This is a genomic window from Pseudoalteromonas sp. Z9A6, from assembly GCF_011378805.1.
Lineage (GTDB): Bacteria > Pseudomonadota > Gammaproteobacteria > Enterobacterales > Alteromonadaceae > Pseudoalteromonas > Pseudoalteromonas distincta.
Genome location: NZ_WTKZ01000024.1, coordinates 1 through 57,671 on the forward strand (window position 1 = coordinate 1; position 57,671 = coordinate 57,671).

General features: G+C 41.4%; 52 protein-coding genes and 1 tRNA gene (1 of these 53 running past the window's edge). 32 read left to right on the plus strand and 21 right to left on the minus strand.

Going from position 1 to position 57,671, the window contains the following annotated elements; translation table 11 throughout:
- Nucleotides 1–48: 48 nt before the first annotated feature.
- The 5 genes from GQR53_RS10640 to GQR53_RS10660 form a co-directional block, all read right to left on the minus strand.
- Nucleotides 49–480: a VOC family protein gene (locus GQR53_RS10640; RefSeq protein ID WP_024606507.1), complete on the minus strand. Its 432-nt coding sequence runs from the start codon at nucleotides 478–480 to the stop codon at nucleotides 49–51.
- Between the two features lie 200 nt (nucleotides 481–680).
- On the minus strand, nucleotides 681–1,094 hold the full coding sequence (rnk, locus tag GQR53_RS10645) for a nucleoside diphosphate kinase regulator (RefSeq protein ID WP_165743913.1): 414 nt from the start codon (nucleotides 1,092–1,094) through the stop codon (nucleotides 681–683).
- 193 nt (nucleotides 1,095–1,287) lie between these two features.
- Nucleotides 1,288–2,928, minus strand: a complete 1,641-nt coding sequence (groL, locus tag GQR53_RS10650; protein ID WP_165743914.1) for a chaperonin GroEL — start codon at nucleotides 2,926–2,928, stop codon at nucleotides 1,288–1,290.
- Between the two features lie 48 nt (nucleotides 2,929–2,976).
- Nucleotides 2,977–3,264: a co-chaperone GroES gene (locus GQR53_RS10655; protein ID WP_002958836.1), complete on the minus strand. Its 288-nt coding sequence runs from the start codon at nucleotides 3,262–3,264 to the stop codon at nucleotides 2,977–2,979.
- 110 nt (nucleotides 3,265–3,374) lie between these two features.
- On the minus strand, nucleotides 3,375–3,851 hold the full coding sequence (locus GQR53_RS10660) for an FxsA family protein (RefSeq protein WP_002958838.1): 477 nt from the start codon (nucleotides 3,849–3,851) through the stop codon (nucleotides 3,375–3,377).
- Between the two features lie 178 nt (nucleotides 3,852–4,029).
- Between GQR53_RS10660 and cutA the strand changes: the two genes are divergently transcribed.
- From cutA to accC, 5 genes are all read left to right on the plus strand, one after another.
- Nucleotides 4,030–4,350, plus strand: coding sequence for a divalent-cation tolerance protein CutA (cutA, locus tag GQR53_RS10665; protein WP_149601987.1), 321 nt, complete (start codon nucleotides 4,030–4,032; stop codon nucleotides 4,348–4,350).
- Nucleotides 4,350–6,179 carry a protein-disulfide reductase DsbD gene (locus tag GQR53_RS10670; RefSeq protein WP_165743915.1) on the plus strand — a complete coding sequence of 610 codons (1,830 nt, stop codon included), beginning with the start codon at nucleotides 4,350–4,352 and terminating at the stop codon, nucleotides 6,177–6,179. Before cutA ends, GQR53_RS10670 begins: the two co-directional genes overlap by 1 nt.
- Nucleotides 6,180–6,407: 228 nt before the next feature.
- Complete coding sequence (gene aroQ, locus GQR53_RS10675) at nucleotides 6,408–6,860, plus strand: type II 3-dehydroquinate dehydratase (RefSeq protein ID WP_165743916.1); 453 nt, start codon at nucleotides 6,408–6,410, stop codon at nucleotides 6,858–6,860.
- Nucleotides 6,861–6,898: 38 nt separating this feature from the next.
- Complete coding sequence (gene accB, locus GQR53_RS10680; RefSeq protein WP_002958842.1) at nucleotides 6,899–7,363, plus strand: acetyl-CoA carboxylase biotin carboxyl carrier protein; 465 nt, start codon at nucleotides 6,899–6,901, stop codon at nucleotides 7,361–7,363.
- Nucleotides 7,364–7,389: 26 nt separating this feature from the next.
- Nucleotides 7,390–8,730, plus strand: coding sequence for an acetyl-CoA carboxylase biotin carboxylase subunit (gene accC, locus GQR53_RS10685; protein WP_002958843.1), 1,341 nt, complete (start codon nucleotides 7,390–7,392; stop codon nucleotides 8,728–8,730).
- 208 nt (nucleotides 8,731–8,938) lie between these two features.
- On the opposite strand, the gene GQR53_RS10690 is transcribed toward accC, so the two are convergent.
- On the minus strand, nucleotides 8,939–9,640 hold the full coding sequence (locus tag GQR53_RS10690; RefSeq protein WP_024596672.1) for a FadR/GntR family transcriptional regulator: 702 nt from the start codon (nucleotides 9,638–9,640) through the stop codon (nucleotides 8,939–8,941).
- Between the two features lie 199 nt (nucleotides 9,641–9,839).
- Here GQR53_RS10690 and GQR53_RS10695 point away from each other — a divergent pair, with 199 nt between their 5' ends.
- Nucleotides 9,840–10,598, plus strand: coding sequence for an SDR family NAD(P)-dependent oxidoreductase (locus GQR53_RS10695; protein ID WP_002958845.1), 759 nt, complete (start codon nucleotides 9,840–9,842; stop codon nucleotides 10,596–10,598).
- A 3-nt stretch (nucleotides 10,599–10,601) separates the two neighbouring features.
- On the plus strand, nucleotides 10,602–11,552 hold the full coding sequence (locus GQR53_RS10700; RefSeq protein ID WP_165743917.1) for a 2-dehydro-3-deoxygalactonokinase: 951 nt from the start codon (nucleotides 10,602–10,604) through the stop codon (nucleotides 11,550–11,552).
- Nucleotides 11,553–11,611: 59 nt separating this feature from the next.
- Here the strand turns inward: GQR53_RS10700 and glpD are convergent, their stop codons facing one another.
- The 7 genes from glpD to galE all read right to left on the minus strand — a co-directional run bounded on the left by glpD (nucleotide 11,612) and on the right by galE (nucleotide 20,629).
- Nucleotides 11,612–13,117, minus strand: coding sequence for a glycerol-3-phosphate dehydrogenase (glpD, locus tag GQR53_RS10705; RefSeq protein WP_165743918.1), 1,506 nt, complete (start codon nucleotides 13,115–13,117; stop codon nucleotides 11,612–11,614).
- A gap of 211 nt (nucleotides 13,118–13,328) precedes the next feature.
- The gene (glpK, locus tag GQR53_RS10710; RefSeq protein WP_165743919.1) at nucleotides 13,329–14,828 is read right to left on the minus strand and encodes a glycerol kinase GlpK; all 1,500 of its coding nucleotides are present in this window, start codon (nucleotides 14,826–14,828) and stop codon (nucleotides 13,329–13,331) included.
- Nucleotides 14,829–15,035: 207 nt separating this feature from the next.
- Nucleotides 15,036–16,358 (minus strand): dienelactone hydrolase family protein, encoded by a 1,323-nt coding sequence (locus GQR53_RS10715; RefSeq protein ID WP_165743920.1) that lies wholly within the window; start codon nucleotides 16,356–16,358, stop codon nucleotides 15,036–15,038.
- A 29-nt stretch (nucleotides 16,359–16,387) separates the two neighbouring features.
- On the minus strand, nucleotides 16,388–17,392 hold the full coding sequence (locus GQR53_RS10720) for a Gfo/Idh/MocA family oxidoreductase (RefSeq protein ID WP_165743921.1): 1,005 nt from the start codon (nucleotides 17,390–17,392) through the stop codon (nucleotides 16,388–16,390).
- A gap of 19 nt (nucleotides 17,393–17,411) precedes the next feature.
- Nucleotides 17,412–18,560, minus strand: a complete 1,149-nt coding sequence (galK, locus tag GQR53_RS10725) for a galactokinase (protein WP_165743922.1) — start codon at nucleotides 18,558–18,560, stop codon at nucleotides 17,412–17,414.
- Nucleotides 18,550–19,614, minus strand: a complete 1,065-nt coding sequence (locus tag GQR53_RS10730; protein ID WP_165743923.1) for a UDP-glucose--hexose-1-phosphate uridylyltransferase — start codon at nucleotides 19,612–19,614, stop codon at nucleotides 18,550–18,552. The genes galK and GQR53_RS10730 overlap by 11 nt, the downstream gene beginning before the upstream one ends.
- 1 nt (nucleotide 19,615) lies before the next feature.
- Nucleotides 19,616–20,629 (minus strand): UDP-glucose 4-epimerase GalE, encoded by a 1,014-nt coding sequence (galE, locus tag GQR53_RS10735; RefSeq protein ID WP_165743924.1) that lies wholly within the window; start codon nucleotides 20,627–20,629, stop codon nucleotides 19,616–19,618.
- A gap of 267 nt (nucleotides 20,630–20,896) precedes the next feature.
- Here galE and GQR53_RS10740 point away from each other — a divergent pair, with 267 nt between their 5' ends.
- Both GQR53_RS10740 and GQR53_RS10745 read left to right on the plus strand, forming a co-directional pair.
- Nucleotides 20,897–21,727, plus strand: coding sequence for an SDR family NAD(P)-dependent oxidoreductase (locus GQR53_RS10740; RefSeq protein ID WP_165743925.1), 831 nt, complete (start codon nucleotides 20,897–20,899; stop codon nucleotides 21,725–21,727).
- Complete coding sequence (locus tag GQR53_RS10745; RefSeq protein ID WP_165743926.1) at nucleotides 21,727–22,083, plus strand: antibiotic biosynthesis monooxygenase; 357 nt, start codon at nucleotides 21,727–21,729, stop codon at nucleotides 22,081–22,083. Before GQR53_RS10740 ends, GQR53_RS10745 begins: the two co-directional genes overlap by 1 nt.
- A gap of 63 nt (nucleotides 22,084–22,146) precedes the next feature.
- Here GQR53_RS10745 and GQR53_RS10750 read toward each other — a convergent pair whose 3' ends face one another.
- Nucleotides 22,147–22,386: a YdcH family protein gene (locus GQR53_RS10750; protein ID WP_165743927.1), complete on the minus strand. Its 240-nt coding sequence runs from the start codon at nucleotides 22,384–22,386 to the stop codon at nucleotides 22,147–22,149.
- 550 nt (nucleotides 22,387–22,936) lie between these two features.
- On the opposite strand from GQR53_RS10750, the gene GQR53_RS10755 reads away from it, so the two are divergent.
- From GQR53_RS10755 to speD, 8 genes are all read left to right on the plus strand, one after another.
- Nucleotides 22,937–23,518: an aminodeoxychorismate/anthranilate synthase component II gene (locus GQR53_RS10755; protein ID WP_024596662.1), complete on the plus strand. Its 582-nt coding sequence runs from the start codon at nucleotides 22,937–22,939 to the stop codon at nucleotides 23,516–23,518.
- A gap of 43 nt (nucleotides 23,519–23,561) precedes the next feature.
- Nucleotides 23,562–24,722, plus strand: coding sequence for an HDOD domain-containing protein (locus GQR53_RS10760; protein ID WP_165743928.1), 1,161 nt, complete (start codon nucleotides 23,562–23,564; stop codon nucleotides 24,720–24,722).
- Between the two features lie 379 nt (nucleotides 24,723–25,101).
- Nucleotides 25,102–26,307, plus strand: a complete 1,206-nt coding sequence (locus tag GQR53_RS10765; RefSeq protein WP_165743929.1) for an aspartate aminotransferase family protein — start codon at nucleotides 25,102–25,104, stop codon at nucleotides 26,305–26,307.
- Nucleotides 26,308–26,392: 85 nt separating this feature from the next.
- A complete protein-coding gene (gene astA / locus GQR53_RS10770) occupies nucleotides 26,393–27,409 on the plus strand; it encodes an arginine N-succinyltransferase (RefSeq protein WP_165743930.1) in 1,017 nt (338 codons plus the stop codon).
- A gap of 15 nt (nucleotides 27,410–27,424) precedes the next feature.
- Complete coding sequence (astD, locus tag GQR53_RS10775) at nucleotides 27,425–28,894, plus strand: succinylglutamate-semialdehyde dehydrogenase (RefSeq protein WP_024603338.1); 1,470 nt, start codon at nucleotides 27,425–27,427, stop codon at nucleotides 28,892–28,894.
- Nucleotides 28,895–29,026: 132 nt separating this feature from the next.
- Nucleotides 29,027–29,374: a DUF3802 family protein gene (locus tag GQR53_RS10780; RefSeq protein WP_002958862.1), complete on the plus strand. Its 348-nt coding sequence runs from the start codon at nucleotides 29,027–29,029 to the stop codon at nucleotides 29,372–29,374.
- 86 nt (nucleotides 29,375–29,460) lie between these two features.
- Entirely contained in the window at nucleotides 29,461–29,874 is a 414-nt protein-coding gene (locus tag GQR53_RS10785) for an OsmC family protein (protein WP_002958863.1), read from the plus strand.
- An 87-nt stretch (nucleotides 29,875–29,961) separates the two neighbouring features.
- A complete protein-coding gene (gene speD, locus GQR53_RS10790) occupies nucleotides 29,962–30,774 on the plus strand; it encodes an adenosylmethionine decarboxylase (RefSeq protein ID WP_024597058.1) in 813 nt (270 codons plus the stop codon).
- Between the two features lie 103 nt (nucleotides 30,775–30,877).
- On the opposite strand, the gene GQR53_RS10795 is transcribed toward speD, so the two are convergent.
- Complete coding sequence (locus GQR53_RS10795; RefSeq protein WP_165743931.1) at nucleotides 30,878–32,161, minus strand: aromatic amino acid transport family protein; 1,284 nt, start codon at nucleotides 32,159–32,161, stop codon at nucleotides 30,878–30,880.
- A 445-nt stretch (nucleotides 32,162–32,606) separates the two neighbouring features.
- On the opposite strand from GQR53_RS10795, the gene GQR53_RS10800 reads away from it, so the two are divergent.
- Both GQR53_RS10800 and GQR53_RS10805 read left to right on the plus strand, forming a co-directional pair.
- Nucleotides 32,607–33,404, plus strand: coding sequence for an alpha/beta hydrolase (locus tag GQR53_RS10800; protein ID WP_165743932.1), 798 nt, complete (start codon nucleotides 32,607–32,609; stop codon nucleotides 33,402–33,404).
- Nucleotides 33,405–33,494: 90 nt separating this feature from the next.
- A complete protein-coding gene (locus tag GQR53_RS10805) occupies nucleotides 33,495–33,980 on the plus strand; it encodes a hypothetical protein (protein ID WP_165743933.1) in 486 nt (161 codons plus the stop codon).
- Nucleotides 33,981–34,093: 113 nt separating this feature from the next.
- Here GQR53_RS10805 and cysQ read toward each other — a convergent pair whose 3' ends face one another.
- From cysQ to cysG, 6 genes are read right to left on the minus strand one after another with little or no spacing between them, the layout of a single operon-like run.
- Entirely contained in the window at nucleotides 34,094–34,864 is a 771-nt protein-coding gene (gene cysQ, locus GQR53_RS10810; RefSeq protein WP_165743934.1) for a 3'(2'),5'-bisphosphate nucleotidase CysQ, read from the minus strand.
- A gap of 9 nt (nucleotides 34,865–34,873) precedes the next feature.
- Nucleotides 34,874–35,467 carry an adenylyl-sulfate kinase gene (gene cysC / locus GQR53_RS10815; protein WP_002958870.1) on the minus strand — a complete coding sequence of 198 codons (594 nt, stop codon included), beginning with the start codon at nucleotides 35,465–35,467 and terminating at the stop codon, nucleotides 34,874–34,876.
- 32 nt (nucleotides 35,468–35,499) lie between these two features.
- Nucleotides 35,500–37,224 carry an SLC13 family permease gene (locus tag GQR53_RS10820; RefSeq protein ID WP_165743935.1) on the minus strand — a complete coding sequence of 575 codons (1,725 nt, stop codon included), beginning with the start codon at nucleotides 37,222–37,224 and terminating at the stop codon, nucleotides 35,500–35,502.
- Between the two features lie 31 nt (nucleotides 37,225–37,255).
- Nucleotides 37,256–38,680 (minus strand): sulfate adenylyltransferase subunit CysN, encoded by a 1,425-nt coding sequence (gene cysN, locus GQR53_RS10825; protein ID WP_024603862.1) that lies wholly within the window; start codon nucleotides 38,678–38,680, stop codon nucleotides 37,256–37,258.
- Nucleotides 38,680–39,579 carry a sulfate adenylyltransferase subunit CysD gene (gene cysD / locus GQR53_RS10830; protein ID WP_002958873.1) on the minus strand — a complete coding sequence of 300 codons (900 nt, stop codon included), beginning with the start codon at nucleotides 39,577–39,579 and terminating at the stop codon, nucleotides 38,680–38,682. Before cysD ends, cysN begins: the two co-directional genes overlap by 1 nt.
- Nucleotides 39,580–39,628: 49 nt before the next feature.
- Nucleotides 39,629–41,056 (minus strand): siroheme synthase CysG, encoded by a 1,428-nt coding sequence (gene cysG / locus GQR53_RS10835; RefSeq protein ID WP_165743936.1) that lies wholly within the window; start codon nucleotides 41,054–41,056, stop codon nucleotides 39,629–39,631.
- 450 nt (nucleotides 41,057–41,506) lie between these two features.
- Between cysG and deoC the strand changes: the two genes are divergently transcribed.
- The 13 genes from deoC to fusA all read left to right on the plus strand — a co-directional run.
- The gene (gene deoC / locus GQR53_RS10840; protein WP_165743937.1) at nucleotides 41,507–42,250 is read left to right on the plus strand and encodes a deoxyribose-phosphate aldolase; all 744 of its coding nucleotides are present in this window, start codon (nucleotides 41,507–41,509) and stop codon (nucleotides 42,248–42,250) included.
- Between the two features lie 148 nt (nucleotides 42,251–42,398).
- Nucleotides 42,399–42,475: transfer RNA gene (locus GQR53_RS10845), tRNA-Trp, on the plus strand.
- Between the two features lie 132 nt (nucleotides 42,476–42,607).
- Entirely contained in the window at nucleotides 42,608–42,985 is a 378-nt protein-coding gene (gene secE / locus GQR53_RS10850; RefSeq protein WP_002958877.1) for a preprotein translocase subunit SecE, read from the plus strand.
- A gap of 4 nt (nucleotides 42,986–42,989) precedes the next feature.
- Complete coding sequence (gene nusG, locus GQR53_RS10855; RefSeq protein WP_002958878.1) at nucleotides 42,990–43,553, plus strand: transcription termination/antitermination protein NusG; 564 nt, start codon at nucleotides 42,990–42,992, stop codon at nucleotides 43,551–43,553.
- Nucleotides 43,554–43,767: 214 nt separating this feature from the next.
- Nucleotides 43,768–44,196, plus strand: coding sequence for a 50S ribosomal protein L11 (rplK, locus tag GQR53_RS10860; protein ID WP_024603865.1), 429 nt, complete (start codon nucleotides 43,768–43,770; stop codon nucleotides 44,194–44,196).
- A gap of 3 nt (nucleotides 44,197–44,199) precedes the next feature.
- The gene (rplA, locus tag GQR53_RS10865) at nucleotides 44,200–44,904 is read left to right on the plus strand and encodes a 50S ribosomal protein L1 (protein ID WP_002958880.1); all 705 of its coding nucleotides are present in this window, start codon (nucleotides 44,200–44,202) and stop codon (nucleotides 44,902–44,904) included.
- A 323-nt stretch (nucleotides 44,905–45,227) separates the two neighbouring features.
- Nucleotides 45,228–45,722: a 50S ribosomal protein L10 gene (gene rplJ, locus GQR53_RS10870; RefSeq protein ID WP_002958881.1), complete on the plus strand. Its 495-nt coding sequence runs from the start codon at nucleotides 45,228–45,230 to the stop codon at nucleotides 45,720–45,722.
- Between the two features lie 76 nt (nucleotides 45,723–45,798).
- Complete coding sequence (rplL, locus tag GQR53_RS10875; RefSeq protein ID WP_002958882.1) at nucleotides 45,799–46,161, plus strand: 50S ribosomal protein L7/L12; 363 nt, start codon at nucleotides 45,799–45,801, stop codon at nucleotides 46,159–46,161.
- Between the two features lie 271 nt (nucleotides 46,162–46,432).
- The gene (rpoB, locus tag GQR53_RS10880) at nucleotides 46,433–50,458 is read left to right on the plus strand and encodes a DNA-directed RNA polymerase subunit beta (RefSeq protein ID WP_024597281.1); all 4,026 of its coding nucleotides are present in this window, start codon (nucleotides 46,433–46,435) and stop codon (nucleotides 50,456–50,458) included.
- A gap of 104 nt (nucleotides 50,459–50,562) precedes the next feature.
- Nucleotides 50,563–54,738: a DNA-directed RNA polymerase subunit beta' gene (gene rpoC / locus GQR53_RS10885; protein WP_165743938.1), complete on the plus strand. Its 4,176-nt coding sequence runs from the start codon at nucleotides 50,563–50,565 to the stop codon at nucleotides 54,736–54,738.
- Between the two features lie 194 nt (nucleotides 54,739–54,932).
- Entirely contained in the window at nucleotides 54,933–55,307 is a 375-nt protein-coding gene (gene rpsL, locus GQR53_RS10890) for a 30S ribosomal protein S12 (RefSeq protein ID WP_002958885.1), read from the plus strand.
- A gap of 97 nt (nucleotides 55,308–55,404) precedes the next feature.
- The gene (gene rpsG / locus GQR53_RS10895) at nucleotides 55,405–55,875 is read left to right on the plus strand and encodes a 30S ribosomal protein S7 (RefSeq protein ID WP_010555004.1); all 471 of its coding nucleotides are present in this window, start codon (nucleotides 55,405–55,407) and stop codon (nucleotides 55,873–55,875) included.
- Between the two features lie 27 nt (nucleotides 55,876–55,902).
- A protein-coding gene (gene fusA / locus GQR53_RS10900; RefSeq protein ID WP_002958887.1) for an elongation factor G crosses the window boundary here: on the plus strand, nucleotides 55,903–57,671 show its 5' portion. It continues 346 nt past the right edge of the window; the window shows 1,769 of its 2,115 coding nt (coding positions 1–1,769); the start codon lies at nucleotides 55,903–55,905; its stop codon lies off the right edge, out of view.

The window sequence follows — 57,671 nt, forward strand, 5'->3', positions numbered from 1 at the left end:
TAGCTAAAAAAGATCCTTAGAAAATAATTTGTCTTGGTGAATAGTTACCTAATTATTAAGCTGCAGTAAATCCCATTTTGTACCATATAGGTCTTCAAAAACCACTACGGTGCCATAGGGTTCTACTCTAGGCTCTTCGTTAAATGTAACACCTTTAGAAAGCATTAAATTATAATCTCGCCAGAAATCATTAGTATGCAAAAATAAAAACACGCGACCACCCGTTTGATTACCAATAGCGCTAATTTGTTTGGGCGTTGTGGCTTTAGCAAGCAGTAGATTAGTCCTGCTCGAATTAGCTCTGTTTGAACAAGCCCCGTTTGAATTTGGAGGTGAAATTAATACCCAGCGTTTACCATCTCCTAAATCAGTATCCTCGACTAACTCAAAGTTGAGCTTTTGAGTATAAAACTCAATGGCATCGTCGTAGTCCTTAACAACTAATGCAATGCCGCTTATATGCTGTTGAACGTTAGTCATGTTTGGTTTACTCCGTACTATTAAATAAATGTACTTTTTATCATATTTAGTAAACGATCAAGTAGGGTATATGCTCGCAGTATGTAGCTTATTTATAGGTATAAATTAAACAGTAACAATCTGGTTTATAATAAAAAGCAAAACCCAGCCGAGGCTGGGTTTACTTTAAGTCGAGTTTTAGCGTTAAATGCATAAAATGTTTATCTGTGTAATTCGCCAGTACGTTCTGGTTGATAGGTTACTTCTTTTATTTTTACCTTTATTAAGCCGCCACTCGGTTTAGGCCACTCAATTTCATCGCCTTGGTTTAGCCCAAGTAATGCGCTACCAACGGGGGATAATATCGATATTTTATCGCCGCTAGAGTCACTGTTTTTTGGGTACACTAAGGTTAACGTAAATTCTTCTTTAGAAGACTCAACAATAAAGTTTACAGTTGAGTTCATTGTTACAACTGACGATGGCATATCTTTAGGTTCGACTATTGTCGCTCGTGCCAGTTCAGCTTCCAATTCTTCTTTATTAGTAAAGCTACCTGCAGGCAATGATTCCATTAAGTCATACAATCTATCTGCATCGAGTGATGAGATGATTAGTTCAGGTTTTTTATTCATCTTAATATCCTTAATAATTTTTAATAAATAAAATTAACTCTGAGTATGGCTTGGCATGCATTTAAGAAGCAAAGGGATACGCGAAGTCATTTTATTAATTAGCCACACCTGTGGCTTTTACTTTATTTGTGCCCAATAGCTAAAAACCCAGCCGAAGCTGGGTTTTTATTTGAGCTAGGTGTTTAGGGGATGATTACATCATGCCGCCCATTCCACCCATGCCGCCCATATCAGGTGCACCAGCAGATTCGTCTTTAGGGATTTCAGCTACCATTGCTTCAGTAGTGATCATTAGACCCGCAATAGACCCTGCAAACTGTAGCGCAGAGCGTGTTACTTTAGTAGGATCTAGGATACCCATTTCAATCATGTCGTTGTATTCGCCAGTTGCTGCGTTGTAACCGTAGTTACCATCGCCGCCTTTAACTGCGTTAATTACAACTGATGCTTCGTCGCCTGCGTTAGTTACGATTTGACGAAGTGGTGCTTCCATCGCACGAAGTGCAACTTTAATACCGTGGTTTTGATCTTCGTTGTCGCCAACTAAATCAACTAGCTTGCTAGCAGCACGTACAAGTGCAACACCGCCGCCAGGTACTACGCCTTCTTCAACCGCTGCACGAGTTGCATTTAATGCATCTTCAACGCGGTCTTTTTTCTCTTTCATTTCGATTTCAGTAGCAGCACCTACTTTGATTACTGCAACACCGCCAGCTAATTTAGCCATGCGCTCTTGAAGTTTTTCTTTATCGTAGTCAGATGTAGCTTCTTCAATTTGTGCTTTAATTTGAGAAACACGACCAGTAATACTCGCTTCTTCGCCAGCACCGTCAATGATAGTTGTATCATCTTTAGTGATAATTACGCGTTTAGCTGTACCTAAGTCTTCAACTGTTGCTTTTTCAAGCTCTAAGCCGATTTCTTCAGAAATAACAGTACCGCCAGTTAAAACAGCAATATCTTGTAGCATTGCTTTACGACGATCGCCAAAGCCAGGTGCTTTAACAGCTGATACTTTAACAATACCGCGCATGTTATTAACTACTAATGTAGCTAGTGCTTCGCCTTCAAGGTCTTCTGCAATGATTAGTAGTGGTTTACTTGCTTTAGCAACCGCTTCTAATGTTGGCAATAATTCGCGGATGTTAGATATTTTTTTATCTACAAGTAGAATAAATGGGTTATCTAGCTCAACAGTGCCTTTTTCTGGGCTGTTGATAAAGTAAGGAGATAAGTAACCACGGTCAAACTGCATGCCTTCAACAACATCTAGTTCGTTTTCAAGTGATTGACCTTCTTCTACAGTAATAACACCACTGTTGCGGCCTACTTTTTCCATTGCTTGAGCAATGATATTACCAATCTCTTGATCAGAGTTAGCTGAAATAGTACCTACTTGTGCAATTGCTTTAGTATCAGAACAAGGAACAGATAACGCTTTAAGCTCTGCAACAGCAGCAATAACTGCTTTGTCGATGCCGCGCTTAAGATCCATTGGATTCATGCCTGCTGCAACAGCTTTAAGGCCTTCATTAACAATAGACTGTGCAAGTACTGTAGCGGTAGTTGTACCATCGCCGGCTGCATCATTTGCTTTAGATGCAACTTCTTTAACCATTTGTGCGCCCATGTTTTCAAACTTGTCTTCAAGTTCGATTTCTTTTGCTACAGATACACCATCTTTAGTGATAACTGGAGAGCCAAATGATTTGTCTAGTACAACGTTACGGCCTTTAGGACCTAATGTAACTTTTACTGCGTTTGCCAGGATGTTTACGCCAGTTAGCATTTTAGCGCGTGCGTCACCTGCAAAAAGTACTTCTTTTGCTGCCATGTTTTAAATTCCTCTAAATTCTTAAATGTTTATAAACGAAAAGTAGGTTTAGCCTACAATGCCTAAAATATTATCTTCACGCATGATCAGGTACTCTTGACCTTCGATCTTTTCAACTTTTTCAACATATGAGCCAAATAACACAGTGTCACCGGCTTTAACTTCTAACGCTCTCACATCACCGTTATCTAAAACGCGACCATTACCTACGGCTACAACTTCTCCGCGAGTTGATTTTTCAGCTGCAGAGCCAGTTAATACAATACCGCCAGCAGATTTTGTTTCTTCTTCTAGACGTTTAACGATTACGCGATCTTGTAAAGGACGAATGTTCATGTTTTTTAGTTCTCCTAACAGTTTCTGAACAGTACAGAAAAAAGCTTTTCTAATTTGCATTCATTAATGGGGGTAGAGTGTAAAATTCCAAGAGAAAAAATGATAAATTTTTAATCTTTTCGCTCATATTCGCCATCAATAGTCGTTGGTCGTTCCATTTGCCCTTGCTCTCGTTCAGCATGTTGCTGCCCAGCAAACGGCGATGGCCCTTGTTGCCTACCTGCGCTCATTCTAACAGTTGCTTGGCTAGCAAGGCCTGCGGCCAGTTTGTTACGAATTGCAGGCGTTAATAATAGTAACCCAAACACGTCGGTCATAATGCCAGGAGTAAGTAATAATACCCCTGCAATTACAACGCATATTCCGGTAAATAATTCTTTGGCTGGCATTTGCCCTTGCGCCATTTGCGCTTGTACGTTTTGCAGCGCACCCATACCTTGTGTTTTAACCATTTTGGCACCTAAAATCGCGGTAATAACAACAAGTGCAATTGTTGCAAATCCGCCAATCACATCGCTTACTTGAATCAGTAAGGCGATTTCGATAATAGGGATGATGATAAACAACACAAATAAAAATCTAAACATAGCGCTCTCTAAATAATGACACTCAAAAGAGTTGATGAAATATAAATGAGGGTGACTAGGTCTCTTTTCAAGGTTAGGGCATAGGTATAGTCATTTTACTGATATTTAAGCGTCTACACATTGTATCGGCTATCAGATACTATGAAGCTAGACACTGTCCAATAAGAATAGGTTCATAATGACTACGCATTTTAAAATGATTTTTACGACCTGCAAAGATGAAGCAGAAGCACGCAGCCTAGCAAGGGCGTTGGTAGAAAAAAAGCTAGCAGCTTGTGTAAATATTTTACCTAACATGGGCTCTATTTATATGTGGGAGGGCGAAGTAGCAGAAGCAACTGAAGCCAAGCTACTTATAAAAACAAAAGCAGATAAAATGAACGATGTATTTTTAACAATAAAAGATCTACATAGCTACGAAGTGCCGGAGATTCAGGTTGTAGAAGTTTCAACTGGTAATTTGGCGTATTTTAATTGGATGGACGAGGTACTGAATTAATGCGTTTTTTCTTTTTATTGTTGGTTACATTATTAACCGTACCCGTAAAGGCTGCGACTAATAATGTGCTTGGTGATCTACTTGGGCCTCCGCAACAGACTTTTTTACCTGTAGACCAAGCGTTTGTTTTTGATTTTGACCAACAAGGCAGTACCTTGTTTGTAGGTTGGGATATAGCACCAGACTATTATTTATATAAAAAGAAAATAGAAATTATCGCCAAAGGTGCAAACATTCAAGTAGGCGACACTGGCAGTGGCGAAATTATTGAAGATGAATTTTTTGGTAAAACAGAGGTTTTTTTTAATTCCGCGAGTGTTATTAGTAAGCTAAGTAATGTAACCGAAAGCGCCGTGGTTAAAGTTCGTTACCAAGGCTGTGCAAAAGCAGGGCTTTGCTATCCACCAGAAGTAATTAGCATCCCACTTAGTGTTATTAGTGGCGCACAGATTAAAAATGTAGACCAAAATAACACTACAGATGAAGCAGCAACTGCGCAAAGTACATTTGCAGCACTTAACGAGCCAGCTACTGAACCTACAACAAATTCTGATGATACCGAAAAAGAGCTTACTTTTACTGAGCAATTAGCAAGTCAGGGCTTAATAACTAATTTACTTATATTTTTTGTTGTTGGTGTAGGCCTTGCTTTTACGCCCTGCGTATTCCCTATGTTTCCTATTTTGTCGAGCTTAATTGCGGGTCAGCAAAACCTTTCAACTAAAAAAGCGTTTGCGTTGTCGTTTGTATATATACAAGGTATGGCAGTTACCTATGCAGCACTTGGTTTAGTTGTTGCGGCGCTTGGTGGGCAAGTGCAGGGGTATTTACAGCATCCATTTGTATTAGTTAGCTTTAGTTTACTATTTGTATTATTGGCTATGTCGATGTTTGGTTGGTACGAAATAAAACTGCCAAGCAGTATGATGAGCAAGCTAACTCAGGTAAGTAATAACCAAAAAGGCGGCAACTACGTTGGCGTATTTTTAATGGGCGTACTGTCGGGGTTAATTGCATCACCGTGTACTACTGCGCCACTGTCGGCTGCGCTGTTATTTGTAGCGCAAAGTGGTGATTACTTAGTGGGTGGTTTAACGCTATACGTGCTTAGTTTAGGTATGGGGTTACCACTTTTATTACTTGGTACATCTGGCGGTAAATTGCTGCCTAAAGCAGGTGGTTGGATGGAGCAAGTTAAAACTTTGTTTGGCTTTGTAATGCTTGTTGTGCCGCTTATATTACTTGAGCGACTAGTAAGCGCCGACATTATATTATTAATGGCAGGTGTGCTTGCATTAGCAACGGCACTTTACCTACATCACTGGCAAAGTAGCCAAACACAAAGCAAGTTAAAAACTGCATTATGGTTTGCTGCAACGCTATTAGTTATGACAGGGTTTACGTTAACTAAAAACTACTTTTGGCCAGTACAAGCTGTGCAAGTTAGCTTACAAAGTAATGAGTTTAAAAAGGTGGCGGATTTAGCTGAGCTAAAAGAAGCCGTAGCGCAAGCGAGTAATGAAGGTCGAATGGTTATGGTCGACTTATATGCTGACTGGTGTGTGGCGTGTAAAGAGTTTGAGCATTACACGTTTCCAGATGCCAAAGTGCAAAGTGAATTTAGCCATTATCAGCTAATTCAAGTTGATTTAACAAACAGTGACAATAAAACAATTGAGTTAATGGAAGAGTACACCGTGTTTGGTTTACCTAGTATTTTGTTTTTTAACACCCAAGGTAAAGAGCTAACTACACAACGTGTAACCGGCTTTTTAAACGCAGAAGATTTTGCTACACACCTTGCTACAGTGCGCGCCAGCGCACAATAATAGTGCAATAGAGCCACTTGGATATAGCAAGTGGCTTACGACTCCCTCCTAGTTATCCGTTCCCAAAACAGAGATTGGACCAGTATTTTGCTGCTATTTACATCGAAATCACTATAATAGTTGGTTAACGTGAGAATTTGTTGCTACATTACTTTTTTCTGCTTACTTAAAAGCGAAAAACTACTTAGCAACCGCTTAACTCATTACTTATAGGATATATCGCGTATTATGGCTGCAAAATTTAACCTTTTAGTTATAAATGGTCCAAATTTGAACATGCTTGGCAAACGTGAACCGGATAAATACGGTTTTCAAACGCTAAGTGAAATTATGAGCGAACTAACCAGTGCCGCTGATAGTCTAGATGTTGAGTTAGCACATTTTCAAAGTAATAGTGAGCAAGCCCTCATTGATCGAATACACAGTGCTTGGCAAACGGTTGATTACATAATAATTAACCCTGCTGCATTTACGCATACAAGCGTTGCATTACGTGATGCATTGCTAAGTGTTGATATTCCGTTTTTTGAAGTGCACTTAAGTAATGTGCACGCACGTGAAGCCTTTCGTCATCATTCGTATTTTTCTGATGTGGCACAAGGCGTGATATGTGGATTAGGTGCAATGGGTTACCACGCAGCATTAAATGCCGCTGTGAGCCGGTTGAAAAACTCGATTTAATTTTAAATTAACACACAAACAAACAGGCGGGTCGTGTAATGGATATTCGCAAGATAAAGAAGCTTATCGAATTAGTAGAAGAATCAGGTATTGCTGAGCTAGAAATCACTGAAGGTGAAGAATCAGTACGTATTAACCGTAACAACATGAGCGCAGGCCCTGGTTACCCGCAATTTGCTCCACAGCAATATGCACCGGCGCCAGCAGCCCCAGCTCCAGTTGCAGCAGCTCCTGTAGCAGTTGAAGCAGCAGCTCCAGCAGAACCTACTGGCCATCAAGTTAAATCACCAATGGTTGGATCTTTCTATGCAGCAGCGTCTCCTGAAGCTCCAGCGTATGTAGAAGTTGGTCAGCAAGTTAAAGTTGGCGATACGCTTTGTATTATCGAAGCTATGAAAATGATGAACCAAATTGAGTCAGATAAAGCCGGTACAGTAAGAGCTATCTTAGCTGAAAATGGCGAGCCAATAGAATTTGATCAACCTCTATTCATCATTGAATAATAGCGTAACCTAAAAGGCCAACTCTAATGTTAGATAAAGTAGTCATTGCAAACCGAGGTGAAATTGCACTTCGTATATTGCGCGCCTGCAAAGAGCTTGGGATCAAAACGGTTGCTGTGCATTCAACGGCGGATCGCGATCTTAAGCATGTATTGCTTGCAGATGAAACCATCTGTATTGGTAGACCATCAGCAACTGAAAGTTATTTAGATATCCCGCGCATTATTGCTGCGGCTGAAATAACTGACGCTGTAGCGATTCATCCAGGTTACGGTTTCCTTGCAGAAAACGCTGATTTTGCCGACCAAGTTGAGCAAAGTGGTTTTGTATTTATTGGTCCAAAAGGTGACACTATTCGCCTTATGGGTGATAAAGTTTCTGCTATTTCAGCAATGCGTAAAGCAGGCGTTCCATGTGTACCAGGGTCTGATGGTCCGGTATCAGATGATAAAGAACGTAACATGCAAATCGCTAAACGAATCGGTTACCCGGTAATCATCAAAGCCGCTGGTGGCGGTGGTGGTCGTGGTATGCGTGTTGTTCGTAGCGAATCTGAACTTATTGATTCAATTGCATTAACACAGCAAGAAGCTAAGCAGTTCTTTGGTAATAGCATGGTTTACATGGAGAAATTCCTTGAAAACCCACGCCATATCGAAGTTCAAGTATTAGCAGATGGCCAAGGTAATGCAGTACATTTAGGTGAACGTGATTGTTCTATGCAACGTCGTCACCAAAAAGTAGTTGAAGAAGCACCAGCGCCAGGTATTACTGCAGAAACACGTAAATTTATTGGTGAACGCTGTACACGTGCATGTATCGAAATCGGTTACCGCGGTGCAGGTACGTTTGAGTTTTTATACGAAAACGGCGAGTTTTACTTCATCGAAATGAATACACGTATTCAGGTTGAACACCCTGTAACTGAAATGGTTACTGGTATTGATTTAATCAAAGAGCAGTTAAAAATTGCTGCGGGTCAGCCATTATCATTCACGCAAGACGACGTTGTTATTCGTGGTCATGCTATTGAGTGTCGTATTAATGCTGAAGACCCTGAAACGTTTATCCCTTCACCGGGTAAAATTACACGTTTCCATCCTGCTGGTGGCTTAGGTATTCGTTGGGACAGCCATATTTACGCTGACTATACGGTTCCACCACATTACGATTCAATGATTGGTAAGTTAATCACTTACGGTGAAAATCGTGACGTAGCTATTGCCCGCGCGCGCAATGCACTTAACGAGCTAGTAATTGACGGAATTAAAACTAATACTCCTTTGCATAAGAGAATTCTTGCAGATGAAAACTTCCAAAATGGTGGTACTAACATCCACTATCTTGAGAAGAAATTAGGATTGTAATTCTAGCCTGTAAAAAGGCGTTTTATCTTAGTTAATAACCCGAGTTATTAAGCTGATTTAAATAATTAAAAATCCGATATCAGGAGACTGATATCGGATTTTTTAATGCCTGTAATTTAAGTTTTATAGACAATAAAAAAGTCCATAAAATATACTGCAAAGAGTAAATTCGATGGACTCAATATTTATATAATATGTTGAACTAACATTACACTAATTTAGATTCAATTAACTGTAGTGCTTCTTCTAAAATTGTTTCTACTGCTTTTTTAGCGCGCTCAGGGTCGCGTGACTTTATGGTCTCTAAAATATCAGCGTGCTTAGCAACATCTGCGCCCGGTACACCTTTAATGTGGTTTGTATAACGAATACTTACTCTAAGGGCTGTACTAATAAACTCAGTTAACTGCACAAAAAAGCGATTGTTACTGGCCACTAATATGCTGGTATGAAAAGCAATGTCGGCTTCTAGTGGGTCGTCTAAGCCTTCGTCTGCTTCAGCCATACGGGCTAAGGCACTATCTATATCAGCGAGTTGTTCAGCAGTTGCATTTAGTGCTGCAAGAGCGGCCGCTTGTGGTTCAAGGGCTACGCGTACTTGAGTAAACTCTTTTAATAACGACAGTGATGGTTTGCTGCTTAAAATCCAACGTAGTACGTCGGTATCAAACATGTTCCAGCTACTTTCAGGTAATACACGAATACCTTGCTTAGGACGCGATGAAATTAATCCTTTAGCAGAGAGCATTTTTACCGCTTCGCGGGTAGCGCTGCGACTTACATCATACTTTATACATAAATCGGCTTCAGAAGGCAGGCCTTCGCTTACAGGGTAAACACCACGCACAATAGCAAAACCCAAATCGTGGGTTAATTGTTGTGTTAAATTTTGACGGGGTTGGCTTTTCATTGCGCAGGATTCCGAGTTGATATATTGCTTTATTATATATCATATATCATATTAATGTACTTAAGGATATGATATAAACTTTTAATTAGTTAAATATTTTAGCACAGCAATAACAACTTAGTTTGGCTCTTTATAATGTAAATGTAAGTTTATAAAGGGTTTAATTAAAATTGAAAATGCGCTGTATGGAGAGTTGAATTTGAACACCCTAGCTCAATATCATAGTCTTTCTGGTAAAGTTATTTTTATTACAGGCGGTGCATCAGGCATTGGTAGAGCAATGGTTAAATCCTTTGTAAACCAAAATGCAAAAGTAGCATTTATAGATATTGATGATAAGGCAGCGCAATCGCTTATTCGTGATTTACCCAATGCAAAACTATGGTATAGGCAAGTTGATGTAACTGACTCTCATGCACTTCAGCAATCACTTGTGGATGCATGCGCCGCTTTTGGTGCCATTAATGTACTAGTTAATAATGTAGCGAACGACCGCCGCCAAGCGAGCGAAGACGTTACAGTGCAAGACTGGGATCAGTGCTTACAAATAAACTTAAACCCTGCATTTTTTGCCTCTCAAGTTGCTATGTCTTTTATGAAAGGCGATGGAGCCGGCAGTATCATTAATTTTAGCTCTATTAACGCGATTATGGGCCAGCCACAAATGGCAGGCTATGTAACCGCAAAAGCAGGGCTAATTGGTATGACTAAGGCATTGGCTCGCGATTACGGCGAGTTTGGTATTCGCGTTAACGCTATTTTACCAGGGTGGGTGGCTACCGACCGTCAACTAGCAAGCTGGTTTACCGAAGAAGAGCAAGTTAAGTGGATGGAAGCCATGGCACTTAAAAAATTAGTAACTCCTGAAGATGTTGCTAATTTGGCACTCTTTTTAGCCGCCGATGAAAGCAGTATGATCACCGGGCAAAGTATTAAAATTGACGGTGGGAGGCTTTAAAGCTTGGCTACTTCATCTCTTTTTATTGCTGTTGACTGGGGCACGAGCCATTTACGCGCTTATTTGTGCGAAGTACGAGCGCAATCAACACTTAAACTATTAGCACAACGTGATGGCCCTGGTGTTATTAAGGCAAATCAAAATTTTGAGCAAACCCTAATCGACACCATTGCGGTGTGGAAGCAAGAATATGGCAGCTTACCTATATATATTGCAGGACAAATTACCTCAAGCATCGGCTGGCACGAAACGCCTTATTTAGAATGCCCAATTAATCCCGAAGGGTTACTTAATGCTGCTGTTAGCTTTGATTGCGATGGACATATTACTAAAGCGTTACCTGGCACAAAGTGTACGCTGCAAAATGGCTTGTTTGATGTAATGCGCGGCGAAGAGCTGCAAATTTTAGGGTTTTTAAAGCAAAACCCACAGTATCAACAAGGTAAAATATTACTCTGTTTGCCTGGCACACATACCAAATGGGTGCTTATAAACAATGGCGAAATCATTTGCTTTAAAACAGCCATGACCGGTGAGTTATATGATTTGTTATGTCATCAAAGTGTTTTAATTCCTAACGACTGCGCAGAAGGTGAGTTTGACTTTAAAGCATTTGAGCAAGGCTGTGAGCTAACTTTAGGTAGTGATAGCGGTAACTTGGCACATGGTATTTTTAGTGTGCGTACCCGCCAGCTTTCAAAGGAGTTAACGCCAGTACAAGCTAAAGCCTATTTGTCGGGTGTATTAATTGGCAGCGATGTACGAGCAGCTCGCCACGCTAGTGAATGGCAATTATTAAGTGATACGCAAGTTGTGGTGATTGGCACAAAGCAGCTGAATAAGTGTTTTACTACGGCGCTTAACCAAATAGGTGTGAAGTGTGTTGAGTTTGATATTAAAACAGCGACGCTTAGCGGCTTTAATTATTTATTTAATTTAGAGTCAAAAAAATAAACCCCTTTATAACGGTTAAATTAAAAAGGGGTTAACAGGAAGCTATTATTACTTGATAGTTAAGCGTTTTTAGCTGCTTGGTTATGCTCAATATAATCATTAAGCGCAGCAACTTGCGCCTCATTAAAACGTAGTCCTAATTTACTGCGGCGCCATAAAATATTGTATGCGTTTTCTGCCCACTCTTCATTTAGCAAGTAATCTACTTCTGCTGCAAATAAACCATGGCCAAAATCTTGGCCTAAATCACTCAGGCCAGTTGCACTACCTAAAATATGTTTAGCACGAGTACCATAAGTGCGTACAAAGCGTTTAAGTGTTATTTCAGGTAGCCATTCGTATTTTGCTTTTAGCTCTGATTTAAGTGCTTCTACAGAGCTAAAATCACCACCAGGGAGCGGACTATGTTTGGTCCACGCTTTGCTCATTTGCGGATAAAAATCTTCAAGCTTATTAACCGCAGCTTCGGCAAGTTTGCGATAAGTTGTAATTTTTCCGCCAAACACACTCAGTAGAGGTGTTTGCTTAGCATCACTCGAAAGCTCTAATTTATAATCGCGAGTAACGGCTTGTGCATTAACTGATTCGTCATCAAGTAATGGGCGTACACCAGAAAAGGTATGTACTATGTCTTCGCGTTTAATCGGTTGTTTAAAGTAGGTATTAGTAATATCAATTAAGTAATCAATTTCTTCATCACTAATTTTAACGTCTTGTGCTTCACCTTTGTGTTCTACATCGGTTGTGCCAATAAGTGAGAAGTCATCTTCAAACGGAATAACAAACACAATACGCTGATCTTTATTTTGTAAAATATAAGCTTGTTTTTCGTCGTGAATGCGAGGCACTACAATGTGGCTACCTTTTACAAGGCGAATATTTTGTGGTGATTTTTCTGTTAGAGCTTCGTCAAATAATTTAGCAACCCAAGGACCCGCAGCATTAACAATCCCTTTGGCAGAAATGGTGTATTTAGCTTTGCTCTTTTGCTGCTCAAGCGTTACCTGCCATTTACCTTGCTCACGTTTAGCATTTACACACTTAGTTTGCGTGGTAATAACAGCACCTTTTTGTTGCGCTGCTAGGGCGTTTAAAACGACTAGGCGAGAATCATCAACCCAGCCATCTGAGTACTCAAAACCTTTAGTAATAGAGGGTTCTAAAACGCTATTTTCACCAAATTTAATGCTTCGAGAACCCGCTAGTGTTTCGCGTTTTGCTAGGTTGTCATACATAAACAAGCCAATACGAATCATCCACGCAGGGCGCAGGTGTTTTTGATGCGGCAATCTAAAGGTTAGCGGCCACATAATATGAGGTGCGTTTTTAAGTAGCACTTCTCGCTCTGCTAGCGCTTCTTTTACTAATCTAAATTCGTAATGCTCAAGGTAGCGCAGACCGCCGTGGATCAGCTTAGAACTGTTTGAAGATGTTGCACAGGCAAGGTCTGATTGTTCGCACAATAGAACTTTTAACCCTCTGCCAGCTGCATCAGCTGCTATTCCAGTGCCGTTTACACCGCCACCGATGACTAGTAAGTCATATTCGTTATCTGCTAATTCCACCGAGCTAACCTTTTTATTTGTAATATAAATAAGACATAAACATCATAAAGCTGCTGTTTTCATTTGACAATAGAAAACCCAGATTTTCATTCGTTAATTTTGACGCCAATCCATTTTCAATTTTAAGCAGTAAAGCATGCCTTTTAAATCTAGCATTTAGCTAAGTTAAAAAAGCAAAGTGGCTAAAGTATTAGCCTTAGCCACTTAGTATTTACTGCGGGCAGTTTTTATTCGTTAAGCAGACTTGGGCTACGCAGTGCTGCCATTTTGCGTATAGATCGTTACGCTCGTCGGCACTCATGGTGGGCTCAAAGCGACGGTCGCATGTCCACATTTTAGATAACTGTTCAGTCGACTCGTACACACCTGCTTGCAAGCCCGCTAAATAAGCGACCCCTAAAGAAGTGGTTTCGGTCACTGTTGGTCGCTCAACTGTTGCACCTAAAATGTTTGATAAAAAGGTCATAACCCAATTATTTTTTACCATACCGCCATCTACACGAAGCACACTTGGGCGAAGGCCATCACGCTCCATCGCTTTTTGTAAATCTTTGGTCTGGTAACCAACTGATTGCAAAGCAGCCGCAACAATAGTGCTAATACCAGAGTCGCGTGTTAGCCCTAAAATAGCGCCACGCGCATTAGGGTCCCAGTAAGGAGCGCCTAAACCCGTAAACGAAGGCACTAAAAATACACCATGATCGAGCGGTACATCTTTAACCATCGACTCACTTTCGCCAGCATGGCTAAGTAGCTTTAAGCCTTCAACAATCCACTGCATAGTTGCGCCAGCCATAAATATACTGCCTTCAATGGCGTAAGTTGGCTTGCCGTTTAATCTGTAGGCAACAGTGGTCAATAAGCGGTTTTCTGAGGTCAGTGCTTTTTCGCCAGTGTTAAGCATTAAAAAACAGCCAGTACCGTAAGTACTTTTAGCCATGCCTTGTTCAAAACATGCGTGTCCTACAAGCGCAGCTTGTTGATCGCCTGCAATACCACAAACACGAATTGGCGCGCCAAAAATATCAGCGCTGGTTGAACCAAACTCGTCAGCAGAATCCATTACTTCTGGCAGCATAGATTCTGGAATATCGAATAACTCTAAAAGCTCTTGATCCCACTGCTGGGTATGAATATTAAATAACATGGTGCGCGATGCATTGGTTGCATCTGTGCGGTGCTCTTTGCCGCCTGTTAGCTGCCAAAGTAGGTAAGTGTCAACCGTACCGAAGGCGAGCTCACCTGCAAGGGCCTGTTCGCGTGCGCCTTCAACGTTATCTAAAATCCAACGAATTTTAGTGGCCGAAAAATAAGGGTCGAGCAATAAGCCTGTTTTATCGCTTATCGTTTGGCAAAGCTCATCAGTTGTTAGGCTTTCGCAATAGTCACTGGTGCGACGGTCTTGCCATACAATAGCGTTATAAATTGTTTTGCCTGTTTTTTTGTCCCACACCAAAGTGGTTTCGCGCTGATTGGTGATACCAATGGCAATAATTTCTTCAGGCTTTACATCGTTTTTAGTTAACACTTCGCGACTAGTGCTAAGCACTGTTTGCCAAATATCGTTAGGGTCGTGTTCTACCCAACCATTTTGTGGAAAATGCTGCGAAAATTCTTGTTGTGCTGTACCAAAAACGTCTGCATCTTTTGTAAACAAGATGGCCCGAGAGCTTGTGGTTCCTTGATCAATTGAGAGTATGTATTTGGACATGATATTTGTGTTATTTATCTTATCTTATGTATGACTAGATTGCCTTTAACCGAAGTTAATGGCAATGGTTTTTTCTTAAAATAGCAGATTAAAAAATAAACACGCCAATATTTGCTGGTAACTCTTTTATATAAAAGGCGTTTTATTTTTGCATTATTTTAAGGGCGTATGCGGCTATTGATTAAAACAACCGCTTAAAGCTTATTATTACTTGGTGTGAGGTTTAGCTTGTTGCCAATCCATACCGGTAGAAAAGCGATTATCAAACCCGCGCCACTGTGGCGGCGGCTTACCATCAACAACAGCTTGGTCGCCGTTTTGTGGTAAATCTAAGTATTTACACTCGCTGGCTATGCCTTTTACGTGGCAATCCATCATGGCAAGTACAAAGTGTTTGTTGGTCTCGTTTAGTGTGCGCATAGACCACGAAGGCTCATAGTAATGGCCTATATCTAGCTCACTGCTGCTTTGTGCAATAGCAGGGGCTGGGTGTGGTGCTATATTATGGCGTGCATTTTTGTAAGTAAGCATGTACTTATCTTTGCTGCCTGTTTGTTCATAAAGACTTTTAATGCCTTCATAGCCTGAAATGTCATCTAAGTTACCGGCTACATAAAGCGAAGGTACTTTAATATTTTCCATTGCTTTGGCATCAAATATAGCGTGCTGTCCGCCCCATGGTGCAAAGGCCACCATCGCTTTTATACGAGGGTCTATTTTTGGGTTTTGGTATTGTCCACCAGCGCAGCTGTTTAGTAATTGCTGTACTTTTTTAATTTGAGCTGGGTCTTTCATACCCGTAAACATAGCCGTAGTTTGCTCATTAAAAGCGTAACAACCACCTATCGTATTTACCGCGCCATAGCCACCCATTGAGTAACCAATTACACCTGCGCTTTTGTTATCTACCTGCTTGCTGGCAAAGTTGTTTTGCTCATTAAAGTAATTAATTACAAACTGCTGATCGCGTGAGCGATTTATAAGCGTGCTAAAAAAGCCAGAAAACGGTGCGTTTTCAAAATCAACATCGGCATTGGTTGAGTCAGTATGGTCAATAGCTACCACAATGTAACCGTGCGACGCTAAATGCTCGCCAAGGTAGTACATAATTGTACGGTAACCGGTATAACCGTGCGAAAGCACTATCACAGGGTAGTGCTCTTTATTATTAATGGCGACATCACGCATTGCATCGGCTTGCAAAGTAAACTCTTTACCTGAGCGAGTTTCATCTGTGTAGCTGCTAAGTGGCGCTTTTGCTGTATTTGCAGCCGGATACCACACCTCTACTTTTAAAGGACGATCTTTTTGACCTTGTGTAGCGGGGTCAAATTGCGCAGGGTTAACTAAATCAAGTGTTTGCACACCTACATTGTAGCTACCTTTAGCTGCAAGCTCTGGCAGTACTTCGCTAGTGATTGGCGGGTATAGCTGCTCTGGTTTATTAGATTCAGCAACAGCTACACTGGCAGATAAACTGCACGTTGCAAGTAATATGGCTTTTGAAAGCGCCTTGAGTGTGTGTGTCATTGTGTGTCCTTGTTGTGTATTTTTATTTTTTAATTTGTCAGTTCAGCCGACTCGACGACATTGCTATATTGCAGCAGCCACTGTGCTCGCAAGGTATCCATTATGTTCATAACTCGTAAGCTAGTACTGAGGGGCAACACGCTGCTTTGGGTTTGTTTTTGTAATATACACTGCGTTACATGTGCAATTTCAAACTTAAAGTTTTCATCGTCACTAAAGTTGTATTCAAAGTACTGAGGGTCTTGGTCTTTTATGTGTAGCTCTAGCGTTTGTGCACCTACAAACTGAGGTATTCGAATATAGCCAAGCTCACCATTAATACATGCTTCTGTTGGGCCATTTTGCTGCAGTGCGCTGGCAAGAGATGCAAATTGCCCGTTACCGTAATCAACTATAGCAGTGCTTCGCTCATCAACGCCGGTTGTGCTTTTATGTACAAAGGAGTTGATGTGTTCAGGTGCTTTATTAAATACCACATCAGCAATCGAAATAGGATAAATACCTAAATCGAGCAGGGCGCCACCCGCTGTTACAGGGTTCATTAATCGGTGAGTGTCGGCAAAGCTGCCAGGTAAACTAAAGTTGGCATTAACACTGTGCACATTACCAATAACACCTTCACTTAGGAGCTGTTGTAATTTTACTATGGCTGGTAAAAACCGCATCCAAACGCCTTCCATTAAAAAGCAGTTTTGTTGCTTGGCAAGCTCAGTGAGACTTTGCAACTGCTTAGCATTAACGGTGATTGGTTTTTCGCTTAGCACGTGCTTATTGTGTTTTAAGCATTGGGCTATCGTTTTAAAGTGTTGATCGTGGGTATTGGCAATATAAATAGCATCTATATTTGGGCATTGCATAAGAGCTTGATAGCTTTCATAGCCTTGAATATTGTACGGTGTGGCAAATTCTTTAGCGCGCTGTATACTCGTTGATGCCGCGCCAGTAAGCTGTGCATCACTGCAATGCGCAATGCTTGTAGCAAAGGTGTGAGCTATATTGCCACACCCAATAATTCCCCAATTAACCTTTGCCATGCTTATTCCTTAAGTTTATTTAAAAAGACGTAATTTGTAATCCTGAACCCGCTGAACATACGTAAATATCAGCATTTAAATTAAAGCGTTCAAAGTAATGCTTTTCTACCGCTGCTTTAATTAGTGGTACTTCCGCATCACGACATAAACATACAATTGCGCCACCAAAACCACCCCCTGTCATACGAACTGCGCCACGCTCGCCCATCGCTTCTTTACAAATTTCTACTAAGCCATCGGTTGCAGGTACGGTTACTTCAAAGTCGTGTTTAAGTGATTGATGCGATGCTGCCATTAGCGTGCGAAGTGCATCCATATCGTTATTTTGTAGTGCAGTAGTTGCTGCAATTACACGGTCGTTTTCGCTAATTACGTGGTGTGCACGTTTATATTCGTTTTCGCTTAATGTCGCTTTTACTGCTTGCAGGCCAGCCATGGTGGCTTGGCGAAGTGTTTCTACACCCATTTTTACAGCAGCTAGTTCGCAGTCAATACGGCGCTGGTTGTATTCGCTATCAACCAACTTACGCGGGTAGTTTGAATTAACAATAACAATATTTAAATCATCAGGAACTTTAACTGATTTAGTTGCGAGGTTTTCACAGTCGATTAATAGTGCATGACCGTTCTCGCCTTTAGCTGAAATAAGCTGATCCATAATGCCGCATTGGCAATGCATAAAGTCGTTTTCGGCTTCTTGGCCAAATAGCGCAATTTGCTCTGGCGGTAAACCAAGCTGTGCAATATGGTTAAACATACCGCCTACAGCAACTTCTAGTGCGGCCGATGACGACAAGCCACTACCTTGCGGTAAGTTACTGTCAATAAGTAGGTCGGCGCCACGCAGTGTGTAGCCCGCTCTTTTAAGAACATAAGTCACAGCACGAATGTAATTACCCCATTGCGACTGGCCTTCAGTGATTTCTTCATCAACGCTAAAGCTGTCTTTTTCGCCTGGGTAATTTAAAGAATGCACAGTAATAATATTGTCGTCGCGCTCTTTAAACATTACTTGGGTACGAAACTCTAACGAACACGGTAAAACAAAACCGTCGTTGTAGTCGGTAAATTCGCCAATGAGGTTTACACGCCCCGGTGCTGCTGCAATACCTTGAGCAGGCGCGCCATACAGTGACAAAAATTGTTGTTGGAATTCGTTAAGCTTCATCTGTGTGTCCTGCTGTATCTTTATAGTGTGTTGTACTGGCTGCTTTTAAAATAGAAGCAGCGGTTTCTGCGCTTAAATCGCGTTGGCTTTCGCCTAGCATTTCGTAGCCTACCATGTGTTTTTTAACAGTAGCAGAGCGAAGTAGCGGCGGATAAAAATGTGCATGTAAGCGCCAATGTTGCTCATCAGAGCCTCTGTTAGCGGGTGCATTGTGCCACCCCATAGAATACGGGAAGCTGCAATTAAATACGTTGTCGTACTTAGTGGTTAATACTTTAAGTGCCTGTGCTAAAGCGTCTGTTTGCGCATCGTTTAACTGGCTAAAGTTTTGAATATTATCTTTAGTTACTAGCATTGTTTCAAACGGCCACGCTGCCCAAAATGGCACCACAACAAGCCAATGTTCGTTTTCAAATACAACACGTGTTTGATCCGCTTGCTCTTTTTGTGCGTAATCGGCAAGCATAGCTGTGCCATGCTTTTTATAATAAGCAAGCTGCTGGGTATCTTCGGCTTCTATTTCGGTTGATAAATGCGAGTGAGCCCATACTTGGCCGTGAGGATGAGGTTGCGAACAACCCATGATCTCGCCTTTATTTTCAAAAACTTGTACACATTCGTACTGCTGTGCAAGCTCTGTGTAATTTTGTTTCCAGGTTTTTACTACTTCGTGCAATGCATCGTGCTCAAGCTCTGGAAGTGTTTTATTATGCTCTGGAGAAAAACAAATTACGCGGCATTCGCCACTGGCTTCGTCGGCAATAAATAAATCGCTGTCTGATTCTAAGCTTTGTAATTGCTCGCTGGCATTAGGTGTTAATGCGCCAAAGTCATTTCTAAATACGTGTGTGTATTTGTAATCAGGGTTACTGTCGCCATTTGCACGGGTATTGCTTGGGCAAAGTGGGCAGCTTTCATCATGTTTTGGTAATACGTTTTCATTAACGGCTTCTGTTGCGCCTAACCATGGACGGTTATTACGATGTGGTGACACTAATACCCAACGACCCGTTAGCGGATTTTTACGTCTGTGAGTACTTTCTAATAAAGCCATATTAACTCTCCAACCCACTTGGGTAATTAGTTTGCCAGCGCCATGTGTCGTTTGTCATGTCGCTAAGTGTTAGTTCTGCGTGCCAGTTAAGTGTGTTTTGCGCTTTTGTGGCATCGGCGTAGTTACAGGCAATATCACCTGCTCGGCGCGGTGCAATCTTATACGGAATATCTTTATTGGCTGATGCGCTAAATGCTTTGATCATATCAAGCACAGAATAACCTTGCCCTGTGCCTAGGTTGTAAGCATGAAAGGCGGTATCTGTTTTATGCTGCATAAATGCCGCAACATGACCTTTCGCTAAATCTAAAACATGAATATAGTCGCGCACGCCTGTGCCATCTTCGGTGTCGTAGTCGTCACCAAAAATATTGACCACGTCACGTTTACCTACTGCAGTTTGAGCAATAAAGGGCATTAAGTTATTAGGAATACCATTAGGGCTTTCACCTAATAAACCACTTGGGTGTGCACCTACAGGGTTAAAGTAACGAAGCGCAATACCCATAAATTGACTGTTGGCATTACATACGTCTTGCATGGCTTGTTCAACCATGACTTTAGTCCAACCATAAGGGTTCGTTGCGCGTATAGGGTGCTTTTCGTCAATAGGGAGGTAGTCTGGCTCGCCGTATACTGTAGCCGATGAGCTAAATATAATATGGTTAACGCCTTCATCTTGCATGTTTTGTAGCATGCTTAATGTGCCCGACACGTTATTTTGATAATAACGCAGCGGTTGCTCGGTAGATTCGCCAACGGCTTTTAAAGCCGCAAAGTGAAAAACAGCTTCGGCTTTAGTGTGTTTTAGAGCGAGCTTAAACTGTTGATCGTCTTGTATGTCGCCCAAAATAAACTCAAACCGAGTACCCGTAATCTTTTCGAGTTGGTCAAGTACCCGCGCACTTGTATTAGACAAGTTATCATAAATAACAGGCGTAACACCTGCTTCATGCAATGCAATACATGTGTGGCTACCTATGTAACCCATGCCGCCAGTAACTAAAACTTTCATGTTATTTCTCGAAAAGTGTATTTATATGATAAATACTACTATTAAGGTGATTTAAAAACAATAGTTATGATTGCTGAGTAATTCAAATAAAAGCATAAAAAACATTCAGCTTAAACACTCATCTTCCTCTTAAAGGAATGCTTTTATATTAACTAACTTAGGCTTAGCTTTATCAATTAATTCTATAAACTGATTCAACTATTGGCCTAATTATCAGCAGTAAGTCGGGGTGCTAATATAGCGAAAATAAAGTAAGGAGAGATCAACATGAACAAAACAATTTTACTTACCGGCGCAACCGATGGCATTGGGCTAGAAACTGCAAAGATATTATTAGCACAAGGTCACACCGTATTATTACATGGCCGCAGCCAAGCAAAGCTCAATGCGCTACAAGTAGCTTTAACCGAGCAATACCCAAATGCAAGTACACATACTTATATTGCTGATTTAAGCGATATGAGCCAAGTTCAAACTTTGGCAAAAAATGTATTAGCCGATTTGGCCGAAAATAATAACCAGCTTGACGTACTTATTAATAACGCAGGCGTTTATCAATTAGTTGATGCTACAACAATTGACGGCCTTGATGCTCGCTTTGTTGTAAACACGATTGCGCCATATCTTCTTACAAAACTATTATTACCTGTTCTTGGTCATGATTCGCGAGTGGTTAATGTGTCATCAGCTGCGCAATCAAGCGTTAACTTAAATGCACTTATGGTTAACACTGAACTTTCTGATAGTGCGGCTTATGCACAAAGTAAATTGGCTATTACTATGTGGTCGCGTCATTTAGGGCTTGAGCTTAAAGATACTGGGCCATTAGTTGTATCGGTAAACCCTAAATCGTTACTGGGAAGCAAAATGGTAAAAGACGCTTACGGTATAGATGGTGGGGATTTAAAAATTGGCGCAGATATTTTTTGTCGCGCAGCGCTTAGTGATGAATTTAAAGATGCCGCAGGCCTGTATTTTGATAACGATACAGGACACTTCGCGCCTCCTCATGTTGATGCACTTAATAATGCTAAAAATCAACAACTAGTAGATACGTTAGACAGTATTTTAGCACAGCTTAAATTAGGTAAAGCATAATGAAAAATCATGTTACCTGGACAGTACAAGGCCAAATTAAAGAAGGTAAATACGATGAGTTTTTACTGGTAATGGCACGATTAGTTACTTTGGCTAAAAGTGAAGCGGGCACTTTAATGTATGAGCGGACAGTAAGTGAAGACAAGCGCAATGTACATATTTACGAGCGTTACCAAGATGAAGATGCTGCTAAAGCGCATCTTGCTGGTTGGGGCGAAAGTGGCCCACTATTTTTAAGCGTAGTTGATATGGATAAAGTAACGGTATTTACTCAATTATCAGAAGAGTTTGCACAAGCCTTTGCAGGTCCAAGCAGTGTATTTATGAAACCTGTGGGTGGCTTTGTAAAGTTTTAGAGAAAATACCCATTGTTGATCTAAAGAGCTCACCTCATCAGTGAGCTCTTTTTAGTGGCATTACTACTCTTGCTGCAAGCGTTCGTATAGCCAATCTTTTAGTTCTGTACGTTCGTGTTTTAATAGATGCATTTGTTGATCGCTTATGGGCGCATCTTTGAGCTCTAACACTCTAATCTCTTTATCTAGCTTGTCGTACTTATCTGCTTTTTTTGCAAATTCAGTATCGCTTTCATTTAACTCGGCAATGGTCTTTAAGTACTCTGGAAAGTCATTTGTTAATGAGTGGTCTTCGCCTAACATATTCGCTCCTTAGTAGGATATAAATGAGCTCACAAGTAAGTGAGTTGTATAAGTGAATTACTGCCTTTCATATAATACACTGGGGCTTACATAGATATAATTCAACCATTGAGCCACTAATTTGATGTAGCGCAAACAATCTGTTTATTTTGCTCAGTAAGGCATTTCACCAAAGTATTTAGTAGTGCGATCAATAAATGCACGTACTTTAGAGGTCAATAATTTATTGTTGGGGTATACAGCCTACGTAGGTGTATTAACTAATCGTAAAAAGCTTAGGGTTCGATATTATTGCTCAAGGTGCAAGGAATCCCTGGCTAGAGAAAATAAATTTAAATATCATCATGATTCAATACGTTAGTAAATCTCTTAACCAGAGTTCAAGTTAAGTAAACCAATACCCGCTAAAGGCTTTTAAGCATTTTAGCTAAAAGAGTTAATTTTTAACGCTTTTTGCTAATTTATGTTGGTTAATTAATAGTGGTAGAATGCAGCGCTTAGTACCACTTGTGTAAAGTAGTGGTCAATAATTTATAAGGTCTGTTGTGTAATGCTGTTGATGATCGACAACTACGATTCGTTTACTTACAACTTAGTGCAATATTTTCAGCGTTTAGATCAAGACGTTTTAGTAAAACGTAATGATGAGCTAAGTATTGCACAAATAAAACAGTTAAACCCGCAGCACATCGTGTTATCGCCAGGGCCATGCACCCCTAACGAAGCGGGTATTTCACTAAATGTTGTTGAGCAACTAAAAGGGCAATATCCTATTTTAGGGATTTGCTTGGGGCATCAAACTATCGCACAAGCTTTAGGTGGAGATGTAATTCGTGCTAAAAAAGTAATGCACGGTAAAACATCACCCATAGTTCATACTAATAAAGGGGTGTTTAAAGGCTTAGCTAATCCGTTAACGGTATGTCGTTATCATTCTTTAGTGGTTAAAGCGCAAACTCTGCCTAAAGAGCTTGAAGTAACCGCATGGACTCAAACTGAGCAAGGCGAGTTTGACGAAATTATGGGGTTGTTACACAATGAACTTGCTATCGAAGGTGTGCAGTTTCACCCCGAAGCTATTTTAACTGCTCAAGGCTTAGAACTGCTTGATAACTTTTTAACTCGCTTCTAATGTTATAATACACATAGCATTTTATACTTTATTAATGGATGTCATGACTGAACTTGTAGCCCAGCAGCGTACTGCCAAAATACTAAGCCAACGAGCTCATGACTTATTGCTTGGGCATAGCTTTGCGCATCAGCAAATTGGTTTCATTCATACATTAGATATAGATTACGGCGAACCCATGAAGCAGCGTACCTTGCTGCAGGTTGAAGTGGCCGCACAGAATAAACGCCAGCAAAGCAGTACTGCACATCATAAGTACCGCGCTCAAGCGAGTGAGCAACTGCACAAAACAATTGAAACAGCTATATATAAGCAGCTCGAGAATATAGATGGCGTAATTCATAGCACCATAGGTATTGAAGATGGCATTGCCAATATACTCGATATATTAGCGGTAAAGTCAGCGTCGGTAGGGCGTTTAGAGCCATTGGTTAATGATATAAGCTGGTTGGGTAGGGAGTTAGTAACGCTCGTTAATTTACCTTACTATCGTAATCAACGTAGTAAAAACACGTCTGTAAAAGTAGATAAGCCATCGCTCGCCCTTCGTTATATTGGCCTTGATAACTTACAGCTAGTTATTCCTACATTTGCTGCTCGTCATTGGATGCCACATAGCACCGAACCATTTTCGTTATTAAAACGTCGTTTACGTGACAGTGCCATGGCAAACGCGATTGCAGCGCAAAAAATTGCACAAATTAATAATGTAAATGACGTTCATGCATTTACCCTTGGTATGCTTTTAGATGTAGGGCGAATTGCATTAGTGCGCTTGTACTTAAAAACGTTTGAGCAAATATGGCAACGTAAAGTACAGCTAGCCCGAAATGAAAACCAAAAAGATTTACACACCGCTTTATTAGAGCTTCAGCCCGACCCGCTATTTTTAACTACTCTACTTAGCAATAAATCGATAGAAGTAAGCGCTAAGGTAATAGACAAAATGGCTTTTAAATATTTACCGTTTAAAGGGGTAATGCAGCAGCTAGTAAATGGGGTAGATAAGGGCGATACATTACTGCCATTAACAGAAGTAATGCTAAAGGCACGGTGCTATTCTCAATATCTTAATTTAAAAGAACATCAACTTATTGAACCTGATGAAGCTCTAAGCTGGTTTTCGCACTTTAAGCTCACTAAAACGGAACTAAAAACCCTCCAATCGAGTAATTTTACCAATTTAGCTATTCAGATTGACTAAAAATCTGAATTTTTTGTTAATTTTTTTGCGACTAACCATTCATTCTCATCTTATTGTTATATTACATATTTGCCGATTAAAGCGTGTGCGCCTCTGTACTCATGCGGTTAATAGCCTAAAAATAAGCATAAATAGCTATGCAAATAGTTATTCACTATCTATGAAATAATATCTTTAGCCCTTTATTTTCAAGGGATACATGAAAGTTTTTAACGAGACAGATATAAGTAATTCTGAAATAATGTGCGTCTGAAAATTGAACCACAAAGCAATTTTGCGCAATTATCAGGTTACTGATCTTGCCTATAAAGTTGGTTACAAATATTAACCAAACACCTATTTTGATGTTTTGTGTTGCTCACAATTAAGAGGAAATAAAATGACAGTCAATCGCGAATTATTTGATCACGTAATGGTTCCTAACTACGCACCTTCAAGCGTAATTCCTGTTCGAGGCGAAGGCTCTCGCGTATGGGATCAACAAGGTCGAGAGTTTATCGACTTTGCTGGTGGTATTGCAGTTAACTGTCTTGGCCATTGCCACCCTGCATTAGTAGGCGCATTAAAAGAGCAAGGCGAAAAAATCTGGCATCTATCTAACGTAATGACCAATGAGCCGGCACTTCGCCTAGCTAAAAAAATGGTTGATGCGACATTTGCTGAAAAAGTTTACTTTGCCAACTCTGGCGCAGAAGCAAACGAAGCCGCGCTTAAATTAGCGCGTCGCTTTGCACTTGATAAGTTTGGCGCAGAAAAATCACAAATCATCGCGTTTAACAAAGGTTTCCACGGTCGTACATTCTTTACCGTAACTGTTGGCGGCCAAGCTGCATATTCAGATGGTTTTGGTCCTAAGCCTGGCGACATTGTACATTGCGATTACAATGACCTTGCTGCTTTTGAAGCACTTATCAGCGATAAAACATGTGCCGTAATGATGGAACCTCTACAAGGTGAAGGCGGTATTGTTTCGCCAACTGATGAGTTTGCTCAAGGCGTTCGCGATTTATGTACTAAACATAACGCACTGCTTATTTTTGATGAAGTTCAAACAGGTGTTGGTCGTACTGGCGATTTATACGCATACCAAGGCTTAAACGTAGTACCTGATATTTTAACTTCAGCTAAAGCACTTGGCGGCGGTTTTCCTATTGGCGCTATGATCACAACAACTGAAATTGCACACCACCTTAAAGTAGGTACACATGGTTCTACTTATGGCGGTAACCCGCTTGCGTGTGCTGTTGCAGAAGCTGCATTTGATACAGTAAATACTCCAGAAGTACTTGCTGGCGTAAAAGAAAAAGCCGCATTATTTAATGAACTACTTAGCGCGGTTAACGAAAAATACAACGTATTTAGCGAAATCCGTGGCCAAGGTCTATTAATTGGTGCAGTAGTGAACGAGCAATACAAAGGTCGTGCAAAAGAGTTTTTAGTGGCAGGTACTGAGCAAGGCCTTATGTCATTAGTTGCCGGTGCAGACGTAGTACGTTTCACTCCATCTTTAGTAATTCCTGAAGCGGACATTCGCGAAGGTATGGCACGCTTTGAAAAAGCAGTAGCAAGCGTAGTAAACGCATAAGCGACCTAAGCCAACCAATTAAGGGCAAGCACTGCTTGCCCTGCAATTCCTATTTACCGTTATTTATAAGGGAGCAAGCGGACTCATGATGATCCTTCGCCCAATCCAGCAAAATGATTATTCAGCATTACTGAAAATTGCCCACGAATCTGGGCATGGTTTTACGTCTTTGCCTTTAAATGAAGAGCTATTACAAAAAAAGATCGACCATTCAGTAAGCTCATTTGCTAAACAAACGTCACAACCTGGTGACGAAGGCTACCTGTTTGTTCTTGAAGATAGCGAAACCGGTGATGTTGTAGGTACGTCTGCAATTGAAGCTGCGGTAGGGCTTGATGATGCATTTTATCATTATCACTTAAGTAAAGTGATTCACTCTTCGCGTACATTAAACGTCTACAAAGCGGTTGATATTTTAACGCTATGTAACGACTACACAGGTGCTACAGAGCTTTGCACATTGTTTTTAAAAGATGGCTATCGTAAAAATTGTAACGGTAAGCTACTTTCAAAAGCGCGTTTTATGTTTATAAAGCAGCATCAAGAGCGTTTTGCGCAAACAGTAATCGCAGAAATGCGCGGTGTGTCTGACGAAAACGGCAGCAGCCCTTTTTGGCAGTGGCTTGAAGAGCACTTTTTCTCAATGGATTTTCCAACAGCCGATTACCTAACAGGTATTGGTCAAAAGGTTTTCATTGCTGAGCTAATGCCTAAATATCCAATTTACGTAAATTTGCTAAGTAAAGATGCGCAAGCCGTAATAGGTAAAGTACACGACAACACTCGCCCAGCAATCGAGTTATTAAAAAGCGAAGGCTTTACGTTTAATGGCTACGTAGATATTTTTGACGGCGGCCCAACGGTTGAAGCAAAAGTAGATAACATTGCGACGATTCGTAATGCAAATCACTTTAACGTTGAAATTGGCGAAATGACTGGCGACACCATGGTGTTACTAGCTAACGAAAAGCTTGAAGGTTTCAGAGCAACCGTTGCACCAATGACATTTGACGAGCGCGCAAAAAGCCTTATTTTATCGCAAGAAATAGCAGATGCACTGCATTTGCAAACTGGCGATATTGTTAGTGCAACCACGATTTAATTTAGGAGAAAGTATATGACTCATCCTGCACAATTTATAAATGGTCAATGGTCACAAGGCCAAGGCACAGAATTTAATTCAGTAAACCCTGCAAATAACGACGTTATTTGGCAGGCTTCATCGGCAACTGCGGCGCAAGTAGACACCGCAGTAAATGCAGCGCGCGAAGCGTTTTATGCATGGGCTGATAAAAGCTTTACTGAGCGTTTAGAAATAATTAAAGCATTCGCAGCGCAATTAAAAGAAAACAGCGAAGAGCTCGCTATTACTATCGCACAAGAAACAGGTAAGCCACTGTGGGAAACGCGTACAGAAGCGGGTGCTATGGTTGGTAAAATTGCCATTTCTGAAAAAGCATTTTTAGAGCGCACTGGCGACGTAGAAAACGCAATGCCACTTGGCCGTGCAATGATCCGTCATAAACCACATGGTGTTGTAGCTGTATTTGGTCCGTATAACTTTCCGGGTCACTTACCTAATGGCCACATTGTGCCAGCGCTTTTAGCGGGTAACACAGTGGTATTTAAACCGTCTGAGCTTACTCCTAAGGTTGCTGAGCTTACGCTTAAACTGTGGGAAAAAGCAGGCTTACCAGCTGGTGTAATTAACTTAGTTCAAGGTGAAGTAGAAACGGGTAAAGCCCTTGCTGCTCACAAAGGGATTGATGGCTTGTTCTTTACGGGTTCTTCTCGTACTGGTCATATTTTACATGAACAGTTTGCGGGTCAACCGGGTAAAATTTTAGCGCTAGAAATGGGTGGTAATAACCCACTTATTATTACTGACGTTGAAGACACTAAAGCGGTTGTTCACGATATTATTCAATCAGCGTTTATCTCAAGCGGCCAGCGTTGTACCTGTGCACGTAAATTGTTTTTACCTAAAGGTAGCAAAGGCGATGCAATTTTAGAGCGCCTTATCACTGCAACTAAAGCGATTAAAGTAGGTAACTACGATGATGCAGACCAGCCATTTATGGGCTCTATGATCTCATCAGCTGCAGCTGCAGGCATGGTTAAAGCGCAAAACGAGCTTGTTGAACTTGGCGCTCAAGTATTAGTAGAGCTTGAGCACACAGCCAATACCGGTTTTGTAACACCAGGTATTATTGAGTGTACAAATATTAGTGATTTCCCAGATGAAGAACATTTTGGACCACTTTTAAAAGTATTCCGCTTTGATGACTTTGACCAAGCCATTGATAAAGCAAACGATACAACCTTTGGTTTATCGGCTGGTTTATTAAGTGATAGTGCAGCAGATTACGACCATTTTTTACGTCGTATTCGCGCTGGTATTGTTAACTGGAACCGCCCAATTACTGGCGCATCAAGCGCAGCACCATTTGGTGGTATTGGCGCATCGGGCAATCACAGAGCAAGCGCGTATTACGCAGCTGATTACTGTGCATACCCAGTTGCTTCAGTAGAGCTTGAAAAAGTAGCGATGCCAGCAACACTAAGCCCAGGCTTAAAAATAGATTAAGTAGTAATACTACTTAATTATTATAAAAGCAGCTTCGGCTGCTTTTTTTGTATTGCTATCGTACAAGGCTAGTAATTATCGACTCTTTCTGCTTAAATCAGCATAATTAAATATATTTAGGTGGTTCGCATAATGGTTTTAGATAGGCAAGGGTACGATGATTTGATCATGTATCTAACTCAAAATTTAGCATTGTTTGAGAAGCCAGGCGAAATAAAACCAGGCGCTCCAACAGTAATGGAATTAATCGAAGACGTTATTGCACAAAATGTGATGCTTATTTGCGAGCAGCACACAGACCTCAACACAGAGCAGCGTAGTCAAATTGTACGTGAAGTTGATGGCATAGTTTACGATTTAGAAGAAGTCCTCAGCAGCATCACCTCACAGCCTGTCACGGTTGAACAGCATGCCTTTATAGATGAATTTGCAGGTTTAGTGAAAAACCTCTTTGATAGCGCATTAGCACAACAATCTTAGCCATTTTATAGCCCTGCGTTGCATTTTCATTTGCAACTACGGCTAAGTTGCTTACAATCAAGAAAATATTTTTTTGAGATATAACAATGCAAGCAAATGTAAAATGGGTTGAAGGCGATACGTTTATTGGCCGTTCTAATTCTAACCACAATGTTGTGTTTGATGGCGGCAGCGATAGCGCAGCACCAAGCCCAATGGAAATGGTTTTAATGTCAGTTGGCTGTTGCTCATCAGTTGATGTGGTTAGTATTTTAAAAAAAGCTAAACAAGATTTTTCAGACGTACAAGTGCAACTCAGTGCAGAACGCGCCGAAACAGCACCGCGCGTGTTTACCAAAATCAACTTACACTTTGTTGTTAAAGGCAATAATGTGTCTGAAAAGCACCTTGCACGTGCAGTTTCACTCTCTGCTGAAAAGTATTGCTCGGTTGCATTAATGCTTGATAAAACAGTAGAAATTACGCATAGCCACGAAGTTGTGCAAGATCAAGCAAAATAACGCTTTTTCCACGAGGAAAATTCGTATAAAATCCGCGAACTTTTCATTCTGCAGGTGCAGAACCCACTAATTATAGGTTGGTTTATTATGAACAAACCCTTCGATAAACTTAAACTTCATGGCTTTAACAATTTAACCAAAAGTTTAAGCTTTAGTATTTATGATATTTGTTACGCAAAGACCGAGCAACAACGTAAAGAATATATTGAATATATCGATGAGCAGTACAGTGCAGATAGACTAACCGATATTTTAGGTGAAGTTGTTGATATTATTGGTGCTAACATTTTAAATGTAGCGCGCCAAGATTATGAACCGCAAGGCGCAAGTGTCACTATTTTGGTTTCAGAAGAACCAGTAGAAGAGCAGCAAAATTACGATGCTGACGAAGCACCAGGGCCATTACCTGATTCAGTTGTTGCGCACCTAGATAAAAGCCACATTTGTGTACACACATACCCAGAAGCTCACCCTGATGATGGTATTTGTACATTCCGTGCTGATATTGAAGTATCTACCTGTGGCATTATTTCGCCACTTAAAGCGTTAAACTTCTTAATTCATAGCCTTGAGTCAGACGTAGTAACAATTGACTACCGCGTACGTGGTTTTACCCGCGACATAAACGGTGTTAAACACTACATTGACCATGCTATTAGCTCGATTCAAAACTTCATGACAGAAGATACAAAAGAAGCGTACCAAATGATGGACGTGAACGTGTATCAAGAAAACCTGTTCCACACCAAAATGATGTTAAAAGAAACCGACTTAAATACCTATTTATTCGGCCTTTCTACTGATGAGTTATCGGACGAAGAAGAAGACGAAATTCGCTCTAAGCTGACTCGCGAAATGCAAGAAATATTCTATGGCCGTAACCTGCCAGATACAGAATAATAGCAACGAATTAAATTAAAAATGGCGCTCAGTGAGCGCCATTTTTTTATGCCTAAAAAAGCCCAGCTAATTAAATTAGCTGGGCTTTTGAATATATAGCGTATTAATTAATCATGCTGTAAATAAGTGCAAATACAGCAAGTGAGCCAACCGCTAATATAAATAGCGTGCTTAAACGGTTGCGGTATTTATGAAGTGCAGGCACTTTATAAACTGCAATCATTGGCATGATGAATAAAATCATTGCGATGATAGGGCCCGATAACTGATCCATCATGTCTAAAATACTTGGGTTTTTAACAGCGCAAAACCAAATAGCTAAAAACATAATTAGCACACCAATTTTATCGGCCGCTTTTGCGCTTAAGCTTGTTTGCTTAGTTACTAAACCCGTAAAGCTCTCACGTGCCCCTAAAAAGTGACCCAAAAACGACGATGTAATAGCAATAAAGGCAACAAGCGGCCCAAGTGTGGCAATAAACGAGTTATCAGTAATATTAGCAAGGTAGGATAAAACCGATACGTTAGCGGCTTTAGCCGCTGCCATTTGCTCGCCTGTAAGCGACAGCACGCAAGAGAACACAAATAACAGTACAAAGGTAATAAGTAGTAAGCTAGTGCGCTTTAAAACCGCCTCAGACTTATGTGTAGCTTGTTCACCGTAGTGACCGCGTTGCACGTTTACAAAGCTTGAGATAGCCGCTGCGTGGCTAAACGAAAACACAATAATAGGGATCGATAACCACAACGTTTTACCAAAGCTGCCTATTTCAGGCATTGCCATATCTGGCATTTGCCAGCTTGGGATTAAATAAAGTGATAAAAAGAACAATATACCCACAAGCGGGTAAACTAAAATAGCAAAGGCACGCAGCATTAAGCGCTCGCCGCCCATCATTAAGCTAATCATACCTGCAACTAATACACCCGAAAGCAACACGCGAGAAGGTGATTCCATCCCCATTTGATTAACCATAAAGCTATCAACGGTATTAGTTAAGCCCACACCGTAAATAAGCAAAATTGGGAATATAGATAAAAAGTATAATAAAGAAATTAACCGCCCCGCAGTCACACCAAAGTGCTCTTCAACTACGTCGGTAAAATCGGCATCTTTATTTTTTGATGAAAGTACAAAACGCGCTAATCCACGGTGTGCACAAAAGGTCATTGGAAATGCTAAGCATGCCAAAATAATTAACGGCCAAAAACCGCCAATGCCAATATTAATAGGTAAAAATAAAATACCCGCACCAACGGCGGTACCAAAAAGGCTTAAAGTCCACTGCGTATCGTGCAGGTTCCATTTAGAAGTGGGTGTGTTTGAAGGTGTGTGTGCACCTGTTGTTGATGCATTTGAAAGCGTTGCATCTTGAGATGTTGTCATGTGTGTGTTTATCCATTATTTAAATAATAATCGCGCGCAAGAATATAGTTTTTAGCTAAAAATTTCATGTTTTGAGAGGATTTGTAGACTAATTAATTAGACCAAATTGAAGGGTAAGTGTCATGAATACGAAACAGCGGTGTAAAAGTGGGCAACACCCTTAAGCGGCAGCACCGCATTATAATTTTAAAGTAGGTTGGTTAGAGCGCAGCGAAACCCAACACGCCATAGCGTCACGCCAGCAGCAAAGCCGAGATAGGCGGTTTCATAACGTAAAAATAGGGACTGGTCATTTTTATTAGTTTTCATTTAAAAATCAAAATCTGCCCCGAAAAGCTGTTAAGTAGAAGCCATTGACCTGAACTTCATAGGAGATTTTTATTAAACTCCGTTATACTTCCTGCAATTGAATATGCCAAACGAAGTAAATAGGCCACTAACTGCAATGAGCAAAGAGATTCTCTTCCATACTACTTTTGCGCACGAAACCAGTAAAACATGGGTTGTATTTGTCCATGGAGCAGGTGGTAGTTCGGCAATTTGGTTTCGTCAGCTTAAAGCCTATAAAAAAGAATATAATGTGTTGTTGCTAGATCTTCGTGGTCACGGTAAATCGAATAACTTAGTACAAAACTTTGTTGATAATAATTATTCATTTAATAATTTCTCTAGAGACATTATCGATGTGTTAGATCATAACAATATCTCCAGCGCACACTTTGTTGGTATTTCATTGGGCACAATACTCATTCGAAATATTGCTGAAATTGCGCCGCAATATGTTTCTAGCATGGTGCTAGGTGGAGCGGTTACTCGTTTTAATACTCGCAGTAATACATTGGTTTATTTAGGTAATACTTTTAAACACTTCCTGCCTTATATGTGGCTGTACCGTTTATTTGCTTTTATTATGATGCCTAAAAAGCGCCATAAAGAATCTCGACTTTTGTTTGTTCGTGAAGCAAAACGCTTGTGCCAAAAAGAGTTTATAAAATGGTTTAAATTAGCCATGGACGTAAACCCTTTAATGCAATACTTCAAAGAAAAAGACATTGATATTCCCATTCTGTACATTATGGGTAAGGAAGATCATATGTTCCTTGGCCCTGTTAAAGAAATGGTAAAGCGCCATAAAAATAGCGTACTGCAAACTATTCACCATTGCGGCCATGTTTGTAATGTGGAACGTCCTGACTTATTCAATCAGCACTCGCTTGCTTTTATCGCCCAGCAAAATCGTTAAGGGTTGTAGATAAAATAGGGATAGGCCTTTCTTTTTTGACTTACAAAACTTAAAAAAGATCTAAATGGGTTAACTTAAAAGGAATTTAAATTGGAAGCGTTAAGTACTGCTAAGCAAGTTATTGATATCTTTTCGGCTTTATTAAGCCCTGTAATTGCCATCTCAGTAGGCTTTATTGCATACCAGCAGTGGAAGCTTAATGTTGATAAAGAGAAGCGTGAAAGTAACTCAAATAAATTGCATATTTATATAGTTGTAAAAAGGTTTTTGCGTAGTGTTGATATAAATCATGTGGTCGATGATAAGTTGTACGAAGAGCTTCAAGAGGCACTTGCCCTAGCTGATTTCTATTTTGACGGTATTGTTACCGATTGGTTATTTCAAGTAGACTCTGATGCATCAGCTTGGCTAAACTTAATGCGAATTAATTCATTACCTGATATGCAAGAATCAAACCCCGAGTTTACTCGTAATCTAAGGGAAATTGAGGAGCTAATTGATAATCTTCAAAATTTTCATTGTGAGTTATTTGATGTATTTAAAGGTAGTATGATGTACTTAAAAACTAGTAAGTAGTTAATAAGGCTTGTTTCTTTTTCACCGTTTGCTAAACACTGCTTGATGACTCAAGGAGTAAAAGCTATCACTTGTCTTTTTAACAACCGATAGCTAACCACTTAAAACTGCGCTTACTCTTCTATCGCACTTACAATAAAGTACGGATTTAAGTATTCATCTTTGGTGTTATAAATAAGCGGGCTGCCATCAAGCTTAGTGACTTTAGCACCGGCTATTTCGGCAATAGCATGGCCGGCGCCTGTATCCCATTCGCAAGTTGGACCTAATCGCGGGTAAATGTCGGCGCTGCCCTCAGCGACTAAACACAGTTTTAGTGAGCTGCCTTTAGACACCATTTCAACCTCATCAAAGCGTTTCACAAACTCGGCTAAATCGGGTGATGGGTGCGAGCGACTGCCTACAACACGAATTAACCCTTTGTTAGGTTTAGTTGTTACTTTAAGCTCAATTCGCTCATCGCCTTTATCTTTAAATGCGCCAATGGCTTCGGCAGCTAAGTACGATACGCCAAGGGCAGGTGCATCTACTACGGCTAAAATAGGAATGCCGTTTTTAATTAGGGCGATGTTTACGGTAAATTCACCGTTCTTTTTAATAAATTCTTTAGTGCCGTCGATTGGATCAACTAACCAGTAGCTTTTCCACGTTTGGCGTACATCCCAACTTATGTCGGCGTTTTCTTCACTGAGTATTGGAATATCAGGTGTGAGCTGTTGAAGCCCTGCCACAATCAGTTTATGAGCTGCTAAATCGGCGTCGGTTACGGGGCTTTCATCGGCTTTGTACTCAACGTTAAAATCCTTTTCGTAAATTCCCATTATCGTTTGGCCTGCTTTGCGGGCAAGGATGAGGGTTTCTTCTAGCAGTTCGGTTTGATTCATGGGGTTAACCTATATTATGTGCTTTTGTTTTAGATACGTTATCAGTTGTGTAACCGATTGGTCTAGGGTGTTTTTACTTGTATCTAAAATTATTTCTGGATTGTTTGGCACTTCGTAGCTTGAATCGATACCAGTGAAGTGTTTTATCTCTCCAGCGCGGGCTTTTTTGTATAAGCCTTTAGGATCGCGGCTTTCGCATACATCCAGTGGGGTATCGATAAAGACTTCGATAAATTCGCCTTCGTCTACTAAGTTACGCACCATGTCGCGTTCTGCTCTAAAAGGCGATATAAACGCAGTAAGTACTAACAAGCCAGCGTCGGTCATTAGTTTTGCGGTTTCGCCTACGCGGCGTATGTTTTCAATGCGGTCTTCGTCGCTAAAGCCTAGATCTTTACACAAACCGTGGCGTACGTTGTCGCCATCGAGCAGGTAAGTGTGCGTACCTTGCTGATTAAGCGCCGCTTCTAGTGCGTTTGCTACGGTGCTTTTGCCAGAGCCTGAAAAGCCGGTAAACCATAAAATAGCGGGCTTATGTTTTTTTTGCTCACTACGCTGTGCTTTTGTCGTTGCGTAGTTATGCCAAACTATATTTTCATCCATAGTGAGAGTCTCTTATGCTGTAAGCGCAGGTATTAAAACGGAAATACCAGCGGGATCAGGGTTAATACTGTGATTGAATAAATAATAGAAAGGGGTAAGCCCATCACTATGTAATCTTTTAAGCGATAGTTACCCGCGCTATAAACCATTAGGTTAGTTTGATACCCAAATGGCGATATAAAGCTGGCTGATGCGCCAAAGGCAACCGCCATAATAAACGGTAGTGGGTCTACATTAAAACCAACCGCGAGCGAGTAAGCAACAGGGAACGACAAGGCAGCAGCTGCGTTGTTAGTTATAAGCTCGGTAAATAATACGGTCATTAAAAATATAGCTATAAACGCGCCGTACGGGCCAAAATCCCCAAGTACCATAAACATGGCGTCGGATATTTGCCCGGCAAGTCCGGTGCCTATCATTAATTTAGCAAGGCCAATGGCGCTACCTACAACCACCAATAACTCGATAGGAAAACGGCGTTTTACTTCGTTAAGTTTTATGGTGCCGCTGAGCATTAAGCCAATCAGTAATACTAATAAGCCTTTAACCAGCGGCACTATGCCAATAATGCTTAAACCCAGTACTGCGGCAAAGCTTAGTAGCACAATATTTGATTGCTTAGGTGCAAGGTGGGCTTGTAAGTCAAACCCTGAAATATACACAAATTCGCGCTTTAAATTAGGCAAAGTGTAAAAGTTTTTGCCTGGTGCGAGTATAAGTGAGTCGCCAGCTTGTAATTGCACTTGCCCAAGGCCGCCTTGTAAGCGGTCATGTCCACGGCGAATGGCAATAACAGCAGCATGAAACTGCTCTCTAAAGCGGGCTTCTTTTACGGTTTTACCAATAAATTTTGAAGATTGACTTACGACTACTTCTACTAAGTGTTCTATGTCTTTTTGGTGATTCTCGTGCACTACTTTTAAACCGTCGAAACGGGTAAGTAATGGCACCGATTTTATGTCACCTACAAACAGCAGCACGTCGTCTTTTTGAATAATTTGCTGTGGAGTGACTGCGCAAATGCGGCTCTCGTCGCGAATAATTTCAGCAAGGAATAAGTCTTTTAAATCACGCAGGCCGTTTTCTTCTACGGTTTGGCCTATTAATTTTGAGCTTGCTTGTACTTTACCTTCTAGGTAAAAAGGCACGACTTCTTGGTCGCTTTTACCGTTGTCGGGTAAGTATTTAAGCATTACTAAAATAGTAATTAGGCCTACGCTTAGCGCGCCTAAACCGACTAAGGTAAAGTCAAAAAAGCCCAGCGGTTCCATGCCCGCATCTACTGCAAAGCCATTGACGATTAAGTTGGTTGATGTACCAATAAGCGTAATAGTGCCGCCCAAAATAGCAGTGTACGACAGCGGTAATAATAGCTTTGAAGGGGAGTGATTAGGATTGTCTTTTATCGCGGTAATAAGCGATGCAACAACGGCGGTATTGTTAGTGAACGACGATAAAAAGGCGGTTGATAACCCCAATTTTGTTACCGATTTTACTAAACTACCTTTAGATAGCGATTGCGCTAACTTTTGAATTAGGGTGGTTTTTTCTATTGCGGTCGACACTAACACCAATAGTACTAAAGTGATAAGCGACGGGTTAGCGTAGTTAACTAACATACTTTCAAGATCGATTAGCCCTGCTAAGTAGCTGGTGCCAATAGCGCTTACAAATAACCATGCTGGATTAATACGGGTGCCAAAAAGGCACCCGACTAAGGTAAGCATAATGCCTGTTAAAACGAGCTGTTCTACCATGCTTTTAAATTCCTAACAGGCTAAAGTTAACTTATAGCTTAGAAATATCAAGCGCTTGCCAATGCGGGAAGTGCTTGCGTACTAAGCTGTTAAATTCAACTTCAAATTCGCTAAAGTTACTTTGCTTTGTTTGGCTTTGCAGTACTTGCTCAATCATACCGGCAGCAACTGTTAGGTTTGATAAGCGATCGATTAGAATAAACGAGCCTGTTTCGTGATTGCTGTGGTACTCGTCTGCCAAAATAGTTTCGGTTAGTTCAAGCGTTACAATCGCAATTTCGTTTAGCTGTAATGAGTCGCTAGTGCCGTGCTCAAGCGTGTTTACATCAATTGTGTAGTCAATCTTTTTAACAATAGCTGAGGTGTTTTTGCTACCTAGTTTTAGGTTATAGCTTTTACCTAATACTAATGGCGATTCATGCATCCACACAATTTTAGCTTGCAACTGGTTAGTTACAGCGGCCGTTGAATTTGCAGGTACGATTACATCCCCTCGGCTAATATCAATTTCGTTATTTAGGGTAACGGTAATTGCTTGGCCTGCTTCGGCGCTGTCTAGGTTGCCATCAAAGGTAACAATTTCTTTAATGCTTGATGTTTTACCCGACGGTAATACTTTTATAGCATCGCCTACGTGCATCTTGCCCGATGTAAGTGTGCCCTGAAAACCACGGAAGTTTAAGTTAGGACGCACTACATATTGCACAGGTAGGCGCGCTTCAAAGCCTGTATCTGTTTCGGCTGCTGGCGAATCTTCTAGTAATTCTAGTAGCGGCTTGTCGGTGTAATACGGTGTATGTGCAGAGCGTGTTACTACGTTGTCGCCTTTAAGCGCCGACATAGGCACAAACTTAATGTTTGATACGTTAAGTTGCTCAGCAAATTTAAGGTAATCGGCCTTAATTTTTTCATACACGGTTTCGTCAAAATCAACGATATCCATTTTATTAACGGCAACAACAAACTGCTTAATGCCCAGCGAGTCACAAATAAAGCTATGGCGCTTAGTTTGTACTTGTACGCCGTAACGCGCATCAACCAAAATAATGGCGACATCGCTTGTTGATGCACCGGTTACCATGTTGCGCGTGTATTGCTCGTGCCCAGGTGTGTCGGCAATAATAAATTTACGCTTAGCCGTTGAAAAGTAACGGTACGCTACGTCAATGGTAATGCCTTGCTCACGCTCAGCTTGTAGGCCATCAACCAATAATGCAAGGTCAAGATCTTCACCTGCATTACCTACTTTTTCGTTATCTTTATGAAGGGCAGCTAGCTGATCTTCATAAATTTGGTGGCTGTCGTGTAGTAGGCGGCCAATCAGTGTTGATTTACCGTCATCTACGCTGCCACAAGTAAGCATGCGTAATAAGCTTTTGTCTTGTTGGCGTGCTAGGTAGGCGTCTATGCCTATTTCTTTTACTTCGTTAAATGTATCGTTATTTTGGCTAGACATTAAAAATACCCCTCACGTTTTTTCTTCTCCATTGAGCCGGCTGAATCATGGTCAATAACACGACCTTCACGTTCAGATGACGTAGATAGCAGCATTTCTTCGATGATTTCGGTTAAAGTACTTGCTGTTGATTCAACTGCACCGGTAAGTGGGTAGCAGCCTAATGTACGAAAACGAACAGATTTCATTTGCGGTACTTCACCTTCATTAAGAGGCATACGCTCATCGTCAACCATAATCAAAGTACCGTCGCGCTCAACTACTGGGCGATCTTTAGCTAGGTACAATGGCACCATTTCGATGTTTTCTTGATAAATGTATTGCCAAATATCAAGCTCAGTCCAGTTAGATAATGGGAAAACACGAATGCTCTCACCCGGATTAACTTGGCTGTTGTAGGTATTCCAAAGCTCTGGGCGTTGGTTTTTAGGGTCCCAACGGTGGTGTTTGTCGCGGAACGAATAAACACGCTCTTTTGCGCGTGACTTTTCTTCGTCGCGGCGTGCGCCACCAAATGCAGCATCAAAGCCGTATTTATCTAGCGCTTGTTTTAAGCCTTGGGTTTTCATTATGTCGGTATGTTTACCCGAGCCATGCGTAAACGGGCCTACGCCCATTTCAATGCCTTCTGGATTTTTGTGTACCAGTAGGTCAAAGCCGTATTCTTTAGCTATACGGTCGCGAAACTCAATCATTTCACGAAACTTCCAGTTGGTGTCTACGTGTAATAACGGGAACGGTATTTTTGCAGGGTAAAATGCTTTACGCGCTAAGTGCAAAAGTACCGACGAATCTTTACCAATAGAGTAAAGCATTACTGGGTTCTCAAACTCAGCGGCGACTTCGCGCATGATTTTGATACTTTCAGCTTCAAGTTGCTGAAGGTGAGTTAAAGCCATTGTTAGTCGTCCTACTAAAATGATTAAAAGTTACAAATTTAAAATTCGGTTATGTATTTGATACATCTGTTAGCGGCTGTGCAAAGCTGCTTGTTTGCTCGTTTTTCCCAAACCACGCTAGTTGCGAGTGCAGGGCGGCTACTTCGCCAATAATGAGTAGTGCAGGCGATATAATGCTGTTGCGTTCAATTAAGTCGGCAAGTTCGCCTAATTGGCCTGTTACTACACGCTGATTTTTACGTGTACCGTTTTCGATAATGGCAACAGGGGTGTCGGCTTTGCGGCCATGTTTTAAAAGCTCGCCTTGTATGTGCGGCGATTTAATTACGCCCATGTAAATAGCCAGCGTTTGATTTGCTTTTGCCAGCGATTGCCAATCAAGTTCTTGACCGTCTTTTTTACAGTGGCCAGTTACAAATTGAATGGCTTGTGCATGGTCGCGATGCGTAAGCGGAATACCCGCGTAAGCACTACAACCTGCAGCGGCTGTAATACCTGGAACAATTTGATAATTTACGTTGTTAGCAGCCAGTACTTGTACTTCTTCGCCACCACGGCCATAAATAAACGGGTCACCACCTTTAATGCGGCACACTTTTTTGCCTTTTTTAGCAAGGTCGACCAGCATTTGGTTGGTATCTTCTTGAACAACACTATGATCGCCTAAGCGTTTACCTACACAAATAAGGTCAGCATCACGGCGCACTAGTTCCATAATTTCGTCAGAGACTAAAAAGTCGTATACAACCACATCGGCTTGTTGCATAAGTTGCAGTGCTTTAAGTGTTAAAAGCTCTGGATCGCCAGGGCCTGCACCTACTACGTATACTTCGCCTTCAGGTTCTGCTTTCGCATCCAGCATTTGCTCTAGTTGCTGCTGTGCGGCTTGGGTATCGCCGGTTTGTACTTTACTCACAACAGATGAGTCGAACACACCTTCCCAAAATTGGCGGCGGTCTGAAAAATGCTTAAAGCGTTTTTTTACTTTGTCTCTAAAGCCACCGACAAGTGTTGCAAGTGGGCCAATATGATGTGGAATAAGAGTTTCGAGTTTTTCGCGTAAGCGACGTGCAAGTACGGGCGCTGTGCCAGCACTTGATATAGCAATCGTAATTGGGTCACGGTCTACAATGGATGGGAATATAAACGTACATTTAGGTTGGTCATCAACCACGTTTACAAACACATTGCGGGCATTGGCAAGTTCAAATACGTTGTTGTTTACTTCATCGCGGTCGGTTGCTGCAATAACAAGCATTTTGCCATCAAGGTGCGATTCATCAAAATAAGCATCAATAAGCGTTACTTCATTATTATGTGCATGCTCTTTTAGTTCGTCGCAAAACCAAGGTGCTACTAAAGTAACGCTTGCTCTCGCTTTTAAAAACGCGCGACATTTGCGTAAAGCGACCTCTCCACCGCCAACAACCAATACTGGTTTGTTGTCGAGTTTGGTAAAGATAGGTAAATACTGCACGTTAATAAGACCCCTAAACAAATTCAAATATAAGAAAACGCTTTATTCTGATGAGCAGAATATAGCGGCTATCAATAAGTAAAAAATAATTAAAACCAAGTTGATATAACCAAAAGTTATAATAGGTGGGCTTTTTAGGCCTAAGAGCTAGTTAACAAGGGATTGCGCCGAGTTACAAGTAAAATAACCAGCTTATAGTGTTTGGTTATGAGCTATAGCGAGTTTGGTTTAATTTGTTAATATGGAGGCATATCAAATTTTGTACTTATATCAATTGCATTAAATTAGTGATCTATTATAGCGACGAGAAAATAGCTCAATAACAAGGCTAAAATTATGATACATAGTTGTTCTATATAAATAGTTTTTAACGTAGTTAGTGCGTTATTTAATACGCTAAAATGATCATGTTTTTAATAAAATTGGTATTACATAAGCAACGGAGCTCTAATGACACAACACCAAAAAGATGCCGCATTAGCAGTCGCACTGATGGATTTAACAAGCTTAAACACCAGCGATACCACCAAAAGCATTCAAGCACTTGTTGATAGTATAAACCCGACGCTGGGCACGCCTGCCGCTGTATGTGTTTATAGCGACTTTGTTGATGATGCAAAAATAGCACTCGCAGCGCGTGAGCTAAACCACGTAAAAGTCGCAACAGTTACTAACTTTCCAACGGGTGATGCTCCACTGAGTGATGTAATTAACGAAACACTTATTGCTATAGAGCGCGGCGCAGACGAAATTGATTTGGTTATTCCTTATAAAAAACTCATAGCAGGCGATGCTCAAACTGTACTTAGTTATGTAAGCGAAAGTAAAAAAGCGTGTGGGTCGCGCGCGCAACTTAAAGTAATAATAGAAAGCGGCGAGCTAAAAACCGACGCGCTTATTACTCAAGCCACGGAGCTTGCAATTGAAGGCGGTGCTGATTTTGTAAAAACCAGTACGGGTAAAGTGGCTGTAAATGCCACGCTTGAATCAACAAAAATTATGCTAACAGCCATTAAAAACTCAAACAAACGTGTGGGCTTTAAAGCGGCAGGCGGTGTTAAAACAGTGGCTGATGCCAGTGATTATTTAGCACTTGCACGCGCAATAATGGGTGATGATTATTTGCAAGCAAATACATTTAGGTTTGGCGCTTCAAGCTTGTTAAGTGACGTTTATAAAACCATAGGGAAATAATCAATATCTTTGGATTGTAGGTTTATCTAACCGATTAAATTATTAGCAGTTTAAACAATAATGTAATTAATTAATTAGATTTTCCAATGTGGGTATCTTTTAGGCTTGTGTTAATGAACTGCGTAAGTATAATAGGCATCCACTTTGCAGGGGCGTAGTTCCAATTGGTAGAACAGCGGTCTCCAAAACCGATGGTTGGGAGTTCGAATCTCTCCGCCCCTGCCAGTTTTACTTGTTATTTGAGTAGTCTGAGATTAAAAACCGGTTTAAGTTAAGTCTGTTTTTAAGTTTAGATTTTAATGGATTAACCCTGCCGTAGTGTAGGGTTGTTGTGTCTGTAGTTAAGGTAATAATATTATGAGCACGAATGTAGAAACACCATCAAGTGCGATGGAGTCAGTAAAGTGGTTAGTAGCAATCGCGCTACTTGCAGGCGCAGTTGTTGGTAATCACATGTATGCAGATCAATCTGTATTACTACGTGCTATTGGCGTTGTTGTTGCAATAGCGGCCGGATTAGCAATTGCCTCGCAAACATTTAAGGGACGTAACTTTCTTGCTTTCGCTAAAGAAGCTCGAATTGAAGTACGCAAAGTTATTTGGCCAACGCGCCAAGAAACTACCCACACGACATTAATTGTAATGGTTGCAACAGTGATTATGGCACTTATCCTTTGGGGATTAGATGGCATTTTATTCCGCGCTGTAGGCTTTTTAACTGGATTGGAGATCTGATCCCATGTCGGATGAGAACGAGAACAAAGAAATTAAGTTACGTTGGTATGTAGTACAGGCCTTTTCTGGTTACGAAAAGCGTGTAGCTCAAACGTTAATTGAACATATTAAAATCGAAGGTCTAGAATCGAGCTTTGGTGAAATATTAGTACCAACTGAAGAAGTTGTTGAGATGCGCGCTGGCCAAAAGCGTAAATCTGAGCGTAAATTCTTCCCCGGTTACGTATTAGTACAAATGGATATGAATGACGCAAGCTGGCACTTAGTGAACAGCACAGAACGCGTTATGGGCTTTATTGGTGGTACGTCTGATCGTCCTGCTCCTATCAGCCCTAAAGAAGCTGAGCGCATTCTTAATCGCCTACAAGAAAATGCTGAAGCACCTAAACCTGCTACATTATTTGAACCAGGTGAAGTTGTACGCGTTACAGATGGTCCATTTGCAGATTTCAGTGGTGTAGTTGAAGAAGTTGACTACGAAAAGAGCCGCGTAAAAGTATCTGTACTTATTTTTGGTCGTTCTACGCCAGTTGAGCTTGAATTCGGTCAAGTTGAGCAAGATAAGTAATTGATTAAAAAAGCTTCGCTAATTTTTATTTAAATTTTGGCATGAAGCTTGAAAAAGGCCGCTGATTAACTTATAATCAGCGGCCTTTTTGTATTAAGGTAAAATTTATTTTTTACTGTGCAAAAAGTACGAAACCAATTTTTAAACTGGGAAGCCGTTAGAGTACGCGTCCTCGCGCGCACAAGGCTGAGACCCACCAAATGAGGTATTTATAATGGCTAAAAAAGTTGAAGCTCTAATCAAGCTACAAGTTGCCGCTGGTATGGCTAATCCTAGTCCTCCAGTAGGTCCTGCACTAGGTCAACACGGTGTAAACATCATGGAATTCTGTAAAGCGTTTAACGCACGTACAGAGTCTATCGAAAAAGGCGCTCCAGTTCCTGTAGTGATCTCTGTTTACGGTGACCGTTCATTTACGTTCGACATGAAAACGCCACCTGCTGCTTACTTACTTAAGAAAGCTGCTGGTATCAAGTCAGGCTCAGGCCGTCCTAACACTGATAAAGTAGGCACAATAACTCGTGCTCAACTTGAAGAAATTGTTGAGACAAAACGAACTGACCTTACAGCTGCCGATATGGACGCAGCGGTTCGCACTATCGCAGGTTCTGCGCGTGCGATGGGCTTGAACGTAGAGGACTAAGAAATGGCTAAATTAACTAAACGTATGCGTACTATCCGCGAAAAAGTGGAAGTAACTAAAGATTACGAAATCAATGAAGCAGTTGCTCTTTTAAAAGAGTTAGCAACAGCTAAATTCGTAGAAAGTGTTGACGTTGCCGTTAACCTTGGTATCGATGCTCGTAAATCTGATCAAAACGTTCGTGGTGCGACTGTACTACCTAACGGTACTGGTCGTGACGTTCGTGTTGCTGTATTCACACAAGGCGCTAATGCAGAAGCTGCAAAAGAAGCCGGTGCTGAATTAGTAGGTATGGAAGATCTTGCTGAACTAGTTAAAAAAGGCGAGATGAACTTTGACGTTGTTGTTGCATCACCAGACGCTATGCGTGTTGTTGGTCAACTAGGTCAAATCTTAGGCCCACGTGGTCTAATGCCAAACCCTAAAACTGGTACTGTAACGCCTAACGTTGCAGAAGCAGTTAAAAATGCTAAAGCAGGTCAAGTACGTTACCGTAATGACAAAAATGGCATCATCCATACTACTATTGGTAAGGTTGATTTCACTGCAGAGCAGTTACAACAAAACCTTGAAGCTCTAATTGTTGCGCTTAAGAAGGCTAAACCTTCTCAAGCTAAAGGTGTTTACTTGAAGAAAGTAACTATCTCTACAACAATGGGCGCAGGTGTTTCTGTTGACCAAAACACTTTAAGCACTATTGTTGCTTAATTGAGTGTTTACATGGCGTGAAATTTGTACTATAATTTCGCGCCATTTTGTTGATTAATTTATTAATTTGCAAAGTAAAGAATTCGGGTTGAAGTCCATAATTTCGTTAAGCCTTCGGGGTTAACGATAAATTGGGCTTCCGTCCAAGACCGTAGGTGGCTTCGGCCTTAATATTCACCTACGTAGACGGTGTAGACCCCAGATAGATTTTTCCTAATCCTTCTGGCTCTCGCCGTAAAAAGCATCTCTACCTTGTTTGGTAGGGAAGAGTAGAACAGGGGAATCCGATAATCGGTACCCCCATTAAACCAGGAGTAACACCCATGGCTTTAAATCTTCAAGGCAAAAAAGCAATAGTTGCTGAAGTCAACGAAGCAGCCAATGGTGCTCTATCTGCAGTTGTTGCAGATTCTCGTGGTGTAACAGTTGGCGCAATCACTGCCCTTCGTAAAGAAGCTCGTGCAAATGGTGTTTGGATGAAAGTTGTCCGTAACACTTTAGCAAAACGTGCTCTTGAAGGAACAGATTTTGAGTGTCTTTCTGATTCATTTGTTGGTCCAAGCTTAATCGCTTTCTCATCAGAGCACCCAGGTGCTGCTGCGCGTATCTTTTCAGATTTCGCGAAAAAGAATGAGAAATTCGAGCTTAAAACGGCCGCTTTTGAAGGAAATGTTGTTGATGCAGCAATGCTTGCTACATTACCTACATACGATGAAGCTGTTGCACGCTTAATGAGTGCTATGAAAGAAGCGTCTGCTGGCAAATTGTGTAAAACAATTGAAGCAGTACGTGTACAGAAAGAAGAGCAAGCTGCTTAATTTTAAGCTGTTTAATCTCACTTTCGGTGTAAAATTTATTTGGACTTAATGTCCGTTAATTATTAGGAAATTTGTAATGTCTGTATCTAAAGACCAAATCCTTGACGCAATTGCTGAAATGTCAGTAATGGACGTTGTTGCTCTTATCGAAGCAATGGAAGAAAAATTCGGCGTAACTGCTGCAGCTGCAATGGTAGCTGGTCCAGCTGCTGAAGCTGCTGAAGAGAAAACAGAATTTGACGTAATCCTTACTGGCGCTGGCGCTAACAAGGTTTCTGCAATCAAAGCTGTTCGTAGCGCAACTGGCCTTGGCCTTAAAGAAGCGAAAGCTCTTGTTGAAGCTGCTCCTACACCTGTTAAAGAAGGTGTATCTAAAGAAGAAGCTGAAGCACTTGCAAAAGATCTTACTGAAGCTGGTGCTGAAGTTGAGGTTAAGTAATTTAGCTTTTGCTAAGTTCGCTGCCTGAGAAATCAGGCAAGGGCTGGTGATTATTTAATCACCGGCCTTTTTGCGCTATAGAGTGATGCACTCTTTTAGTTCAAATAAAATCTGATTTTTTCTTTACTTTCAACGCTTTATAGTTTGCTAGTGTTAAAGTGGGATCTAATTAGAACAACAGTTAAATGTTGTAAAATCTTGGCATAGCTGCCAGTTAAGTCTGTTCTTACAAGAACAGGTCGGGTCAAAGATCAGCAAGCTGAGGAACCCCATGGCTTACTCTTATTCTGAAAAGAAACGTATCCGTAAGGATTTTGGTAAACGTCCACAAGTTTTGGATATACCTTTTTTACTGTCTACACAGTTAGAATCGTTTAAAAAATTCTTAGTGCCGGACGCTGATGGCGATCATGGTTTGGAAGCTGCCTTCCGTTCTGTGTTCCCTATTAAAAGCTACTCGGGAAATTCTGAGCTTCAATACGTAAGTTACCGTATTGGTGAGCCAGTTTTCGATGTAAAAGAATGTCAAATTCGCGGTGTGACTTATTCTGCTCCACTTCGCGTGAAACTGCGTCTTGTTGTTATGGACAAAGAAGCACCAGGCACAGTTAAAGACATTAAAGAGCAAGAAGTTTACATGGGCGAAATTCCGCTCATGACAGATACCGGTACTTTTGTAATCAATGGTACAGAGCGTGTTATCGTTTCTCAGCTACACCGTAGCCCTGGTGTATTCTTTGATAACGACCGCGGTAAAACCCATTCATCGGGTAAAGTATTATATAACGCACGCGTTATACCTTACCGTGGTTCATGGTTAGACTTCGAATTTGATGCAAAAGATAACTTATATGTACGTATTGACCGCCGTCGTAAATTACCGGCGTCTATCATCCTACGTGCACTAGAGTATTCTAGCGAAGAAATCCTAGATATGTTCTTCGATAACACTACGTTTGAAGTAACGAATGGTAAAGTTCTTATGGAACTTGTACCTTCGCGTTTACGTGGTGAAACTGCCGCTTTTGATATCAAGAGCGAAGACGGTGAAGTATTTGTTGAAAGCGGTCGTCGTGTTACGGCTCGCCACATCAAGAGCATCGAGAAGAAAGGCATTAAGCAATTAGAAGTACCACATGAGTACATCATTGGCCGTATTGTAGCTAAAAACTATGTTGATGAGTCAACTGGTGAAGTTATTGCAAATGCAAATGACGAGCTAACTCTAGAGCTAATGGCTGAATTGGTTAAAGCCGGTCACACTAAAATTGATACGTTATATATCAATGAAGTGGACAGCGGTGCTTACATGTCAAATACATTGAACATTGACTCTTCAAGCAGCCGTTTAGAAGCACTAGTAGAAATTTACCGCATGATGCGCCCAGGCGAGCCACCGACGAAAGACGCGGCTGAAGCCTTATTCCAGAACTTGTTCTTCTCTGAAGAGCGTTATGACTTATCTACTGTAGGTCGTATGAAGTTCAATAGCCGTGTTGGTTACGATACAGACACAGGCCCAGGCACATTAAGCAAAGAAGACATCGTGTCTGTTATGAAAGTATTAATTGCTATTCGTAACGGTCAAGGCGATGTTGATGATATCGATCACTTAGGCAACCGTCGTATACGTAGTGTTGGCGAAATGGCTGAGAACCAATTCCGTGTTGGTCTAGTACGTGTTGAACGTGCTGTACGTGAGCGTTTAAGCTTAGGTGACCTTGACGCGATAATGCCACAAGATCTTATTAACGCTAAGCCTATTTCGGCAGCGGTTAAAGAGTTCTTCGGCTCGTCTCAGTTATCACAGTTTATGGACCAAAATAACCCACTATCAGAAGTTACGCATAAACGTCGTATCTCTGCATTAGGTCCGGGCGGTCTAACTCGTGAACGCGCAGGCTTTGAAGTACGAGACGTTCACGTAACTCACTATGGTCGCGTATGTCCAATCGAGACTCCTGAGGGTCCAAACATCGGTCTAATTAACTCGTTGTCTACGTACGCACGTACAAATGACTACGGTTTCTTAGAAACACCTTACCGCAAAGTGGTAGATGGTGTTGTAACTGATGAAGTTGATTACTTATCAGCCATTGAAGAAGGTCAGTTTGTTATCGCACAGGCGAACTCAAACTTAACTGAAACCAATGAGTTTGTTGATGAACTTATTCCATGTCGTCACAAAGGTGAATCTACCTTTATGGGTCGCATGGACCAGCAGTATATGGATGTATCACCACAACAGGTGATCTCTGTAGCGGCAGCACTTATCCCGTTCCTAGAACACGATGATGCTAACCGTGCATTGATGGGTTCAAACATGCAACGTCAAGCAGTACCAACATTGAAAGCGGATAAACCGTTAGTAGGTACTGGTATTGAGTTAACACTAGCGAAAGACTCTGGTGTAACTATCGTTGCTAAACGTGGTGGTGAAGTAATGTATGCTGACGCAAGTCGCATCGTTGTAAATGTACATGAAGAAGAACGCATCCCTGGTGAAGCGGGCATCGACATCTACAACTTAACCAAATACACACGTTCTAACCAAAATACATGTATTAACCAAAAACCAACTTGTATGGTTGGCGAACCGGTTACTCGTGGTGACGTGTTAGCAGATGGTCCTTCGACTGACTTAGGTGACTTAGCCCTTGGTCAAAACCTTCGCGTGGCATTCATGCCATGGAACGGTTACAACTTCGAAGATTCAATCTTGTTATCAGAGCGCGTAGTTGAAGAAGATCGTCTAACGACTATCCATATTCAAGAACTACAGTGTGTTGCCCGTGATACTAAATTAGGTCCTGAAGAGATCACTGCAGATATCCCGAATGTGGGTGAGTCTGCGCTAGGCAAGCTTGATGAATCAGGCGTTGTATATATTGGTGCTGAAGTTAAAGGCGGCGATATCCTAGTAGGTAAAGTGACTCCTAAAGGCGAGACACAGCTTACACCTGAAGAGAAGCTACTACGTGCTATCTTCGGCGAAAAAGCGTCTGACGTTAAAGACAGCTCTTTACGTGTACCAAACTCTGTAACTGGTACTGTAATTGACGTGCAAGTTTTCACCCGTGATGGTGTTGAAAAAGATAAACGTGCGTTAGAAGTTGAAGATATGCAGCTTCGCGAAGCGAAGAAAGACTTCAACGAAGAGTTCCGTATTTTAGAAGCAGGCGTTTTAGACCGTGCACGCAAGCTACTTATAGCTGCTGGTTTTGATGAAGAAAAACTTGCATCTCTTAATGCTGAAAAAGTACTTACGCAAAGCCTTGCTGAAGAAGACAAGCAAGCTGAGCTTGAGCAACTAGCTGCACAGTACGATGAGCTTAAAGCTGAATACGATAAAAAGTTTGAAAACAAACGTCGTAAAATTACCCAAGGTGATGATTTAGCACCAGGCGTACTTAAGATTGTTAAAGTATACCTAGCTGTTAAACGTCGTATCCAACCGGGTGATAAAATGGCGGGTCGTCACGGTAACAAAGGTGTTATCTCGACTATCGTACCAGTAGAAGATATGCCTTACGATGACAAAGGTCGTACGGTAGATATCGTATTGAATCCACTAGGTGTACCATCGCGTATGAACATCGGTCAGATCCTTGAAACACATATGGGTCTTGCTGCACGTGGTATCGGTGAACGTATTGAAGAGATGATGAAAGAACAACGTGAGCTTCATGAGCTGCGTGAATTCATCAAGCAAGCTTACGAAATTGGTGAATCTCGCCAAGTTGTAGACATTGCTAGCTTCACTGATGACGAAATTCGTCGTCTAGCTGAAAACTTAAAAGGTGGTTTACCAATAGCTACTCCTGCATTTGATGGCGCGAAAGAAAGCGAAATCAAAGACATGCTTGAGCTTGGTGGATATCCTCGAAGTGGTCAGGTTACACTTTATGATGGCCGTACTGGCGATCAGTTTGAACGTCAAGTAACTGTTGGTTACATGTATATGCTTAAACTTAACCACTTGGTTGACGATAAGATGCACGCACGTTCTACTGGTTCTTACAGCCTTGTTACTCAGCAGCCGCTGGGTGGTAAAGCACAGTTCGGTGGCCAGCGTTTTGGTGAGATGGAAGTATGGGCACTTGAAGCTTACGGTGCTGCTTACACTCTACAAGAAATGCTAACAGTGAAATCGGATGACGTGAACGGTCGTACTAAGATGTATAAAAACATCGTTGATGGTAACCATAAAATGGAACCAGGTATGCCAGAATCGTTCAACGTATTGTTGAAAGAAATCCGCTCACTGGGTATCAACATCGAGTTGGAAGAAAATTAAGCCAATTAGATGCTGCAGTTAACGCTGCAGCATCTGTTACGGCTGAATAGAATGTAGGGACGAGACTATCCGTCCTCAAGATTAACTCCGACAGGAGAGCTAAGGTGAAAGACTTACTTAAGTTTCTGAAGCAACAAAATAAGACCGAAGAATTCGATGCAATTCGCATTGGTCTTGCTTCACCAGACATGGTTCGTTCATGGTCATACGGTGAAGTAAAGAAACCTGAGACTATTAACTACCGTACTTTCAAGCCTGAGCGCGACGGCTTATTCTGTGCCCGTATTTTCGGCCCAGTGAAAGATTATGAGTGTTTATGTGGTAAATATAAACGCCTTAAACACCGTGGTGTGATCTGTGAAAAGTGTGGCGTTGAAGTAACACTCACTAAAGTGCGACGCGATCGTATGGGTCATATCGACCTTGCGAGCCCAGTTGCACATATATGGTTTTTAAAATCATTACCGTCACGTATTGGCTTAATGCTAGATATGACGCTTCGTGATATTGAACGTGTTCTTTACTTCGAATCATTCGTAGTAACTGAGCCTGGTATGACAACGCTTGAGCGTGGTCAACTATTAGGTGAAGAAGAATACTTAGATTCACTAGAAGAGCACGGTGATGAATTTGAAGCGAAGATGGGTGCTGAAGCAGTTTTAGACTTGCTTCGTGAACTTGATCTTGCTCAATTAATTGCTGAGATGCGTGAAGAGTTACCAACAATTAACTCTGAAACTAAGCGTAAAAAAATCACTAAACGTCTTAAGTTAATGGAATCGTTCCACCAATCAGGTAATAACCCTGAGTGGATGATCATGACAGTACTTCCAGTATTGCCACCAGATCTACGCCCATTAGTACCATTAGACGGTGGTCGTTTTGCGACATCTGATCTAAATGACCTTTACCGTCGTGTTATTAACCGTAATAACCGTCTTAAGCGTCTACTAGATTTAGCAGCACCAGACATTATTGTACGCAACGAAAAACGTATGTTACAAGAAGCGGTAGATGCGCTACTTGATAACGGTCGTCGTGGTCGTGCAATTACAGGTTCTAACAAACGTCCTCTTAAATCTCTTGCTGATATGATCAAGGGTAAGCAAGGTCGTTTCCGTCAGAATCTACTTGGTAAGCGTGTAGATTATTCAGGCCGTTCTGTTATCACAGTAGGTCCTACACTTAAGCTTCACCAATGTGGTCTTCCTAAGAAGATGGCACTTGAGCTATTCAAACCATTTATCTATGGTAAATTAGAGCGTCGCGGCATGGCTACGACAATCAAAGCAGCTAAGAAGATGGTTGAACGTGAAGTTCCGGAAGTATGGGATGTACTTGACGAAGTAATTCGTGAACATCCAGTATTACTTAACCGTGCACCAACACTTCACCGTTTGGGTATCCAAGCGTTTGAGCCTGTGCTTATCGAAGGTAAAGCGATCCATTTGCATCCATTAGTATGTGCGGCGTACAACGCCGATTTCGATGGTGACCAAATGGCGGTACACGTACCGTTAACAATCGAAGCGCAGCTTGAAGCTCGTGCATTGATGATGTCAACAAACAACATTCTATCTCCTGCGAATGGTGAGCCAATCATCGTTCCTTCACAGGATGTTGTATTGGGTCTTTATTACATGACTCGTGACCGCATTAACGCTAAAGGCGAAGGCGCGATATTTAAAGATCCAAAAGAAGCAGAAAAAGCATACCGCAGTGGCAATGCTGACCTTCACGCAATCGTGAAAGTACGTATTAGCCAATCAGTTAAAAACGAAGACGGCATAGTAGAAGACACTGTTACTGTAATCGATACAACTGTTGGTCGTGCAATTCTATCTTTAATTTTACCTAAAGGTATGCCGTTTGAGTCAATCAACCAAGCATTAGGTAAAAAGCAGATTTCTAGCTTATTGAATGAATGTTACCGTCGTCTAGGTCTTAAAGACACTGTTGTTTTTGCTGACCAAGTTATGTACACCGGTTTCCATTATGCAATGAAATCAGGTGTTTCTATCGGTATTGATGACTTAGTTATCCCACCGGTTAAAGCACAGATCATTGAATCAGCTGAAGCTGAAGTTACTGAAATCAACCAACAATTCCAATCAGGTCTTGTAACGGCTGGTGAAAAGTACAATAAAGTTATCGATATCTGGTCACGTGTAAACGAAAACTTGTCACGTGAGATGATGGCTAACTTGTCAAAAGACACAGTTATTAATGCTAAAGGTGAAGAAGTAGAGCAACCGTCATTTAACTCAGTGTTTATGATGGCCGACTCAGGTGCTCGTGGTAGTGCTGCACAGATTCGTCAGTTGGCGGGTATGCGTGGTCTAATGGCACGTCCAGATGGTTCAATCATCGAGACGCCAATCACAGCTAACTTCCGTGAAGGTCTAAACGTACTTCAGTACTTCATCTCAACGCATGGTGCGCGTAAAGGTCTTGCCGATACTGCACTTAAAACAGCTAACTCGGGTTACCTAACGCGTCGTCTAGTAGACGTTGCACAAGATTTGGTAATCAACGAAGATGATTGTGGCACAGAAGATGGCTTAACAATGAAACCGCTTATTGAAGGTGGTGATGTTGTAGAAGCACTTCGTGAACGTGTTCTTGGTCGTGTTGTTGCTGAAGATATTGTAATTCCAGGTACTAATACTGTACTTGTTGAGCGTAATATCATGCTTGACGAAAAACTGTGTGACCTTTTAGAAGAGCACTCAGTGGATGAAGTTCGCGTACGTTCTGTTATCACATGTGATAACGACTTTGGTGTATGTGCTAAGTGTTATGGTCGTGACCTTGCACGTGGTCATATCATCAACGCGGGTGAATCAGTAGGTGTTATCGCGGCGCAGTCAATCGGTGAGCCGGGTACACAGCTTACGATGCGTACATTCCACATCGGTGGTGCGGCATCAAGAGCGTCAGCTGAAAATAATGTACAAGTTAAAACTAACGGTACATTAAAACTTCATAACGCTAAATATGTATTAAATACAGATGGTAAGATTGTTATTACCTCACGTTCTACTGAGATCACTATCATTGATAGCTATGGTCGTGAAAAAGAACGTTATAAAGTACCTTACGGTGCGGTATTAACAGTGCAAGACAATGCTGAAGTTCAAGGTAACGACATCGTTGCTACTTGGGACCCGCATAGTCACCCAATCGTTCTTGAGCATAAGTCAAAAGTATCGTTTAGCGACATCGATGACTCAAATACTGAAGCACAGACTGATGAACTAACAGGTTTAACCCGTGTAGTTGTTAAAGATCTTGCTAAAGTAAATACTAAAGAACCTAAGCTTATCATTGAAAGTGAAGAGCGCGGTCTGCAAGAAACACGTCTTCCTTCATTCACTACGATTGAAGTTATTGACGGCGTTACAGCAAACCCTGGTGACGTGTTAGCACGTATACCACAAGAAGGTTCGAAAACTCGTGATATCACGGGTGGTCTACCACGCGTAGCCGACTTATTTGAAGCGCGTAAACCTAAAGAGCCAGCTATCTTAGCTGAGATCACAGGTACTATTAGCTTCGGTAAAGAGACTAAAGGTAAGAAACGTTTAGTTATTACTCCAGCTGAAGGTGATCATTACGAAGAAATGATTCCTAAGTGGCGTCAACTTAACGTGTTTGAAGGTGAGCAAGTGTCTAAAGGTGAAGTTATCGCCGATGGTCCTGAATCGCCGCATGACATCTTACGCCTACGTGGTGTGACTCATGTTGCTAACTACATCGTTAACGAAGTGCAAGAGGTTTACCGTTTGCAAGGCGTTAAGATCAATGACAAGCACATTGAAACAATTATCCGTCAGATGATTCGTAAATGTACCATTATACACGGCGGTGATACTGACTTCTTAGCCGGTGAACAAATCGAAGTGGCGCGCGTTAATATCGCAAACCGTGACCTTGAAAAACAAGGTAAGATACCAGCTAAGTTTGAAATCCAGTTAATGGGTATCACAAAAGCATCACTAGCAACAGAATCTTTCATCTCTGCAGCGTCTTTCCAAGAGACAACACGTGTTCTTACAGATGCGGCAGTGAATGGTAAGAGCGATGAGCTTCGCGGTCTTAAAGAAAACGTAATTGTGGGTCGTTTGATCCCAGCCGGTACCGGTTTTGCGTATCATCAAGAACGTATGGCTCGCCGTAAACAAAGCAAAGTAGTAGTAGAAGAGCAAACAGTAAGTGCAGAAGAGGCGACTCAAGCACTTACAGACGCTCTAAATGCTGATTTGTCTGGAAATCAATAAACTGTTCTTAATCAATAGATTAAGTGATCGTAAGGCAGTTATATGCTGTCTTACGATTAGTTTAGGTTGACAGGTTAAACTTTGCTCATTAAAATTCCGCCACCCATTTACTTGTGTGCTTAATGCAGGCTCGTAAATAAAGGGCGGATTTTTTATTTTTTTCAGTAGTAATTTTAATTTCAGGAGCTATTTAAATGGCAACTATTAACCAGCTAGTGCGTAAGCCACGCCGTAGCAAGGTTACGAAAAGTAACTCAGCTGCACTAAAAGCGTGTCCGCAAAAGCGCGGTGTATGTACTCGCGTATATACAACTACACCTAAGAAACCAAACTCGGCGTTACGTAAAGTAGCACGTGTACGTTTAACTAACGGTTTCGAAGTAACTTCATACATTGGCGGTGAAGGTCATAACCTTCAAGAGCATAGTGTAATCCTAATCCGTGGTGGTCGTGTTAAAGATTTACCAGGTGTGCGTTTTCACACTGTTCGTGGTGCACTTGACTGTGCAGGCGTTAGCGATCGTCGTCAAGCTCGTTCTAAATACGGTGCAAAACGCCCTAAAGGGTAATTGTATTCCGTTAGTAAGGCCAAGCACTAAATATTTATAATTATTGTTTTGGGTGATTGACTCGAAAGAGCAAACCTGAATAAACCGGAGATACAAAATGCCTAGAAGACGCGTAATCGGTCAACGTAAAATTCTTCCAGATCCTAAGTTCGGATCGGAACTTCTTGCTAAATTCGTTAACATCGTGATGTTAGACGGCAAGAAATCTACTGCTGAAAAAATTGTTTATGGTGCGCTAGACGTGGCTGCTGAGAAATCAGGCAAGTCGCACCTAGAAATCTTTGAAACTGCACTTGATAACATCCGCCCACAGGTAGAAGTTAAATCTCGCCGTGTTGGTGGTTCAACTTATCAAGTACCAGTTGAAGTACGTCCAGTTCGTCGTAACGCATTAGGTATGCGTTGGTTAGTAGACGCTGCACGTAAGCGTGGCGAAAAATCTATGGGCTTACGTTTAGCTCAAGAAATCGTTGACGCTTCTGATAATAAAGGCACTGCGGTTAAGAAACGTGAAGACGTTCACCGTATGGCTGAAGCGAATAAAGCATTCGCTCATTACCGTTGGTAATCTGTCTTTAACCTTTAAGAGGATCATATGGCACGTACAACTCCACTTGAGCGCTATCGTAATATAGGTATTGTTGCTCACGTAGATGCAGGCAAAACCACCACAACAGAACGTGTTCTGTTCTACACAGGTCTTTCTCATAAGATCGGTGAAGTACATGATGGCGCTGCAACTATGGATTGGATGGAGCAGGAACAAGAGCGTGGTATCACAATCACTTCTGCTGCAACAACGTGTTTTTGGAAAGGGATGGACGCTCAATTTGACGCCCATCGTATCAATATTATTGATACTCCAGGACACGTAGATTTCACTATCGAAGTAGAGCGTTCTTTACGCGTATTAGATGGTGCGGTAGTTGTTCTTTGTGCTTCATCTGGTGTACAGCCGCAAACTGAGACAGTTTGGCGTCAAGCGAACAAATACGAAGTTCCGAGAATGATCTTCGTAAATAAAATGGATCGCACGGGCGCAGACTTCTTAGCAGTGGTCAGCCAGGTGAAATCTCGTCTTGGAGCAACGCCTGTTCCAATTCAGTTGCCTGTAGGCGCTGAGGACGACTTTAAAGGTGTTATTGACCTTATAAAAATGAAAGTGATTAACTGGAACGAAGCGGACCAGGGTATGACTTTCTCTTATGAGGCAATACCGGCAGAACTTCTGGAATTAGCTGAAGAATGGCGCGCTCATTTAGTTGAAAGCGCTGCTGAAGCAACAGAAGAACTAATGGATAAATACTTAGAAGGTGAAGAGTTAAGTGAAGCAGAAATTAAAAATGCTTTACGCCAACGAACATTAGCAAATGAGATTGTTCCAGTTACTTGTGGTAGCGCATTTAAAAACAAAGGCGTTCAAGCTGTGCTTGATGGCGTTGTTGAATATATGCCGTCACCAGAGCAAGTGAAACAAATCCAAGGTATCTTAGAGAATGGTACTGAGGAAGAACGTCCAGCTAATGATAAAGCGCCGTTTGCTGCACTCGCATTTAAGATTGCAACAGACCCGTTCGTTGGAACCTTGACCTTTTTCCGTGTTTACTCTGGTACTGTTAAACAGGGTGACACGGTATATAATCCAGTAAAAAGTAAGCGTGAGCGACTTGGCCGTATCGTACAGATGCATTCAAACTCTCGTGAAGAGATCAAAGAAGTTTTCGCAGGCGACATCGCGGCAGCTATTGGTCTTAAAGACGTAACAACAGGTGAAACACTGTGTGATCCGAATTCTATTATTACGCTTGAGCGTATGGAATTCCCAGAACCAGTAATCTCTATTGCGGTTGAGCCCCGCACTATAGCTGACCAAGATAAGATGGGTATCGCACTAGGTAAACTAGCTGCTGAAGATCCTTCTTTTCGCGTACAAACTGACGAAGAATCAGGCCAGGTTATAATCTCTGGCATGGGTGAACTTCACCTAGATATCATCGTCGACCGTATGAAACGTGAATTCAGTGTTGAATGTAACGTTGGTAAGCCGCAGGTCTCATACCGAGAAGCTATTCGTTCAACTGTTAAGGTTGAAGGGAAGTTTATACGTCAGTCAGGTGGTCGTGGCCAATATGGACACGTTTGGATTAAACTTGAACCGATGGATATTACGGATGATGAGTCACCAATTTACGAGTTCGTTAACGAAACCGTAGGTGGTTCAGTTCCTAAAGAATTCGTTCCTGCGGTAGACAAAGGTATCCAAGAGCAAATGTCTCAAGGTGTACTGGCAGGCTACCCATTACTTGGCGTTAAAGCGACTTTATATGATGGTTCATTCCATGATGTAGATTCGAATGAAATGGC

Bases quoted from the DNA above. Each gene is read 5' to 3' on its own strand.
- GQR53_RS10640 (WP_024606507.1), bottom strand. From the start codon at position 480: ATGACTAACGTTCAACAGCATATAAGCGGCATTGCATTAGTTGTTAAG.
- rnk (WP_165743913.1), bottom strand. From the start codon at position 1,094: ATGAATAAAAAACCTGAACTAATCATCTCATCACTCGATGCAGATAGA.
- groL (WP_165743914.1), bottom strand. From the start codon at position 2,928: ATGGCAGCAAAAGAAGTACTTTTTGCAGGTGACGCACGCGCTAAAATG.
- GQR53_RS10655 (WP_002958836.1), bottom strand. From the start codon at position 3,264: ATGAACATTCGTCCTTTACAAGATCGCGTAATCGTTAAACGTCTAGAA.
- GQR53_RS10660 (WP_002958838.1), bottom strand. From the start codon at position 3,851: ATGTTTAGATTTTTATTTGTGTTGTTTATCATCATCCCTATTATCGAA.
- cutA (WP_149601987.1), top strand. From the start codon at position 4,030: ATGACTACGCATTTTAAAATGATTTTTACGACCTGCAAAGATGAAGCA.
- GQR53_RS10670 (WP_165743915.1), top strand. From the start codon at position 4,350: ATGCGTTTTTTCTTTTTATTGTTGGTTACATTATTAACCGTACCCGTA.
- aroQ (WP_165743916.1), top strand. From the start codon at position 6,408: ATGGCTGCAAAATTTAACCTTTTAGTTATAAATGGTCCAAATTTGAAC.
- accB (WP_002958842.1), top strand. From the start codon at position 6,899: ATGGATATTCGCAAGATAAAGAAGCTTATCGAATTAGTAGAAGAATCA.
- accC (WP_002958843.1), top strand. From the start codon at position 7,390: ATGTTAGATAAAGTAGTCATTGCAAACCGAGGTGAAATTGCACTTCGT.
- GQR53_RS10690 (WP_024596672.1), bottom strand. From the start codon at position 9,640: ATGAAAAGCCAACCCCGTCAAAATTTAACACAACAATTAACCCACGAT.
- glpK (WP_165743919.1), bottom strand. From the start codon at position 14,828: ATGTCCAAATACATACTCTCAATTGATCAAGGAACCACAAGCTCTCGG.
- GQR53_RS10715 (WP_165743920.1), bottom strand. From the start codon at position 16,358: ATGACACACACACTCAAGGCGCTTTCAAAAGCCATATTACTTGCAACG.
- GQR53_RS10720 (WP_165743921.1), bottom strand. From the start codon at position 17,392: ATGGCAAAGGTTAATTGGGGAATTATTGGGTGTGGCAATATAGCTCAC.
- galK (WP_165743922.1), bottom strand. From the start codon at position 18,560: ATGAAGCTTAACGAATTCCAACAACAATTTTTGTCACTGTATGGCGCG.
- GQR53_RS10730 (WP_165743923.1), bottom strand. From the start codon at position 19,614: ATGGCTTTATTAGAAAGTACTCACAGACGTAAAAATCCGCTAACGGGT.
- galE (WP_165743924.1), bottom strand. From the start codon at position 20,629: ATGAAAGTTTTAGTTACTGGCGGCATGGGTTACATAGGTAGCCACACA.
- GQR53_RS10740 (WP_165743925.1), top strand. From the start codon at position 20,897: ATGAACAAAACAATTTTACTTACCGGCGCAACCGATGGCATTGGGCTA.
- GQR53_RS10745 (WP_165743926.1), top strand. From the start codon at position 21,727: ATGAAAAATCATGTTACCTGGACAGTACAAGGCCAAATTAAAGAAGGT.
- GQR53_RS10750 (WP_165743927.1), bottom strand. From the start codon at position 22,386: ATGTTAGGCGAAGACCACTCATTAACAAATGACTTTCCAGAGTACTTA.
- GQR53_RS10755 (WP_024596662.1), top strand. From the start codon at position 22,937: ATGCTGTTGATGATCGACAACTACGATTCGTTTACTTACAACTTAGTG.
- GQR53_RS10760 (WP_165743928.1), top strand. From the start codon at position 23,562: ATGACTGAACTTGTAGCCCAGCAGCGTACTGCCAAAATACTAAGCCAA.
- GQR53_RS10765 (WP_165743929.1), top strand. From the start codon at position 25,102: ATGACAGTCAATCGCGAATTATTTGATCACGTAATGGTTCCTAACTAC.
- astA (WP_165743930.1), top strand. From the start codon at position 26,393: ATGATGATCCTTCGCCCAATCCAGCAAAATGATTATTCAGCATTACTG.
- astD (WP_024603338.1), top strand. From the start codon at position 27,425: ATGACTCATCCTGCACAATTTATAAATGGTCAATGGTCACAAGGCCAA.
- GQR53_RS10780 (WP_002958862.1), top strand. From the start codon at position 29,027: ATGGTTTTAGATAGGCAAGGGTACGATGATTTGATCATGTATCTAACT.
- GQR53_RS10785 (WP_002958863.1), top strand. From the start codon at position 29,461: ATGCAAGCAAATGTAAAATGGGTTGAAGGCGATACGTTTATTGGCCGT.
- speD (WP_024597058.1), top strand. From the start codon at position 29,962: ATGAACAAACCCTTCGATAAACTTAAACTTCATGGCTTTAACAATTTA.
- GQR53_RS10795 (WP_165743931.1), bottom strand. From the start codon at position 32,161: ATGACAACATCTCAAGATGCAACGCTTTCAAATGCATCAACAACAGGT.
- GQR53_RS10800 (WP_165743932.1), top strand. From the start codon at position 32,607: ATGAGCAAAGAGATTCTCTTCCATACTACTTTTGCGCACGAAACCAGT.
- cysQ (WP_165743934.1), bottom strand. From the start codon at position 34,864: ATGAATCAAACCGAACTGCTAGAAGAAACCCTCATCCTTGCCCGCAAA.
- cysC (WP_002958870.1), bottom strand. From the start codon at position 35,467: ATGGATGAAAATATAGTTTGGCATAACTACGCAACGACAAAAGCACAG.
- GQR53_RS10820 (WP_165743935.1), bottom strand. From the start codon at position 37,224: ATGGTAGAACAGCTCGTTTTAACAGGCATTATGCTTACCTTAGTCGGG.
- cysN (WP_024603862.1), bottom strand. From the start codon at position 38,680: ATGTCTAGCCAAAATAACGATACATTTAACGAAGTAAAAGAAATAGGC.
- cysD (WP_002958873.1), bottom strand. From the start codon at position 39,579: ATGGCTTTAACTCACCTTCAGCAACTTGAAGCTGAAAGTATCAAAATC.
- deoC (WP_165743937.1), top strand. From the start codon at position 41,507: ATGACACAACACCAAAAAGATGCCGCATTAGCAGTCGCACTGATGGAT.
- secE (WP_002958877.1), top strand. From the start codon at position 42,608: ATGAGCACGAATGTAGAAACACCATCAAGTGCGATGGAGTCAGTAAAG.
- nusG (WP_002958878.1), top strand. From the start codon at position 42,990: ATGTCGGATGAGAACGAGAACAAAGAAATTAAGTTACGTTGGTATGTA.
- rplK (WP_024603865.1), top strand. From the start codon at position 43,768: ATGGCTAAAAAAGTTGAAGCTCTAATCAAGCTACAAGTTGCCGCTGGT.
- rplA (WP_002958880.1), top strand. From the start codon at position 44,200: ATGGCTAAATTAACTAAACGTATGCGTACTATCCGCGAAAAAGTGGAA.
- rplJ (WP_002958881.1), top strand. From the start codon at position 45,228: ATGGCTTTAAATCTTCAAGGCAAAAAAGCAATAGTTGCTGAAGTCAAC.
- rplL (WP_002958882.1), top strand. From the start codon at position 45,799: ATGTCTGTATCTAAAGACCAAATCCTTGACGCAATTGCTGAAATGTCA.
- rpoB (WP_024597281.1), top strand. From the start codon at position 46,433: ATGGCTTACTCTTATTCTGAAAAGAAACGTATCCGTAAGGATTTTGGT.
- rpsL (WP_002958885.1), top strand. From the start codon at position 54,933: ATGGCAACTATTAACCAGCTAGTGCGTAAGCCACGCCGTAGCAAGGTT.
- rpsG (WP_010555004.1), top strand. From the start codon at position 55,405: ATGCCTAGAAGACGCGTAATCGGTCAACGTAAAATTCTTCCAGATCCT.